This is a genomic window from Mycobacterium sp. NTMscope_MAC_269 (assembly GCF_976985695.1).
In genome coordinates this window covers 1,641,642-1,699,312 of record NZ_OZ335668.1, presented here as the reverse complement: position 1 = coordinate 1,699,312, position 57,671 = coordinate 1,641,642, and the positions used below count along the sequence as shown (strand labels likewise).

General features: G+C 67.3%; 48 protein-coding genes, 2 pseudogenes and 1 riboswitch (1 of these 51 only partly in view). Of the genes and pseudogenes, 21 read left to right on the top strand and 29 right to left on the bottom strand.

The genetic code is table 11. The features are described 5' to 3' along the window. Positions 1-40: 40 nt before the first annotated feature. The 18 genes and pseudogenes from ACZ50Z_RS07920 to ACZ50Z_RS07835 form a co-directional block, all read right to left on the bottom strand. Positions 41-1,300, bottom strand: a complete 1,260-nt coding sequence (locus ACZ50Z_RS07920; protein ID WP_464483047.1) for a PPE family protein — start codon at positions 1,298-1,300, stop codon at positions 41-43. 619 nt (positions 1,301-1,919) lie between these two features. Further along, positions 1,920-2,157: pseudogene (locus ACZ50Z_RS07915) on the bottom strand (type VII secretion protein EsxI). Between the two features lie 225 nt (positions 2,158-2,382). Next, on the bottom strand, positions 2,383-3,552 hold the full coding sequence (locus ACZ50Z_RS07910) for a PPE family protein (protein ID WP_464483046.1): 1,170 nt from the start codon (positions 3,550-3,552) through the stop codon (positions 2,383-2,385). A gap of 14 nt (positions 3,553-3,566) precedes the next feature. Then, a complete protein-coding gene (locus ACZ50Z_RS07905; protein WP_464483045.1) occupies positions 3,567-3,701 on the bottom strand; it encodes a hypothetical protein in 135 nt (44 codons plus the stop codon). A 291-nt stretch (positions 3,702-3,992) separates the two neighbouring features. Beyond that, positions 3,993-4,167, bottom strand: a riboswitch (M-box (ykoK) riboswitch). 146 nt (positions 4,168-4,313) lie between these two features. Continuing rightward, positions 4,314-6,143: a type VII secretion system ESX-5 AAA family ATPase EccA5 gene (gene eccA5 / locus ACZ50Z_RS07900; RefSeq protein ID WP_464483044.1), complete on the bottom strand. Its 1,830-nt coding sequence runs from the start codon at positions 6,141-6,143 to the stop codon at positions 4,314-4,316. After that, positions 6,140-7,339 (bottom strand): type VII secretion protein EccE, encoded by a 1,200-nt coding sequence (eccE, locus tag ACZ50Z_RS07895; RefSeq protein ID WP_464483043.1) that lies wholly within the window; start codon positions 7,337-7,339, stop codon positions 6,140-6,142. The genes eccA5 and eccE overlap by 4 nt, the downstream gene beginning before the upstream one ends. Positions 7,340-7,367: 28 nt before the next feature. Next, the gene (locus tag ACZ50Z_RS07890) at positions 7,368-9,191 is read right to left on the bottom strand and encodes a type VII secretion-associated serine protease mycosin (RefSeq protein ID WP_464483042.1); all 1,824 of its coding nucleotides are present in this window, start codon (positions 9,189-9,191) and stop codon (positions 7,368-7,370) included. Continuing rightward, positions 9,169-10,680: a type VII secretion integral membrane protein EccD gene (gene eccD, locus ACZ50Z_RS07885; RefSeq protein ID WP_464483041.1), complete on the bottom strand. Its 1,512-nt coding sequence runs from the start codon at positions 10,678-10,680 to the stop codon at positions 9,169-9,171. Before eccD ends, ACZ50Z_RS07890 begins: the two co-directional genes overlap by 23 nt. 267 nt (positions 10,681-10,947) lie before the next feature. Continuing rightward, positions 10,948-11,850, bottom strand: coding sequence for an ESX secretion-associated protein EspG (locus tag ACZ50Z_RS07880; protein ID WP_067172095.1), 903 nt, complete (start codon positions 11,848-11,850; stop codon positions 10,948-10,950). Positions 11,851-11,958: 108 nt separating this feature from the next. Further along, positions 11,959-12,243 carry a WXG100 family type VII secretion target gene (locus tag ACZ50Z_RS07875; protein WP_020824001.1) on the bottom strand — a complete coding sequence of 95 codons (285 nt, stop codon included), beginning with the start codon at positions 12,241-12,243 and terminating at the stop codon, positions 11,959-11,961. 51 nt (positions 12,244-12,294) lie between these two features. Then, complete coding sequence (locus tag ACZ50Z_RS07870) at positions 12,295-12,591, bottom strand: WXG100 family type VII secretion target (protein WP_036454244.1); 297 nt, start codon at positions 12,589-12,591, stop codon at positions 12,295-12,297. 318 nt (positions 12,592-12,909) lie between these two features. After that, on the bottom strand, positions 12,910-13,209 hold the full coding sequence (locus tag ACZ50Z_RS07865) for a PE family protein (protein ID WP_067167504.1): 300 nt from the start codon (positions 13,207-13,209) through the stop codon (positions 12,910-12,912). Between the two features lie 347 nt (positions 13,210-13,556). Continuing rightward, positions 13,557-14,732, bottom strand: coding sequence for a PPE family protein (locus ACZ50Z_RS07860; RefSeq protein WP_464483040.1), 1,176 nt, complete (start codon positions 14,730-14,732; stop codon positions 13,557-13,559). Between the two features lie 331 nt (positions 14,733-15,063). Further along, positions 15,064-16,275 carry a PPE family protein gene (locus ACZ50Z_RS07855; protein WP_464483039.1) on the bottom strand — a complete coding sequence of 404 codons (1,212 nt, stop codon included), beginning with the start codon at positions 16,273-16,275 and terminating at the stop codon, positions 15,064-15,066. 517 nt (positions 16,276-16,792) lie between these two features. After that, on the bottom strand, positions 16,793-17,983 hold the full coding sequence (locus tag ACZ50Z_RS07850; protein WP_464483038.1) for a PPE family protein: 1,191 nt from the start codon (positions 17,981-17,983) through the stop codon (positions 16,793-16,795). Between the two features lie 7 nt (positions 17,984-17,990). Beyond that, positions 17,991-18,086 (bottom strand): annotated as a pseudogene (locus ACZ50Z_RS07845) (PE family protein); the annotation flags it as partial. A 107-nt stretch (positions 18,087-18,193) separates the two neighbouring features. After that, entirely contained in the window at positions 18,194-19,408 is a 1,215-nt protein-coding gene (locus ACZ50Z_RS07840) for a PPE family protein (RefSeq protein WP_464483037.1), read from the bottom strand. Between the two features lie 499 nt (positions 19,409-19,907). Further along, positions 19,908-20,102 carry a ferredoxin gene (locus ACZ50Z_RS07835; protein WP_464483036.1) on the bottom strand — a complete coding sequence of 65 codons (195 nt, stop codon included), beginning with the start codon at positions 20,100-20,102 and terminating at the stop codon, positions 19,908-19,910. Positions 20,103-20,359: 257 nt separating this feature from the next. Here ACZ50Z_RS07835 and ACZ50Z_RS07830 point away from each other — a divergent pair, with 257 nt between their 5' ends. Then, entirely contained in the window at positions 20,360-21,523 is a 1,164-nt protein-coding gene (locus ACZ50Z_RS07830; protein ID WP_464483035.1) for a cytochrome P450, read from the top strand. A gap of 54 nt (positions 21,524-21,577) precedes the next feature. Here the strand turns inward: ACZ50Z_RS07830 and eccCa are convergent, their stop codons facing one another. Both eccCa and eccB read right to left on the bottom strand, forming a co-directional pair. Next, positions 21,578-25,741, bottom strand: a complete 4,164-nt coding sequence (eccCa, locus tag ACZ50Z_RS07825) for a type VII secretion protein EccCa (protein ID WP_464483034.1) — start codon at positions 25,739-25,741, stop codon at positions 21,578-21,580. Further along, the gene (eccB, locus tag ACZ50Z_RS07820; protein WP_464483033.1) at positions 25,738-27,255 is read right to left on the bottom strand and encodes a type VII secretion protein EccB; all 1,518 of its coding nucleotides are present in this window, start codon (positions 27,253-27,255) and stop codon (positions 25,738-25,740) included. Before eccB ends, eccCa begins: the two co-directional genes overlap by 4 nt. A gap of 427 nt (positions 27,256-27,682) precedes the next feature. Between eccB and malQ the strand changes: the two genes are divergently transcribed. From malQ to ACZ50Z_RS07800, 4 genes are all read left to right on the top strand, one after another. After that, a complete protein-coding gene (gene malQ / locus ACZ50Z_RS07815; RefSeq protein ID WP_464483032.1) occupies positions 27,683-29,875 on the top strand; it encodes a 4-alpha-glucanotransferase in 2,193 nt (730 codons plus the stop codon). Beyond that, positions 29,872-30,342 carry a nuclear transport factor 2 family protein gene (locus ACZ50Z_RS07810; RefSeq protein ID WP_464483031.1) on the top strand — a complete coding sequence of 157 codons (471 nt, stop codon included), beginning with the start codon at positions 29,872-29,874 and terminating at the stop codon, positions 30,340-30,342. The genes malQ and ACZ50Z_RS07810 overlap by 4 nt, the downstream gene beginning before the upstream one ends. A gap of 267 nt (positions 30,343-30,609) precedes the next feature. Then, positions 30,610-32,382, top strand: coding sequence for a molybdopterin-dependent oxidoreductase (locus tag ACZ50Z_RS07805; RefSeq protein WP_464486133.1), 1,773 nt, complete (start codon positions 30,610-30,612; stop codon positions 32,380-32,382). Between the two features lie 93 nt (positions 32,383-32,475). Continuing rightward, on the top strand, positions 32,476-32,757 hold the full coding sequence (locus ACZ50Z_RS07800; RefSeq protein WP_464483030.1) for a LapA family protein: 282 nt from the start codon (positions 32,476-32,478) through the stop codon (positions 32,755-32,757). A gap of 5 nt (positions 32,758-32,762) precedes the next feature. On the opposite strand, the gene ACZ50Z_RS07795 is transcribed toward ACZ50Z_RS07800, so the two are convergent. Continuing rightward, on the bottom strand, positions 32,763-33,191 hold the full coding sequence (locus ACZ50Z_RS07795; protein WP_464483029.1) for a type II toxin-antitoxin system Rv0910 family toxin: 429 nt from the start codon (positions 33,189-33,191) through the stop codon (positions 32,763-32,765). Between the two features lie 111 nt (positions 33,192-33,302). Further along, complete coding sequence (locus tag ACZ50Z_RS07790; RefSeq protein WP_464483028.1) at positions 33,303-33,860, bottom strand: hypothetical protein; 558 nt, start codon at positions 33,858-33,860, stop codon at positions 33,303-33,305. A 237-nt stretch (positions 33,861-34,097) separates the two neighbouring features. Between ACZ50Z_RS07790 and ACZ50Z_RS07785 the strand changes: the two genes are divergently transcribed. After that, on the top strand, positions 34,098-35,798 hold the full coding sequence (locus ACZ50Z_RS07785) for a DUF4407 domain-containing protein (RefSeq protein WP_464483027.1): 1,701 nt from the start codon (positions 34,098-34,100) through the stop codon (positions 35,796-35,798). A 7-nt stretch (positions 35,799-35,805) separates the two neighbouring features. Here the strand turns inward: ACZ50Z_RS07785 and ACZ50Z_RS07780 are convergent, their stop codons facing one another. Further along, positions 35,806-36,615 (bottom strand): DAPG hydrolase family protein, encoded by an 810-nt coding sequence (locus ACZ50Z_RS07780; RefSeq protein ID WP_464483026.1) that lies wholly within the window; start codon positions 36,613-36,615, stop codon positions 35,806-35,808. Beyond that, positions 36,615-37,964 carry an FAD-binding oxidoreductase gene (locus ACZ50Z_RS07775; protein ID WP_464483025.1) on the bottom strand — a complete coding sequence of 450 codons (1,350 nt, stop codon included), beginning with the start codon at positions 37,962-37,964 and terminating at the stop codon, positions 36,615-36,617. Before ACZ50Z_RS07775 ends, ACZ50Z_RS07780 begins: the two co-directional genes overlap by 1 nt. Positions 37,965-38,044: 80 nt before the next feature. Between ACZ50Z_RS07775 and ACZ50Z_RS07770 the strand changes: the two genes are divergently transcribed. Then, on the top strand, positions 38,045-38,791 hold the full coding sequence (locus ACZ50Z_RS07770) for an IclR family transcriptional regulator (RefSeq protein ID WP_464483024.1): 747 nt from the start codon (positions 38,045-38,047) through the stop codon (positions 38,789-38,791). A gap of 263 nt (positions 38,792-39,054) precedes the next feature. Here ACZ50Z_RS07770 and ACZ50Z_RS07765 read toward each other — a convergent pair whose 3' ends face one another. Together ACZ50Z_RS07765 and ACZ50Z_RS07760 are read right to left on the bottom strand one after the other, a co-directional pair. After that, a complete protein-coding gene (locus tag ACZ50Z_RS07765; protein ID WP_464483023.1) occupies positions 39,055-39,342 on the bottom strand; it encodes an ANTAR domain-containing protein in 288 nt (95 codons plus the stop codon). Between the two features lie 266 nt (positions 39,343-39,608). Then, on the bottom strand, positions 39,609-40,832 hold the full coding sequence (locus tag ACZ50Z_RS07760) for a CaiB/BaiF CoA transferase family protein (RefSeq protein ID WP_464483022.1): 1,224 nt from the start codon (positions 40,830-40,832) through the stop codon (positions 39,609-39,611). Positions 40,833-41,118: 286 nt separating this feature from the next. Between ACZ50Z_RS07760 and ACZ50Z_RS07755 the strand changes: the two genes are divergently transcribed. The 8 genes from ACZ50Z_RS07755 to ACZ50Z_RS07720 are packed head-to-tail and all read left to right on the top strand — an operon-like array spanning position 41,119 to position 49,712. Then, positions 41,119-41,991, top strand: coding sequence for a mycofactocin-coupled SDR family oxidoreductase (locus ACZ50Z_RS07755; RefSeq protein ID WP_464483021.1), 873 nt, complete (start codon positions 41,119-41,121; stop codon positions 41,989-41,991). Next, positions 41,988-42,995, top strand: coding sequence for a thiamine pyrophosphate-dependent dehydrogenase E1 component subunit alpha (locus ACZ50Z_RS07750; RefSeq protein ID WP_464486132.1), 1,008 nt, complete (start codon positions 41,988-41,990; stop codon positions 42,993-42,995). Before ACZ50Z_RS07755 ends, ACZ50Z_RS07750 begins: the two co-directional genes overlap by 4 nt. Positions 42,996-43,000: 5 nt before the next feature. Next, positions 43,001-43,999: an alpha-ketoacid dehydrogenase subunit beta gene (locus ACZ50Z_RS07745; protein WP_464483020.1), complete on the top strand. Its 999-nt coding sequence runs from the start codon at positions 43,001-43,003 to the stop codon at positions 43,997-43,999. After that, positions 43,992-44,228, top strand: coding sequence for a biotin/lipoyl-containing protein (locus tag ACZ50Z_RS07740; RefSeq protein ID WP_464483019.1), 237 nt, complete (start codon positions 43,992-43,994; stop codon positions 44,226-44,228). The genes ACZ50Z_RS07745 and ACZ50Z_RS07740 overlap by 8 nt, the downstream gene beginning before the upstream one ends. An 18-nt stretch (positions 44,229-44,246) precedes the next feature. After that, entirely contained in the window at positions 44,247-45,119 is an 873-nt protein-coding gene (locus ACZ50Z_RS07735; RefSeq protein ID WP_464483018.1) for an enoyl-CoA hydratase-related protein, read from the top strand. Positions 45,120-45,128: 9 nt separating this feature from the next. Then, on the top strand, positions 45,129-46,664 hold the full coding sequence (locus ACZ50Z_RS07730; RefSeq protein WP_464483017.1) for an acyl-CoA synthetase: 1,536 nt from the start codon (positions 45,129-45,131) through the stop codon (positions 46,662-46,664). Positions 46,665-46,680: 16 nt separating this feature from the next. Further along, positions 46,681-48,039: an aromatic ring-hydroxylating oxygenase subunit alpha gene (locus ACZ50Z_RS07725; RefSeq protein WP_464483016.1), complete on the top strand. Its 1,359-nt coding sequence runs from the start codon at positions 46,681-46,683 to the stop codon at positions 48,037-48,039. After that, a complete protein-coding gene (locus tag ACZ50Z_RS07720) occupies positions 48,036-49,712 on the top strand; it encodes an FAD-binding protein (protein WP_464483015.1) in 1,677 nt (558 codons plus the stop codon). Before ACZ50Z_RS07725 ends, ACZ50Z_RS07720 begins: the two co-directional genes overlap by 4 nt. Before the next feature lie 78 nt (positions 49,713-49,790). On the opposite strand, the gene ACZ50Z_RS07715 is transcribed toward ACZ50Z_RS07720, so the two are convergent. Continuing rightward, positions 49,791-50,627: an enoyl-CoA hydratase-related protein gene (locus ACZ50Z_RS07715; protein WP_464483014.1), complete on the bottom strand. Its 837-nt coding sequence runs from the start codon at positions 50,625-50,627 to the stop codon at positions 49,791-49,793. A gap of 112 nt (positions 50,628-50,739) precedes the next feature. Here ACZ50Z_RS07715 and ACZ50Z_RS07710 point away from each other — a divergent pair, with 112 nt between their 5' ends. From ACZ50Z_RS07710 to ACZ50Z_RS07695, 4 genes are all read left to right on the top strand, one after another. Continuing rightward, positions 50,740-51,576 (top strand): SH3-like domain-containing protein, encoded by an 837-nt coding sequence (locus tag ACZ50Z_RS07710; protein ID WP_464483013.1) that lies wholly within the window; start codon positions 50,740-50,742, stop codon positions 51,574-51,576. A 33-nt stretch (positions 51,577-51,609) separates the two neighbouring features. After that, positions 51,610-52,314 carry a thiocyanate hydrolase subunit gamma gene (gene scnC / locus ACZ50Z_RS07705; protein ID WP_464483012.1) on the top strand — a complete coding sequence of 235 codons (705 nt, stop codon included), beginning with the start codon at positions 51,610-51,612 and terminating at the stop codon, positions 52,312-52,314. 7 nt (positions 52,315-52,321) lie between these two features. Then, entirely contained in the window at positions 52,322-52,693 is a 372-nt protein-coding gene (locus ACZ50Z_RS07700; RefSeq protein WP_464483011.1) for a thiocyanate hydrolase, read from the top strand. Between the two features lie 314 nt (positions 52,694-53,007). Then, positions 53,008-54,393, top strand: coding sequence for a DEAD/DEAH box helicase (locus ACZ50Z_RS07695; RefSeq protein WP_464483010.1), 1,386 nt, complete (start codon positions 53,008-53,010; stop codon positions 54,391-54,393). Between the two features lie 12 nt (positions 54,394-54,405). Here the strand turns inward: ACZ50Z_RS07695 and ACZ50Z_RS07690 are convergent, their stop codons facing one another. Further along, positions 54,406-54,951 (bottom strand): class I SAM-dependent methyltransferase, encoded by a 546-nt coding sequence (locus ACZ50Z_RS07690; protein WP_464483009.1) that lies wholly within the window; start codon positions 54,949-54,951, stop codon positions 54,406-54,408. A gap of 121 nt (positions 54,952-55,072) precedes the next feature. On the opposite strand from ACZ50Z_RS07690, the gene ACZ50Z_RS07685 reads away from it, so the two are divergent. Further along, complete coding sequence (locus tag ACZ50Z_RS07685; RefSeq protein WP_464483008.1) at positions 55,073-55,675, top strand: TetR/AcrR family transcriptional regulator; 603 nt, start codon at positions 55,073-55,075, stop codon at positions 55,673-55,675. A gap of 43 nt (positions 55,676-55,718) precedes the next feature. Here ACZ50Z_RS07685 and ACZ50Z_RS07680 read toward each other — a convergent pair whose 3' ends face one another. After that, positions 55,719-57,485: an N-acyl-D-amino-acid deacylase family protein gene (locus ACZ50Z_RS07680; RefSeq protein ID WP_464483007.1), complete on the bottom strand. Its 1,767-nt coding sequence runs from the start codon at positions 57,483-57,485 to the stop codon at positions 55,719-55,721. Positions 57,486-57,653: 168 nt separating this feature from the next. Between ACZ50Z_RS07680 and ACZ50Z_RS07675 the strand changes: the two genes are divergently transcribed. Further along, positions 57,654-57,671, top strand: the 5' end (the start) of a protein-coding gene (locus tag ACZ50Z_RS07675) for a TetR/AcrR family transcriptional regulator (RefSeq protein WP_464483006.1). 654 nt of this gene lie beyond the right edge of the window; the window shows 18 of its 672 coding nt (coding positions 1-18); it begins with the start codon at positions 57,654-57,656; the stop codon falls past the right edge of the window.

Here is a 57,671-nt window from a genome sequence, read left to right as displayed (position 1 = left end):
GGTGGACTGCACGTGGCTGCGCGCGGTGTGGTCATCGCGATCACTCCTCGATGCACGGGATCACGATGATGGTGGCTGCGGCCGGATCGGCCTCTGCGGCAACGCCGCCCACTGCGCCCACTGCCGAGGCGGTGCCGCCAGCCGGACGGGTGGCGGCGGCAGCGACGGCGCGTCCGGCAAGGCTGGACAGGGCCATCTGGCTGAACACGCCCTCCTCGCCGGCCAGCGCAGCCGTTGGCGCCGCCAAGTCGGCCGGCAACGCCTGGGTAAGCGATCGCAGCGCCGGGGCACCTTCGGTCCAGCCCTGCGGCACCGACATACTGCCGACCAGGGCGGCTTTGCCCATCGACCCCGACACCTGGCCGGCTCCGACCGCGGAGCTGAGCATGGGCTTGACGGCATTGGCGCCACTGGTCAGGGGGGCCAACGCGCCCGAGATGGCTTTCGGCCCGGCCAGATAGGCGGCCGCGCCCTGTCCGTTCTGGCCCCAGGCGTACGCCTGGCCGAACGACAGGAAGGGGCCCCCGGGGATGGTGGTCCACGACTGCGGCGAGTACACCCCGGTCACTACCGACCAGAATTCGTTCCAGTTGGTGATGAAGCTCGGCGTCGTCAGCTCGGCCGACGTTGCCCCCGTCGTGCCGACGTTCGTCACGGATTGCGCCGCCGGCTGCAGCGTGGCGCTCAGCTGCGACAGCTGGGTGGCGGTGTTCGAACCGGCCTGTCCGCCGCTCTGTGCGACAGCCGCGGCTTGCGCCGGCGCGCCCGAATCGTTGGTGGTGCGCGGGGGTTCGGCGAACGGGGTCAGCGTCGACGCGCTCGCCGAGGAGGCCGCATAGCCGTACATGGCGGCGGCGTCCTGCGCCCACATCTCCATGTAGTGGGTTTCGGTGGCGGCGATCGCCGGGGTGTTCTGGCCCAGGATGTTGGTGGCGACCAACGTGGCGAGCAGAGCGCGGTTGGCCGCGATCACCGGCGGCGGCACCGTGGCCGCGAACGCCGCCTCATAGGCGCCGGCGGCGAGCTTGGCTTGCGCGCCGGCCTCCTCGGCCTGCGCGCCCGTGGCATGCATCCACGCCACGTACGGGGCCGCCGCGGCCGCCATCGCCAGCGACGAGGGCCCGGTCCAGGGGCCCGTCGCGAGGGCCTCGATAGTCGAGTTGTACGACGCCCCCGTCGTCTGCAATTCCGCGGCCAACTCGTCCCAGGCCGCAGCGGCGGCCAGCAGGGGTCCCGAGCCGGCACCGACATACATCCGCCCTGAGTTGTATTCGGGCGGATACGCACCGAAATCCAGCATTCAGGACCTCCTCGAGTGGCGGCTGTGGTGACCACGGCGTCGCGGGCCACGCCTCGACAAACCCGCAGTACCAAGGGTGTTCGTGAAATTCGCTTTCAAACGGATGTACAGATTCCGTGCGTCGCAGACAGCAAGCGTCCACTCCCCTGCTGCAGATCGGGCGCCATGATTGGCGAACAAATTAATGGTTAGCCTCGTTGCTATTGCACTCACAAGGGTGCACGAAAGTTATTTCAGTCGACGTTCCCGTCGCGTAAACTCAGGTAAAACATCAATGTCGTGGGCCTCCTGCTGCATGTGAGAATGCGTGGTGAATACGGCAGGTTAGTGGCGTGAATCACTCATCCTCCTGGCTTTGGCCAGCCTTCCTTCACGGGTTATCGGATCGATTCATTAATCCGTCTACCTGGCAGGCGATAACCGTCTAGGTGACATTCATCGATGTGCTAATTTCCCCCAAAATTGCACCGAAATGCAGCGTTTAGAAGTCTTCTCTCTCGTTCACGTCTGACAATGGGTGAGCAATATTTTGGGCGTTGAAAAAACCGGTTCAGTGCGACGTCACTGTCACGTATCGCGGGTCTCACTCGTCTGATTCCGCAATTCCCGCGGAATATGACTACCTCAGCTGGAACCCGACGGCGCTGTCGGCGGCGGCCACGTTGCTTTCCGCGGACCGCGGAATCGTCTGTCCATGGCAGTTGGCGACTTTAAGATCACCAGGAGTCGTTCCCAAAGCCGAGTCGCCACGACGTCCACCGCGGCATGCCCTGGTGCTCAGCGTTGAAAAACGCGGCCTGGACACGGATCAGGGCACTATGGGCGTCGACATCGTCGAACTGGCGGTTGATGGTCACACCGGCCTCCTAACGTCTACTCATACGACTAGACGCGTCGAGCCTGCTGTGGCACTGATTAGCGACTGGTAGTTCGCTGTGAATGGGTTTTCTTCACACACAACGACTTTCGATTGTGATATATCCCGATCGACCAAAGATCGGCCCGGAGTAGGCGCCGCCGATTTTTCACTGACGATGAATTGCCCTGGGCGGCAGCGAGTGTCAGGTGGCCCGCGACTTGGGCTAGCCGGCGGCGGGCGGACGTACCACGAAATTCGGCCGGAAACCGTACTGCGGAACGGCGCGTCCGAGTCCCTGGCCGCCCATCCCGCCGAACGGCATCCCGGGCATGCCGGCCGCCATCGCCGGCGGCGGCGCCACCATCGGGGTGCCCCCCAGCGTCGACGCCAACGGACTGGCCACCGGCGCGGGTGGGGCCCAGCTCGGCGGCACCGACAGTGGCCCGACCAGCGACGCCCGGCCGAGCCCCGCCGATACCGATGCGCCCGCATTGCCCACACCCGCCAAGCCCGACAAGCCCTGGGTGCTGGTGCCGATGCCCGTCGCCAGCGGCGCCCCGCTTGCCAGGTCGTTGAGGGCGCCGGCGCTGGCGCCGACCAGCGTCGAACTCGTGACGGTCTGCACGACCTGGGCCGGATCGAGCGCCCCGGTCGACGTGATCGTGTTCCAGAAATTGCTGTTCGGGTCGAGGATCGACGACAGGCCCGACGTCGAGGATGTCGATGACTCCGTCGGTGACGAGAGGGTCTGCAGCGCGTTGGGAACGGCGGTGTTGAGTTGCGACAGCGTCGCCTGCTGGTTTCCCGCCGAGGTGCCGGTCGCCTGGGCCACCGCGGCGGCCTGGCGTGCCTGACCGTCCTGGCTGGTCGTTTGGGTCGGCTCGGTGAACATGGCCAGGCGTGTCGCGGCCGCAGACGAGCCGGCGTAGCCGTACATGGTGGCCGCGTCCTGGGCCCACATTTCCCCGTACTGCGCCTCGGTGACCGCGATGGCAGGAGTGTTCTGACCCAGCACGTTGGTAGCGACCAGCGTCGCCAGTTGCGCACGGTTCGCCGCGATCAGCGGCGGCGGCACCGTGGCCGCGAACGCCGCCTCGTAGGCCGCCGCCGCGGCTTCGGCCTGGGCGGCGGCCTGCTCGGCGTGCGTGGCGGTGGTGCTCATCCAGGCCACGTACGGCGTCGCCGCGGCGGCCATCGCCGCCGATGCGGGCCCGTGCCATTCCTCGCTAGTCAGCGCCGAGAGCACCGACCCGTACGACAGTGCGGCCGAACGCAATTCCGCGGCCAGGCCGTTCCACGCCGACGCGGCGACCAGCATCGGGCCCGAACCCGGTCCGGCATACATACGCGCTGAGTTGATCTCCGGTGCAAGCATTGCGAAGTCCACGAACATTTCCGCCCCCTCCCCTAGTGCGCCGCGCTCGTGACGGTCAGCGCTTGCGTCCAGCGGACGCCGGTCTCGGCGCTGAATTGTGGTGCGGTCATTGTGGATAACTCAGCGGCCGCGGCCACCGCTGGGCGCCGCGTCATCGAAAAGGGCATGGGAGTTCTCCTCGCGGAAGAGAACCGAACTCAGCCGTGGTTCACCCATCGGGAAAATTCCGCGCACACTCGCGCACGCACGCGTAAAGCGTTGGCGTGCGCGAGAATATGTGGAATAAGCCGATTCAGGCTACGAAACGTGGCCGGGGTCGGATCGCAACGAAATGGTCATCGATCTGGGATACGGACTATCTCCGGGACTCATTTCGCTCTCACCTCCTCGCGGCCAGGGCATACGGGGATGCCATACGTCGCACACGGGGATAAGCACCCAACGCGAGAACCGTTGGGCGCGCACCCCTCTCGTCAGAGCTTCGGCACCACACGGCGTATCCGGTCACCAGATCCGGAAGCCACTTGGGCTCAACCCTTAATCCGGGAGGAGCTGTCCTGACCCTGGGCGTCTCTCGACGTTCGAGGTCAGTGGCCTATGTCCGTGCAGACGCCTCGCCTAGCGAGGTGCTTGCACAGGCCATGGTGGCACTCGGGCTTCGTTGAGTCAAATTGACGTACAACACAATCCCAACCGCCCGCGGACGGGGGCGTCACGGCCTATGGTGGCGATCCGCTGCGCGCGGCTGGGATCTTGCTGCCGCGTCGGCGGCAGCGCCGTTAGTCGCTCTTCTCCGCCACCGCCGCGTTGAGGCCCTCCGCGAGATCTTCGCGGGTCAACTCCTTGAACCGCAGCAGCTGGCGCTCGCTGAACTCGGTCACGTCGCTGGCCAGGACCGCGTCGAGGTCCTCGTCGTCCAGACGGAAGCTGCGGTGGTCTCGGGCCTTTTCCACCACGTTGCGTACGAAACCGGCATTGCCGAGAGTATCGATGCCGCGGATGAGATCGCCGTCTTCTGAATACGTTTCGTCGAGGTAGAACTTGGTGTACGACGGCAGCAGGGCCTGCGCGGATTCATCGGTGATGACGTCTTCGTTTTCCTGGCCCATCAACCGGGTCAACGCGACCAGTTCGTCCGGGGTGTAGCTGAAGAACTCGATCACCGTCGAAAAGCGCCGTCGCAGACCCTGATTCACTTCAAGCATCTTGTCCATGGCCTTGGCGTAGCCGGCGCCGAAGACCACCAGCTCGTCGCGATGGTTCTCCATGTACAACAGCAGCGTGTTGATGATCGCGTTGCCATAGGGGTCACCCTGCTGGTAGCCCTTTTCATGCAGAGTATGCATCTCGTCGAAGAACACCGCACCGCCCAGGGCGCCCTCGAGCATCTCCTCGGTGTTCTTCTCCGCGTCGGCCATGTAGCGGCCCAGCAGCTTGGTGCGGCTGGTTTCCACCACCACCGGTTTGCGTAGCACGGTCAACCCGCACAGCTGCTTGCTGAAAGCCCTTGCCACCGAGGTCTTTCCGGTTCCCGGTGGACCGAGCAGCAGGGTGTGGCGCGATGTGACCGGCACGGGCAGGCCCATCTTGGCGCGCGCCAGGTTCACCTTCGTCGTCGATTTGATCAACTTGATCTCGCGCTTGGCCCGCTCCATGCCCAGCATGGCGTTCAGCTCGGCGTCGCCCTCGGCCAGGTATTTGGCCGCCTCCTCGGCGTGGCGGGCGGCCTCCGCCTCCGCGCGGGTGGGCGCGCTGTCGGGGTCCCACGGGTCGGTGCGGGCCTCGATCGTTTCGGGGTCGGTCAGGATCAGGCGATAGTTCGGGTTGTCCAGCGCTTCGCGTGCCGGGGCGAACTTCGGATCCCGCGAATAGACGCGCCGCAGCAGCTCGACGGCCTCGTCCTCGCGCCCCAGATGACGCAGGCACATGCCCTGGGTGTACAGGGCAATGTTGGCTGCACCCGGTACCCGGTCGCCTTCGATGGCTTCCTGGCCGCGGCGCAGGGCCTCCTCGAACACGCCGAGCGAGGCCAGGGCCGTGGTGGCCATCGCCGCCCCTGCGGCCTTCAGCTCGGGTTGGCGCCAGCCTTTGCCTTCGGCGAATTGATTGAGTACGTCCGGCCACCGCCCGGTGCGGAAGTACAGCACGCCGCGCACATAGCTGACCAGCTCCTCCTCGAACGCCTGGCGGGGTTCGACGCCGTCGAGCAGTTTCGAAGCCTCCGCATAGTGTTTGGCTTCGGCGAGCACCGCGGCGTACGCGCACGCCAGCGACTCCACGCTGGTCACCGCGAGCTTCAGGAACAGTCCGTCGGACACCTCCGGGCGGAACTGCAACTCGGTGACCCCGAGGCGACGGGTCTCCCATCCGAACGTCCGGATGGACGACCAGGCGCCGGCGAGCACGTCGAGGCTCTGCTCCCCCGCGAGCATCCGTGCCAGCCAGGCGTCGCACATCGACGGGTCCAGCTTGGTCGCGGTGGTGAACATCTGCGACGCAACCTGCGGGTTGTGGCTGGGTTGCAGCCCATTGACCGAAACACCCGACGCCAGCAGACCCGCGACCATCGCGTTACGGGCGCCTTCGGCGGTTGATTGGGGCCTCGTCATTGCGCTACAGGCACGCCCGCCGGGCTCTCTCGCGGCTGATCGACGGCCAGCGAGAGCTCATCGTCGTCGGCGCGCAACGGACGGCTCGGCACGACCAGCAGTGTGCGGGCTGCGGGGGCGGGCAGGGTGGCCCGCACCGCGGCCAACTGACGACCGGTGAGGCGGTTGAGTCCCGACGAGACGTTTCTGCGCAGCCGCTTCTCGGTGTGATAGCGCACCCACGCCGACACCTGCGGACGCCCGCCGCGCGAGGTGAGCCGGATGGTCAGCACGGTGGCGAAAGTGTCGTCCTCCCAGAGCTCTTCGAGCTTGTCGGTGGTGATGTCCGACGGCGTCAGCCACAAGCTCGTCACGAACCCGTTGAAGTGCTTGAGGCGGCGCCATCCGGGCCGGCTCCAGGTCGGCTCCAGATCGGCGAGCACCGCGCGGTCGACTTCGGCGAGCTCCTCGGCGGTCAACGGCCTTGCCGCACAGGTCAGTCCGTCGAGATCCTGGGCGAGCCGTTCGGTGGCCGCCACCAGGGTCGACGCCAGCGAATCGCGGGCCGCCACCGCGGCGACGTTGCGCTGCGGGTTCATTCGCAGCACCAGCCAGGTCCGGCGCACATACGAGGTGGGCTGATCGTTCGCCACCTCCCATTCCTCGGGGCCCCAGTCGTCGAGCTTGGACAACTCGGCGGCATTACCCCCGCGGCGCACCTTCACCGACACGATGTCGATGTCATCGAGGTGGATGTCGAACTGGCGCAGGCCCGAGGCGACGGCCTGCACCAGCAGGGTGGGGCGCGACGACCGGTGCCGATGCCGCGAGGCCGGGTCGTCCTCGCCGCCGTTGATGGCGATCACCGTGACGAGCCGGCCCTGGTATTCGCGCACCCCGACCGTGTCTCGGCCGAACTTGCGTTGGTGGTCGATGGCCGGGGTGCAGCCGGCGGCCAGCGCGGAGCCCGGATCGGCGGACCAATCCCACAGCCAGGTCGCCAGCCCCGATGTCACCGTCAGGCCGTGGTAGGTGACCAACGACAGCAGCGTGATCAGCACGGCCAGCCCGACGCCCACCCAGAACGCGATGCGGTAGGTGCCCTGCCAGGACTCCGGGCAGTGGCTGGCCACCGCCATGATCACGACGTCGACCAAAAACACCGTGGTCAGCCGCGGCCACGACAACGACAACCCAAACCTGCGTTGCGCCTTCATGAGTGCTGCTCCGCCCCTATTGCTGTTTCTATTGCTGTTTGCGAGATCGCTTCATCAGCATCGCCGTACCGAACACGCCGCCGCCGATGAGCAACGCCACGAACAATCCTCCGGCGGCAACCCACACTGGCACCATATCCCGGTGCGGGGCCGGTTTCGGAACGGTCAGCGGCGCCGACAGCTGCTGCGGCGGCTTCACCGGACCGTCGGGCACATCCCAGGTCAGTGCCGCGACCGGGTCGACGACCCCGTGGCCGACCTGGTTATCCACGCCGCGTGCGGGCGCGCGAGCCGTACGCGTCAGCCGGTTGATGACCTGATAGGCCGACAGCTGCGGGAACTTGGCGCGCACGAGCGCGGCCACCCCCGACACGATCGCCGCCGAAAAGCTGGTGCCGGACGGTACCAGCAGCGTGTTGTCCGGTCCGTCGATCGCGTTGATGAGCCCGTCGTCCCGTGGCGACAGGCCGACGACGTCCGTTCCCGGGGCGGCGATTCCCACCCACGGTCCGGCCACGCTCGTCGACGCCTGGCCCTGATTGCCCTGGCTCAGCGGGCGCCCTTCCTCGTCGACGGCCCCGACGGTCAGCACATAGTCGCTGAACCAGGACGGGGTCACGACGGTGGTGACGGAACTCCAGTTGCGAGGATCGTTGGGCTGCAAGGGATCATGCGGCGGGTTCTGCTTGCAGTCCTTCTTGCTGGTGTCCCCGGCCGCGGCCACGATGACGACGTTCTTGTCGACCGCCGCGTAGCGGACCGCGGCGCCCAGCGAGCGCTGGTCGATGACGTTGCGGGCGCTCATGCACGTCACGTCGGAGATGTTGATGACCGACGCGCCCATATTGGCGGCGTGCACGATCGCGCGCGCCATCGTCTGGACGTTGTCGATCTTCGCCGACGTCTGCGGATCCTCGTCGCCGGTGTAGGCGTCCTTGAGGCCGAAGGCCTGGCTGGTCTGCCGGATCGCGATGATGTCGACGTCCGGTGCGATCCCGCTGAACGCATCCGGCCCACCCTTGGGCGGCGCGGGTGGCGGCGGTGCCGGTGGCGGCGGGTCGAGCGGACGCGGGTTGTCGACGTTGACCACGTGCCCGCCGCCGGTATAGCCGGGGATGGTCACCGTGCCGGTGCCGTGGTTGCCCGCCGGCGCCTGCCCGCCCTGCGGTGGTCCGGGGGGCGGGCCGCCGGGCGCTGGGGCCGCGGGTGGCGGCGGGGGCGCCCCGAAGGGGCCGGGAGGCGGCTGATCCTGGGGCGGAGGGGGAACCATCGTCACGGTTTGGGGCAGCGGTGACAGGGTCACCGTCTGCGGCGGCGGTGCTTTGGGCGGTGGTTCCGTAGTGGGAATCGTGACCGGCTTGCGCGGCGCCGCCGGTGGCACACCCGCGCCGTTGGCCGGTGCCGCACCGATCATCGATGCCACGATGGTGCCGTGCGCGTCGCAGTCGGACAGCCCGTCACCGGACATGATGTAGTCGCCGCCCGGGATCAGATGCGGAAACCGGGGGTGCGGGGTGACGCCGGTGTCGATGACGGCCACCTTCTGACCGGCGCCGCGACCGAACTGCCACGCCTCCTGCAGATTGAGCATGTCCATGTATTTGGGCTGCAGCCGGAAGTCGGTCCCGGGCAGCACGCCCACCTCGGTGCAGTAAGAGTTCTGCTTCATCGGCGCCCCCGGTCCGGGCTGACCGTCCGGAGGCACCGCCGCGGCGTCGATCGTCGGAGGCGAAATCGCATAGGCGGGCGGCAGATTCGCCAACGCGCCCGATGCGAGCAAGATGGCGGCGACGGTCGCGGCGGTTGCGCGGCCACGCCGCACTTTGCGGTCAGCGATAGCGGATTGCTGCATAGACATTCATCAACCACAATGCCAGCGGGAAAATTGGCATCAGGCAGAGGTATTCAATCCATTCCACGAATTTGCGGAATAGCGGGCTGTAGACCGTGTTCGGCACGACGGCCGCGGACGTGAGCCCCGCCACCGGCACCAAAACCAGGATCGCCGCGCAGATCGAGACCGCCAGCGAGGACTGCAGCACGAGCGCGTAGCGCACCACGACGGCGCCGACGATCAGCACCCCGGTGCCGGCCAGGGTGATCGCCTGCCAGCGGTCGACGTACGAGCGGCCGCGCAGCAACAAAAACCCCGCGCTGAAGCCGGCCAGCAGCACCGGCAACCAGCGCTGCCCGGTGTGCGGGTCCGCCAGGGCGGTCAGCGAGACGACCATCAGCACGCCGAGCCCGATCAGCAAACCCGACAGGAAGGAGCGGGCGCGTTCGGCCTGCGTCAGCACGTCGCGGACCGAGGCCGGCCCCTCCAGCACCGGGGGGCCGCCGTCGGAGCGCACCACGGTGGTGGGCAGGTCGGGCCGGGCCTCGAACACCCATCGGCTGGTGGCCGACGGGAAGACGGGCAGGCGGATGCCGGCCAGCCGCCGCGAGATCGCCGGCGCACTTTGGTAGATCAGGACCGACACGAGCACGACGCAGGTCAGCAGGGTCACGGCGCTGGTCATAGCCACCATGCGCGCCAGCGCGGCGACCGCCGTGATCGAGCTGACGGTGACGATCGCGGTGTAGATCGACAGCCGGCGTCCGGTGAAACGCAGCGCGAGGATCGCGGCGATGGTGAGGACGCCGAAGCCGAGCACCGCGTGCGGCGACCCCACGCCACCCGGCGGCGCGGACGCCGCGGCGATCGACAGCGGCGCCAGGCTGCTCAACAGCATGATGTCGCCGACGCGCCGCTCCTGCAGCGTGTTCGCCCGCATCAACAGCAACAGCGAAACGCCCAGCATCAGCACGCCGATCACGCCCGCGTACACCGTCGGCAGCCACGAGTTGTGGTGCCAGCGCCACCAGCCGAGCAGGCCGGTCGCGGCCGTCACCCCGATGGCCACCATCGACGCACCGACCTGCACGGCGATCACCGGGTCGATGGCGGCGAAGCGCTTGCTGAGGTCCGCCGCGACCGCGGTGGAGATGTGCTCGATGACCTGCGAGCGATGCTCGGTGTCGGGGATGAACCGGATCCACAGTCGGTCGCCGTCGTAGACGTCCTGCTCGCTCAGCGATTGGGTGGCCCGCAGCGGCGACCCGTCCACCAGGCACAACGCCCACCGGCCGCGACCGGTGGCTTCCAGCGGAGTCTCGCCGAGCTCGCGGAGCCGGCCGTTGACCACCTTCAGCAACGGGTCGGTCATCACCGAGACGGGGGCGTTCGCGTCGAGCAGGACCCCGATCTGGACACCCGTGCCGGCCATCACGCCGACAACGACCGCCTGGGGCTGTGAGATGCCCTCTACGTCAGGCTGTGGTATTTCAACGACCGCAGTCATCGCCTTGCACTCCCTACCGTGATGAATGTGTGAACCCGTGCCGACGGTCGCGCGCCGGCCGGCGCCGGTGTTCTCGCCGAGGTGCTGCGATCCCCCCCGCAGCGCATTCCGACTAATTGGAATTCCATCTGCCTCGCCTTGCGATTAAGAGTTGTGGTTGACACCGGTTTTGGATTTGCTGATGCCTTGACAGAAGTATGCCGTGTTCGCAGCTCAATCGCATGTTGAGTGCGACGACATAAATGAAATCTGTGTTTCGCGCGTGCGTCACACCCTGCGGTGAGTTTTCCACTCGCCGTAGGGAAGTGTGTCGAGCACGGTTTTGACGCCCACCTGCACCAGTTGCGGGGTCGCCGGGCAGATGGCGAGCCACGCCTCCCCCGAACCCGCCGTCCTGGCTTGCTGGTAGAGCGCGATGCGGCCACCGGAGCCGTCTTTTAACGACAGCACGGACGCGCTGGGGCCCTTGGCGTCATCCTGGTACTGGCGGGCGTACACGGCGACCTCGGCGGCCGGGTCCGACAACGCCTGGCCCAGTGCGGCGACGGTGGCGGCGCTGATGCCCATCCGGCGCAGGTCTCCGCCGGAGAACACGTTGAAACCCGATTCCTGCCACGACTTCGTCGCTTCCAGCATCTCCTCCAGCGGCACGTTGACCGCGTTGATCGCGGCAGGCTCGGCGTGGTGAATGGATTCCAGCGCGTCGATCACCAGCGACGCGATCGAGGCGCTGTCCGCGACGGCGACGTCGTCGACGGTGATCTCGCCGCCGACCCGGACCGCCGACACCCAATGCTGGCCACGACGGGCCAGGACCACCCGAAACTCGTTGTCAGGGATATCGCGCGAGCCCGGGGGCTGGTTCTCGTCATCGAGGACGCCGTAGGCCAGCTTGCCCCGCGACAGCAGGGCGACCACCTCGAGGTCGGGCGCGGCGAGCACTTTCATCCGAGCGGCCACCTGCTCGTTGACCTCGTCGTTCTCGACGATGCCCTGCTCGCGCATCACCGCCATTCCGGGGTGCTCGTTGAGCCAGTCGTTCGAGTCGGTGGAAACGTAGGGCCGGCACCGCAACTCGGGGGCGACGTGCCGAATGTCCAGCAGCGCCTGGAGCATCCAGAAGCCGTCGACGTTGACGGTGATGTCGGTGCGGGTGCTCTGTTGGTCCATCAATTCCTCAGCTGGTCCCTGGATAACTCAAGCGTCACAGTGCTCGGTAACCGCAGGACGCGGCAGCACACCGACGGGTGGTGTGCTGCCGCGCCTGTGGTCGAGGCGTCAGGCCCAGCTGGACCCGACGGCGCTGTCGGTGCTGGCCATGTTGTTGCCCGCGGACTGAACCTTCTGTCCGTGGGAGTTGGCCTGCTCGTAGATCACCTGGAAGTTGCGACCCAACTGGGTGATGAACTCCTGGCACGCGACCGAACCGGCGCCGCCCCAGAAGTCGCCGGCAGCAAGCACATCGCGGACGATGGCCTGGTGCTCGGCCTCCAAGGACGCGGCCTGGGCGCGGATCAGGGCACCGTGGGCGTCTACGTCGCCGAACTGGTAGTTAATGCTCATATCGGTGTTCTCCTAATGTCTCGAAATGGTAGGCAGCGGCGGTTTTCGGCGCTAGCTGCTGAGGATCTGCTGCGAGGCCTGCTCTTGCTGCTCGTAGTTGTTCGCGTCGCGGATCAGCCCGTCGCGCACGCTGTGCAGCATGTTGACGATGTTGCGGAAGGCCTGGTTGACCTGGCCCATGGTGTCATACGACGTCGCCTGCGCCTGGCCGCTCCAGCCCGCGCCGGCGATGTTCATCGACGACGCCCACATCTTGCGGGCCTCGTCCTCGACGGTCTGGGCGTGCACCTCGAAACGGCCCGCCATCGCCCGCATCTCGTGCGGGTCGGTCATAAAACGTGTTGCCATGTCGGCTGTCTCCTTATTACGTGATTAGTGGTGGTGTGGTTTAAGACGGTGGCCGGATCGTTTACGGATTACGCAACCGCCGTGCCGAATAAATAGAAATGACCCCCCCTTCCCGTCAGCCGGCGGCCACCGGGTGTTGTCACGGTGAGACGGACGTCAGACCCGAACCGCGGCGTTTGAGTTGACGGAGTGCCTGTTGCTGTGGGGGACGCTGTGCAGGACCGCCCCTGCGGACCCGCACTCGGCCCCCGGTGGGCGGTTACGTTGGAACCCACGTCGGTGACAATCTGCCCCAAGTCCCCAACCCGCCGATGCGAATCAGCCGGCGGCGGCCGCGTTGGCTGCCTCGGTCGCAGCGTACGAACCGGAGCTGGTGGACAGGGTGTTCACGAACGCCTCGTGGATGGCCGCAGCCTGGGCGCTCACTGCCTGGTACATCTGCGCGTGCGCGGCGAACTGTGCCGCGGTCAAGGCCGACACCTCGTCGGCAGCGGCGGGTACCACCCCCGTCGTTGGGGCTGCAGCGGCTGCGTTCTGGGCGCTCAAGGTCGACCCGATAGCCTGCAGATTCCCGGCCGCCGCGGCCAAAGCCTCCGGCTGTGTGGTCACGAACGACATATTTGTTTCCCTCCTAGTTCATTTCCCCGACTCTGCGAGAGTAGATGACTGCGACCCCCCAGGCCGGGGTGGACGCAGCGTGTTTGCAATTGTTCACGTGGTGGTACGGCAAATTCACTTTCGTTAACGACACAGTAACAGCGTCTGACCTCGATCGCAGCCCTTCGCGCGAGAGTGAGGACCGACTGTATCGGTCCACCGTCGAAGAAGTTTGCTGGTAACGGCCACACCGGGTGCCGCATCGCGTCGGCCGACATGAAAACCTGACGGCCGCTTGACCCGGCGGCTACCGCGTCGGAGAAACCTCCTTTCGCCATTTCAGCTGGTTGTCGCACCGAGACCGCTGCTCAGCCCGCGAAGGGTGGTCGGGCCATGACGGTGGGCCGGAAGCCGTATTTGGGGCCGGCCACGCCGTGGCCGCCGGCACCGGCGCCGGCCAGGGGCATGCCGCCGAGCAGGTTTCCGGGGCCGCCGACGGCCTCGGGAGCTGCGCTGATGGTGCTGACCGGGATCGCATGCCCGAGCGGCGGCGCGGCAACCGGTGCCCCCGACCACGCGACCGGCACCGACAACTTGCCCCCGATCGAGGCCGCACTGCCCAACGCCGCCACCGGATGCGCCGCCGCCGCACCACTACCCAACATCCCGCCCAAACCACCCAACGCGGGCAGGGCCTTCGCCGCCGCCGGGGCCGCACTACCGATCAACCCCAGCGACTTCGAGATCTGCACAAAGTTGTTTCCCATACCGATACTGAAGTACGGCAAACCCTCGGTGCTGTAGAAGATGCTGGCCCACGGGCTGTAGCTGCTGGCAAACGATGACAGAGACGAGGAGGACGAGGACCCCGAGGACCCGGCGGGAGCCGCGGCCGCCTTGAGCGCCGTGCCCGCGCCGGGCTGCGCCATCGATTGCAGCAGCTTGGAGGTATCGGTCGCGGTGGAATTCGTGGCCGCATTGGCAGTCGTCGCTTGTTGGTTGGCCTCCCCCGACGGGTTGGTGATCTCAGGCGCCTTCTGAAACGCCCGGTGCTCAGTCGCCGAGGACGACTGCCCCGCATAGCGATACATCGCGCCCGCATCCTGAGCCCAGTACTCGCCGTACTGCGCCTCCAACTGCGCGATCAACGGCGTGTTCTGCCCCCACACATTGCTCGCCTGCAACTGAGTGACCTGCACGCGATTCGACGCCACCAACGGGGGTGGCACCGACGCCGACAACGCCCCCTCATAAGCCGCCGCCGCCGCCCGCGCCTGGGCCGCGGCCTCCTCAGCCTGCGCGGCCGCCGACGTCATCCACGCGATATAAGGAGCCACCGCCTGAGCCATCGTCGCCGAGGCCGCACCCAACCACTCCTCACTACTGAGCCCAGTCACCACCTTTTCGTAGCTGAGCGCGGCCGAATTCAACTCCGCCGCCAACGCACTCCACGCCGACGCCGCAGCCATCAACGACCCCGACCCCGGGCCCGTATAAATCCGCGCCGAATTGAACTCCGGCGGAAAAGCCCCATAATCCAGCACGAATAGCCCCTTAACCTGTGATGCGCGAATCGGTGCGTCGAGTTGCAAAAGACGTTAATGCGCTGGTGGCCGGCCCTGCCCCGGACGGACGGCGGACGGCGTGGCGGTCTGCCGCTCCGCTGGCCGGCGCCACCAGCCGCTCGCCGCCGGCGGGCCGCGCGGACGCTGGCCCGGATAAGGCTCGGGAGCAGCGGAAACGGCGGGAGCTGAGCGTTCGCCCGCCCACGCCACCCCGGTGCGATGTCGTCAGCGCCGACGGCACGGGAATGCGGGGCGGGGATAAAATCCGGGCGCGGCTAAAGGTGAGGGTGTGCATGCCGAATTCCGCCGCTTATCCGGCCGAGGGTGGGCGTGTCAGCACGCTGTAGCGGAAGCCGTATTTGTTGACATAGCCGGCGCTGGCGCCGCGCCGACCCAGCGCACCGGCAGGCATGCCACGCAACAACCCGTTGGGCGATGCCCCGGTGGTCCCCGTCGCCGCGGCGGCCTGCACGGGGGTGGCCTCCATTTCCGACACCGCCGGGCTGACCGCCGAGGTCAACGTCGCCCAATGCTGGGGCACCGACAATGCCCCGACCCGCGCCGCCTGCCCGGCGCCGGCGGTCACCCCACTGAGATGGCTCAGCCCGCCACCGAGGTTGCCCAAACCCAGGTGTGCGAACTGCGGCGTGGGAAACCACGCACCGCCCGCACCGGCGGTGCTCCCACCGGGGCCGAAGGTCAGCTGCTGGGCGATCGACGATGCAAACTGCCCCATACCGTTGGAGAAATACGCCAAACCGACGGTGTTCTTCATAATCGTGGCGTAGGTGGTCGAGGCCGAAGTGGACGTGGACGTCGAAGTCGAGGTAGTCGCCTGTGCGGCCATGTTCGCCGCCGGCGGCGTCTGTGCGGCCTGAGATGCGCTGAGCGACAACGTTTGTGGCGACGAAAGCTGCGACGTGGTTTGTGCCGTGTTGCCGGCCGGCTCGGCGACGGCCTTGGCCACCGCGGCCGCCTGCTTGCTTGTCGCGTCCGGGTCCGAGGTTTTGGGCGGCGGCGTGAACGGAGCCAACTCCGACGCGGCCAGCGACGAACCCGCGTAGCCGTACATCGCCCCGGCGTCCTGCGCCCACATTTCCATGTACAGGGCCTCGGTGGCCGCGATCGCCGGGGTGTTCTGCCCGAGGAAGTTCGTCGCGATCAGATTCGCCAGCAACACCCGGTTGGCCGCGATCACCGGCGGCGGCACCGTCATCGCAAACGCCGCCTCGAACGCCGCCCCGGCAGCGCGGGCCTGCCCGGCCGTCTCCTCTGCCTGCGCGGCCAGGATGCCCAGCCAGGTCACATACGGCATAACCGCCGACAGCATCGACACGGATGCGGGACCCACCCAGGGAGTGTGCGTGAGTTCCGAGATCACCGACGCGTAACCGCTTGCGGCCGTAGCTAACTCGGCGCCGAGTCCGTCCCACGCCGCGGCCGCGGCCATCATCGGCGCCGAGCCAGGACCCGCGTACATGCGACCGGAATTGATCTCCGGTGGTAATGCCCCGAAGTCCATGGCTATGAAGCGCCCGGCTCGAACGACATGTATCCCCTCGTACGTGGTCGTGAAGGTCGATTGACATTGCGCAGTTGCTTGCCTGGGAAGGCTAAATGCGCGCACCGCGCCGCCGCCGCTTCGTCGTCCGGCAGACGGATGCGGCGGCGACCGCTGCCCGAACGGTGTCGCGACGGGCCCGGCGCCCCGTTGCGCCAAGGCGAGTCCCGCCGCGATGACCGCTTAGCTGCGGGAACACCGCGTCAGCGCGCCACAGGGCGGGCCGTCAACCGACCGGGCGGATCGATTCCGCGTGTCTGCGCGAAGGTCAAAATCCCCGTCGTGGGATAAAAATCCGGTCGCGGTTAAAGCCGGTGCGAGGTTCGCCGCCCCGGCGGTGCCCCACCCGGGCGCGAAAGACCGACAATTCCCTATCGGCGCCGGCACGGTGGCCGCGGAAACGCCGAAACGCGCCCTGCCGCTGGTGCTTTCGGGGCAGGGCGCGTTTCGGATCGCGCGGTGTCGCCGGGCCTGGAGGCTATCCGGCGAAGGGTGGTCGGGCCATGACGGTGGGGCGGAAGCCGTATTTGGGGCCGGCCACGCCGTGGCCGCCGGCACCGGCGCCGGCCAGGGGCATGCCGCCGAGTAGGTTTCCGGGACCGCCGGCGGCCTCGGGGGCCGCGCTGATGGTGCTGACCGGGATCGCATGTCCCAGCGCCGGCGCGGCAGCCGGTGCCCCCGACCACGCGACCGGCACCGACAACTTGCCCCCGATCGAGGCCGCACTGCCCAAGGCGGCCACCGGATGCGCCGCGGCCGCACCGCCACCGAGCATCCCGCCCAAACCGCCAAGAGCGGGCAGGGCCTTGGCCGCCGCCGGAGCAGCGCTGGTGATCAATCCCAGCGACTTGCCGATCTGCACAAAGTTGTTCCCCATACCGATGCTGAAGTACGGCAGACCCTCGGTGTTGTAGAACAGGCTGGAGAACGGGTTGTAGGCGCTGACGAGGTCACTCAGGCTCCCGCTCGTGCTCCCGCCCGAGCTGGGTGCGGTCACCTGCGGGGTCACGGTCGGGGTCGAGTCGGTTCCGCTCGAGCCGGGTGTCGCCATCGTCTGCAAGATTTTTGACGTGTTGGTCGCCGTCGAGTTGCTCGTCGCTTGGGTGACCGCAGTGGTCTGGTTGGCCGTCCCGGAATCGTTGGTGATCTTCGGCGCCTCTTTAAACGGCGTCTGCTTGGTCACGGTCGACGACTGGCCCGCATAGCTGTACATCGCGCCGGCATCCTGGGCCCAAAACTCGCCGTACTGGGCCTCGAGTTGGGCGATCAGCGGGGTGTTCTGCCCCAACACGTTGGTCGCCTGTAACTGCTTGGATTGCATGCGGTTAGACGCCACCAACGGGGGTGGCACCGACGCCGACAACGCGCCCTCATAAGCCGCCGCCGCCGCTCGCGCCTGGGCCGCGGCTTCCTCAGCCTGCGCAGCCGCCGTGGTCATCCACGCGATGTAGGGCTCCACCGCTTGGGCCATCGTCGCCGACGCCGTGCCCAACCACTCCTCACTGCTCAGCGAGGTCACCACCTGCTCATAACTGAGCGCCGCGGCATTCAGCTCCGCCGACAACGCACTCCACGCCGACGCCGCAGCCATCAACGACCCCGACCCCGGGCCCGTATAAATCCGCGCCGAATTGAACTCCGGCGGAAAAGCCCCGTAATCCAACATCATTGACTCCTTAACTAGTCGCGGCCGCGTTGGCCGCCTCAGTTACCGCATACGACCCGGAGCGTGCGCTCAGAGTGTTGACAAACATCTCCTCGATGGCCGCCGCCGACACCTCGGCCTGCGCCGTCGCAAACGACATCTGGATTCCTTCCGTTCCGTCGGACCAGGGGGTCACGCGGGCGTTCCTCCGGGTTATCGAGGCGTCCATGGGAGTCATCCGGCCGATGGGGGGCGTGTTAGAACGCTGTAGCGGAACCCGTATTTGTTGACATAGCCGGCGGCGGCGCCCCGACGACCCAGCGCACCCGCGGGCATACCCCGCAGCAACCCGTTGGCCGGTCCGGTGGTCCCCGTCGCGGCCGCCTGCACCGGGGTGGCGTCGAGCTCCGACACCGTCGCCGGGCTGACCGCCGAGGTCAACGTGGCCCAGTGCTGCGGCACCGACAATGTCCCGATCCGGGCCGCCTGCCCGGCACCCGCGGTCACCGCGCCCACGTGACCCACCCCGCCGCCACCGAGGTTGCCCAGACCCAGGCTCGCGAACTGCGGCGTCGGGTACCACGCACCACCGGCACCCGCCGTGCTACCACCGGGACCAAAGGTCAACTGCTGCGCGATCGACGAACTGAACTGCGCCAGACCATTCGAGAAATAGCCGAGACCCGAGGTCTGTTTGAAAACGATCGTGTTGAAGGTCGGGTCCCCGAAGATGTTCTTGAGCGAGGTCGTGGTCCCGGCAGATGCCGTATTCGTTGCGGTCGTCGGCGCTTGCGTGACCTGAGATGCATTCAGCGACAACGCTTGTGATGAACCGAGCTGCGACGTGTTTTGTGCCGTGTTGCCGGCGGGCTCGGCGACGGCCTTGGCCACCGCGGCGCCCTGCTTGCTTGCCGCGTCCGGCGTCGACGTTTTCGGCGGCGGCGCGAACGGGGGCAATACCGAGGCGGTCGCCGAGGATGCGGCGTAGCCGTACATCGCCCCAGCGTCCTGAGCCCACATTTCCATGTACTGGGCCTCGGTGGCCGCGATCGCCGGGGTGTTCTGCCCGAGGAAGTTCGTCGCGACCAGGTTCGCCAGCAACACCCGGTTGGCCGCGATCACCGGCGGCGGCACCGTCATCGCAAACGCCGCCTCGAACGCCGCCGCGGCGACCCGGCCCTGGCTGGCCGCCTCTTCTGCCAGCGCGGCCACGGCGCTGAGCCAGCTGATGAACGGGGTGATCGCCGAGATCATCGAGATCGATGCCGGCCCCACCCAGGGCCCGCTGATGAGCTCGGTGATAACCGAGTTGTAGCCGGTGGCCGCCACGCCCACCTCCGCCGCGATCTCGTCCCAGGCGGCGGCCGCGGCCATCATCGGCCCCGAGCCCGGACCCGCGTACATGCGACCTGAATTGATTTCGGGCGGTAACGCACCGAACTCAAGCACCTATCCTCCTCAGTTGGCCGAGCCCGCAGGCGATTTCGGCTGTCACATGGGAATCAGTGGTGGCGGTAATCACGGCTCTGTAAACGACCCCACCGGTCGATCGCTGCCTCCACGGGAGTCCGCCGGCGGCCCTTCGGCTCGCGACTCGGCAGGCCGGGCGGGCCGGCGCATGCTGACCAAGGGGCTGCGCCCGGAAAGGTGATATGCCACCACGCTTCTCGGACGTCTGGTCAGGAACGACATGCACCTTCTGCCTCGGCCAATCCCGTTTTCAGCAACCGAGCGACAGCTCCAATGTCTCCGAACTGCCGCCCGGCACTGAGATTAGTTCGTTATGAGGCAAACGCCGACACGCAAAGGCCGCTGTTTATCAATGGCCAACCACTGTTCATTCCCGGTCGGCAGCAGTTCATTTAGGGCAACGGTTTGTTCATTAGCCGTTTGCTTGCCGCCACGCCACGCCCCGGTTTAGCGGCGGCCGGCCAGCGCCGTCGCGCCGTCACTCCTCGTCGAGAATCAGCGCCATCTCGGGGCAGGAAGCGACGCCGTCGCGAGTCACTTGCTCGTCTTCGGGCCGGACGTCGTGCTCCTGAAGGATCGAATAGCCGGACTCGTCGATGGGAAAAAGATCAGGGTCGACGGCGTAACACTGAGCGTGGCCCACGCATTTCGACTGATCCAGACGAACCCTCACGAAGTTCCTCCCTAGGCGGCCCGATACGGCACTTACGGTCCGATACCCAGGTTAGTCGGTCGGTAAAGTATCGAAGATGTTCGCCATCGAGGCCGAGCGCCGGACTACTCCGATGGGCTCGGGTATGCCGATCCGTGTTCCTTTGCCCCCCATGCAATATTGAAGCGCCCCCAAACGTTGGTGTCGGCGGTGATGGAAATGCGCCGACATGGCCTCGGGGTTACCGAGCATCGACAAACAACCGGAGACCGACGCGCATGAGCGACGGCCAATACGGCGCGTTCCATTTACCCCGGCTGGAGTTCGCCAAACTGCCGATGAGCGCCGATCGCGGGCTGGGATGGAAGACACTGCGCGACGCGGGACCGGTGGTGTTCATGAACGGCCACTACTACATCACCCGCCGCGAAGACGTGCTGGCCGCGCTGCGCAACACCAAGGTCTTCTCCTCGACGGTGCTGCAGCCCCCCGGCAACCCGCTGCCGGTGCTGCCGCTGGCCTTTGACCCACCGCAACACACTCGCTACCGCAAAGTCCTCCAGCCGTATTTCAGCCCGCACGCGCTGAACAAGTCCCGTCCCGCTCTGCAGCGCCACGCACGCGAGATGATCGCGGCGCTTGCCGGCCGGGGTGAGTGCGAAGTGATGGCCGATCTCGCGAGCCTGTACCCGTTTCAGGTTTTCCTGGACCTCTACGGTCTGCCCCTCGAGGATCGCGATCGCCTGATCGATTGGAAAGATGCCGTCGTCTCCGACAAGCCTTTTCTCACCCGGGCCGATATGGCGAAGGGCGAGCAGTTGCTGCAATACCTGGTCGACGCCATCGCCCAGCGCCGGCAAAACCCGGGCCCGGACATGTTGTCGCGGGTGATGACCGGCGACGGTGACTTCAGTGACATCGAATTGCTCGGCATGAGTCACCTGCTGATCCTCGCCGGCCTGGATACGGTGACCGCGGCGATCGGTTTTTCGCTCTTCGAATTGGCACGCCGGCCGCAGCTGCGCGCGGAGCTTCGCGACAACCCCAAGCAGATCAGGGTTTTCATCGAAGAGATCGTCCGGCTGGAACCGTCGGCGCCGGTGGCGCCGCGGATCACCACCGAGTTCGTCGAAGTCGGCGGCATGACGTTGCCGCCGGGCACCTCGGTACGGCTCTGCATGGCGGCCATCAACCGTGATGACAGCGACTCGATGTCCACCAACGAGCTCAACATGGACGGAAAGGTGCACCGGCACTGGGGGTTTGGCGGCGGCCCGCACCGCTGCCTGGGCTCGCATCTGGCGCGCATCGAGCTGACGGTGCTCGTCGCGGAGTGGCTCACCCAGATTCCGGATTTCGAGCTGCCCGCAGGCTACTCCCCCGTGATCAACTACCCCTCACACAGTTTCGCGCTCAAGGAGTTGCCGCTGCGCTGGGGCTGAACCCCCCGGGGTGCATCCAGAAAGGCCCGGCGCAGCGACTGTCGCCTCGTCGTTCTACTTGCGTATCTCGGTTGCCGCGACCTGAACGAACACGCCGGTGTCCTCGGCCATCAGCAGGCCACGGCCGCGGGGCAGCGGGCCACCCTTCATCTTGCCGCGGATGAATCCCTCGTCGGGGTCGGCGTCCATCACCAGCAGGGGCGCGTTCGCCTGGGCCAGCGCCCGCAACATCGGGTCGCTGCCCGCCGACGACCAACCACCGAAGGTCCGGGTGACGATCACGTGCAAGCCGACGTCGGCGGCACGGGTCACCCAGGGTGCGGCCTTGTGCAGCGGCGAATCGAAACCTGCCGGCAGCTGCTGGATGTCGTCGACAATCAAGAAGATCTCCGGTCCGCTCCACCAGTTCCGTGACAACAACTCCTCGGCGGACAAACCCGGCGGCGGCTCGCGGCCGGCCAGGACCGCGGCCAGTTCACCCATCATCGCCTGCACGCCGTCGAGGTTGTAGGCGAACTTCTCCACGTAGTCCGAACCCAGCGTGGTCAGCAGCTGACGCCGCGGGTCCACCAGCCAGACCTGCGCCGAGGGCTGCCCCGCCGGCGGCGGCGGAGCGCTGGTCGCTCCCGGCGCGTAGAGGCGCCCGATCTCGGACATGATGGTGGCCAGCGTCGTGGTACGCCCACATTCGCGACGGCCGGTGACCATCAGGTGCGCGTTCTCGGCGAAGTTGAGATAGACCGGCGACAGGTCCAATTCCGAGATGGCCCAAGCGATTCCGCCCGCGCCGACGCCCTGACGGGTGTCTTGGGCGGCAATCTCCCGAAGTTGTTCCACCCCGAACGTCGCGGGCAACCGGCGCACCGGCGGCGCCTGGCCGCTCGCGATCCGGCTGACGGCTTCGACGATGCTGTCGGACTCGAATCGGTTCTCCGGCGTGCTGGCCAGCGCGGGCCGGGCCACCAGCGTGTGCAGACCGGACTGCGGGTCGGCGTCGAGGCGGACGTAGTTGACCGCGACCATGCCGCGCCCCGGCTTGACCGGAACGTCCTTGGCGAACCGGGAACGCACCAGCTTGGCGTCTTCGACGGCGGCCAGCCGCAACTCGACCCGGGAACCGAAGCCGCTGCGCACCGGTGGTCGCAACTCGGATTCGCGATCGGCGGTGACCACCACGTGCACCCCGAACGAGGGGCCCTGGTTGATGATCACGTTCACCTGCTCGATCAGCACCTCGTTCTCTTCGGCCAGCGCCCGGTAGTTGTCCACCACCAGGTAGACGTCGCCAAACCCGTCATTGGGGACCGGGCCGGGCTCGTTGCCGAACTTGCGCCGCCGGAACACCTCCATCGAGGCGATCCCGTACTCGAGGAAGGTGCGCTTGCGCTCCCGCACCAACGCCAGCAACTCGGCCACCGTGCGGCGCACGCCGTACGGGTCGGTCGGACCGGCCACCTCACCGACGTGGGGTAGCCGCGCGACCGTGGTCAGCGCGGTGCTGCTGTAGGCCAAGCAGTAGAACTGGAGCTGCTCGGGCGTGTGGGTCAGCGCCGCCGCGCAGATCAGGGTCTGCAGCGCAGTCGTTTTGCCCGAGCCACCGGCCCCCAGAATCAGGACGTTGGCGCCGGGACCCGACGTGTCGACCGTCCACGGCGGCTGGTCGTGCTTGAACGGGCGGTCGATGATCCCGATCGGGAAGACCAGGTCCCGCGCCGTGCCGTAATCCTGTTGCCACGGGCGACCGAGGAACCGGTTCACCAACTCGTCGATGGCGACCGGCTGGTTCAGCGGCGGCTGCCACAGCCGGTACGGCTGGAAGTCGATCTTGCGCAGCTGGTCGATGATGACCGTACCGACCTTGGGCGTCCTGATCCCTTCGGCATCGTCGTCCGCGCCCTCGACCTCGAGCGGCAACCCGTCGCCGGGAATGGCCGGGGCGGTCACTTCGGGCCCCCCGACGCTGACCTCCAGCGGGGTGAACGAGTTGGTGAACAGTTGCGGGCGGACGTAGTCGATGCTGTGCACCAACGCCGGCGCCTCGTCCCCGTCATCGTTGAGGCCACGCGGAAAGTAGTCCCGCCACAGGAATTCGGCCTGGAACCGGACGATGTCCTCCAGGCTGCGGCGGAAGTACCCCAGGCCCGCCTGGGCGGGCAGGTTGACCGCGTTCGGCACGCCGGCCGCCTGCGCGGCGCCGGCGGTACGCGCCTTGAGCACCAACCGGTAACCCATGTTCTCCATGAGCTTTTCGGCGCGGCTTTCGATGGTCTGCGACGCCATCATCAGGTGGATCCAGTAGGCGCGGCCCTGACGGCCGATCGAGTCGAGCACGTCGACCGCCGTGGGCATGATGCGGAACCATTCGTAGAACTCGTCGATGACGACCACGAGCATCGGCAACGGCGCCATGTCCTGGCCACGCGCCCGCATCCGGCCGCGCACGGAGTTGTATTCCTTGGCGTCGTCGACACCGGCGCTGTCGCAGATCGCCTTACGGCGTGCGATCTCGCCCCACAGCGCGTCGAGGAAGCGCTCCATCAACGCCTGGTCCTCTTCCAGGTCGGTGATGATCCGGGACACGTGCGGCACCCCGGCGAACGGCTTGACCGCCGACCCACCCTTGAGGTCGGCCAGCACGAACTGCAGCTCCTCCGGCGGGTGGCTGAGCATCAGCGATTCGATCACGGTCCGCACCAGGGTCGATTTCCCCGAACCCGTCGTTCCCGACATGACCCCGTGGGGGCCGTCGCCGCCTTCGTCCAGCGACTTCATGTCCAAGAACAGCAGCTCACCGTTGTCGGAACGCACACCGAACGGGGCCCGCAACCGTGACCTGCCCATCGAGTCATTGCGGCTGTCCCACAGCGCCTTGAAGTCGATGCGTCCAGGATCGTCAATTCCGTAGTAGGCCATGATGTCTCGGGCGCCGATGTGCGCCACCCGCTGGCCGATCTCTTCGTACGCCTCGGCGAGCCGCCAGCGCGCCAACTTCTGTGAGAACTCCTCGGCCTCGGCGATGCTGATGTGGTCGGTCAGCGCGAAGAACCAGGGCTTCTCGTCAATCACCATCCAGGTGTCGCGGTCGCGGGGCAGCGCTTCGATCACACCCATCTTGTCGAACCGCAGGGTCCGCTCCGGGACCGCGCTCCACATCGCCGAGCCGCTGAGATCGAAGAAGGTCACCCCATCGACACCTTCGCCGCTGATCACGTACTCCCATTGCGGGTCAACGACATCGGCGATGATCACGGTGTGCGGTGTCGGCGTCTGGGCGGACGAACTGGCGTGCCTGGGCGTGAAAGACCCACGGCCGGCGAACAATTCGGCCTGTTCGGCGGCAAATTCACGCACCGAGCTGTACACCATCCGCGCGTTGCCCGCGGCGTCCTGGCGGCGCGGATCACCGAAGTGGGGCAGCCATTTCACCCAGTCCCATTCGTCCAAATCCGAACTGACCACGATCATCCGCACATGGTCGGGTCCGTGGGAGAACGCCAGCTGGCAGATGATCGCCCGCATCAATCCCAGGGCCTGCTCACGATCGCCGGCCAGCGAGTACCACGGCTCGACCATCACCGAGATCATCTTGGGCAGGTTGTACACGACGCTTTGATAGCGCCCGAATTCCTGAAGCGCCTTACCGGTCACGGGCTCGAGCTCGATGTCCGTCGGCATGTTCTGGGGCTCACCCCAGGTCACCTCGGGGCGTGTCATCCCGACGCCGACGCGGACGACGCCGAAGTTGAGGTCCTTGCCGTCCGGTTTGCGTTCCCACATACGCGGGGAACCGACCGCGGCGGCCAGCGTGGTGGGCGCGGGGTGGAACCACCGGTAGTTGGCGTCCATGCTGTCGGCCGACTCGTGGGCGGTCTCGCGCAGCATGTCGAGCATCAGCATGAACTGGGCCCGCATCGAGTCCAGCTTGGGCCGGCTCATCTGCTGCTGGCCGCCGAATCGGCCGCCGAACATCATCATCGCGACGCCGCCGATCATGAAGATCGGGAAGATGGCGCCGGCGCCGCCGAAAACGTGCGAGCCGCTGGCGAAGGTCATGCCGACCATCCCGATCAGCAGGCCGACGACCAGCACACCGACCACGACCAGCCACCAGGGCTTACCCTCCGGCGGCGGAATGCTCAGCGGGGTCGGAAGGACGATGTTTTCCGGCTTGATGACCGGGGGCTTCTCCGGTGTGGGCCGGGCAAATCCACGTTTCACTTGGGTACCGTCAACTCTCCTGGAGACATATCCATCGGCAGCGTGTCGTGCTGCACCAGCGCATCCGCGCGCGACAACGTCGGTCCCTGCGGCAGCAGCCGCAGCGCCACCCACGGCGCCAGGGCCGGTTTTGTCTTCAGCCCCAACGCTTCCCGGACCTCACGGGTGTCGTCGACCCCGAACCGGGCGCCGGCATCCGTGAGCCACCACAGCGATTCGGTCGTCTTGGCGCCGGGGTCGTTTCCGGTGACGGCGACGAAGTTCGCATATTCGGGCCCGAAGAACACCTGGTCGGCTTCGCGGCCGCTGGTGTCGGCCTTGACCAGCGACACCACCCGGTTGGCGTCCTTCGTCTCGACCGGAATGGTCGCGCCCGAGATGACCTGCACACGGGCCCGGTTTTCACCGGAGGTCTTCTGCCACCACCAGCAGGTCGCCGGGTTCTCGCGGATATCCATCACATTCAGTGGCGCATCCGGGTAGGACGACAGGTCCAGCTTGTTGACCACCGGCATCTTCGCCAACGCGGACGGTTCCACGGTCACCGGTTTGGTGTTGCCCGGCCCGGCGTTCTGCAGGATCTGGGCCACCAACGGCGGCAGCGTCTGCACGCCGTCGGCCAAAACCAGCGAATACTGTTGCGGCCCACTGATTTGCGGGGTGACGATCACCGTGCCGATCGGTCCGGGCGCGCCCGGGAACGACGCGCCGGTACCCGCGTTCTGAATCTGGGGCACCGTCAGTTCCGGACCCACCGGTAACGCGTCGTACAAGGCGCGGCTCATCGGCTTGGCCATGCTGACCTGCTCGGGGGTCAGGCCCAGCGGCAGGAGCACCGACCGGTTCGCCGCGTCGATGCGCGAGCGGCGCCCGTCGCGGATCACCCAGGCGTCGCCGCCGTAGTTCAGCACCACCGCGTCCGTCCCGGTCAGCACCCGTCGGTGGTGACTCAGGTCGGGATTGCCGTCGATGACGGTCACCGTCACGCCGGACGGCGCCCCGGCACCGGTCGAGTTCGCGACGGTGTCGCAGACCAGCCACGACGACGCGCCCGGGCTGGTGGGGTGGAAACTCGACGGCGCACCCGGGATGCCCACCATCGGGCCGCGCGGCAGGCTGGCGATCTGGCTCGAACGAACCAGGTGCGGGTTGTCCGGCCGACCGGTGATCAGCCGCGCCGACGCCAGGTTCAGCGCGGGATACAACCGGTCCCCCACGCGGACATAGAGGGCGCCGGAGTCGCGGTCGGCGATGATCGGCGATTCGTTGATCTGGCCGGCCGGGCTGATGAAGGAGTAGAGCAGCGCGCCCAGGCAGATCACCAGCGCGGCCGAAATCGACGCCACCACGGCAAGGTTCTGGCGCCGACCGGGCTCGACCTCCATGCGCACGCGCCACCGGGTCAGCGCTATCGCGGTCCGGCGGGCAAGGAACTGATAGCCGGTGACCTGGGTCCGCGTCGACAGCCCGAGGCCGTACCCCGACCCGCGCTGCCCGCGACTCTCTTCCGCCACTAATTCACCATCCGGGTTGCTCGAACGCCTGGATTTGGTCCCTGCGAACCGATCCAGCGCGAATTACATGACAACGGTAAGGCACCTGCACGGACCTCGCCATGCGGCGCCGAAGCGCATTCATTTCCATATCTTTTCGGGCACCCGGATCCGGCCCAATTCACCGCGCCGGAACCCGCCCCGCGGACGGCGGCGGCTGGCACCACTGAGCTGGCAGTTTCTGTTCCCCCACGGATCAGTTCACCGGATTCCTGTCGGTCCCCTCAGGGCATCGTAGTGGCCCGTCGCGCCGGCGTCCTGTTGAGCGCGCGAGCGGGTTACCGACGGGCGAGTCAGATGAACGGCAGGAGGCCATCCAGCAAATAAAGCGCCAACGTGCCTCGGGTCCGGGTCGCCGGTCCACGAATCCTGGCAGCAAGATGGCCCTATGACCGAACTCGCGCCGTCGCTGATCGAACTCGCCCGGAGGTACGGCATCGCGACGGACTACGAGGACTGGAGCGGCAGCCGGGTGCGGGTTTCCGAGGCGACGCTGAAGGCCGTGCTGGCCTCACTCGGTGTCGCGGCCGACAACGAACAGGAACGCAACGTCGCGCTGAGCGCCAAGCTGCGGTCGCACTGGGCACGACGGCTGCCCGCAACCATCGTTGGACGCACCGGCGAGCAGATCCGGTTTTGGGCCCACGTCACCCACGGCGATCCCGCCGAGGTGTGGTTGTCGCTCGAGGACGGCACGGTGCGCGGCGGCGTCGCGCAGGTCGACAACTTCACCCCGCCCTTCGACCTCGACGGACGCTGGATCGGTGAGGCCAGCTTCGTGCTGCCGGCGGACCTGCCGCTGGGGTATCACCGGGTGCACCTGCGTTCCGGGGAGTCCGAGACCAGCACCGCGCTGATCGTGACGCCGGATTGGCTCGGGCTGCCGGAGCAGCTGGGCAACCGCCGCGCCTGGGGCTTGGCCACGCAGCTCTACAGCGTGCGGTCCCGGCAGTCCTGGGGCGTCGGGGATCTCACCGATCTGACCGACCTCGCGGTGTGGTCGGCGTCGCGCCACGGCGCCGATTACGTGTTGGTCAATCCGCTGCATGCGGCGGCGCCGCCCGGTCCGAAGAGCCGGATGGAGCCGTCGCCGTACCTGCCGACGTCGCGGCGCTTCGTCAACCCGATTTATCTTCGCGTCGAGGCGATCCCCGAATTCGCCGACCTGAGCAAGCGCAGCCGGGTCCGCCGGCTGCGCGCGGAGGTCCAGCAGCGCGCCGCCGACCTCGACGCCATCGACCGCGACAGCTCGTGGGCGGCCAAACGGGTGGCCCTCAAGCTGCTGCACGATCAGCCGCGATCGGCGGGCCGGGAGCTGTCCTACGCGGCGTTTCGCGGCCGGGAGGGTCGCGCGCTCGACGACTTCGCGACCTGGTGCGCGCTGGCCGAAAAGTACGGCGACGACTGGCATTCCTGGCCCGAAACGCTGCAGCATCCCGACGCGTCCGGGGTCGCGGACTTCGTCGAAAAACATTCCGACACAGTCGATTTCCACCGCTGGTTGCAGTGGCAACTCGACGAGCAGCTGGCCGCTGCGCAGTCGCAGGCGCTGCGGGCCGGAATGTCGTTGGGCATCATGGGAGACCTGGCCGTCGGCGTGCACCCCAACGGCGCCGATACCTGGGCGCTGCAGGATGTGATGGCGCTGGGCGTGACGGCCGGAGCGCCACCGGATGAGTTCAACCAGCTCGGCCAGGACTGGTCGCAGCCGCCGTGGCGCCCGGACCGGTTGGACGAGCACGAGTACCGGCCGTTTCGGGCATTGATCCGCGCGGTGCTGCGACATGCCGGCGGGGTGCGCATCGACCACATCATCGGGTTGTTCCGGCTCTGGTGGATCCCGCGGGGCGCATCACCCACCGAGGGCACCTACGTGCGCTACGACCACGAAGCCATGATCGGCATCGTCGCCCTGGAAGCACATCGGGCCGGCGCGGTGGTGGTGGGCGAGGATCTCGGCACGGTCGAGCCGTGGGTGCGGGACTACCTCCTGTTGCGCGGCCTGCTGGGCACCTCGATCCTCTGGTTCGAGTTGGATCGCGAAGGAAACGGCGGCCCACTGCCGGCCGAGCGCTGGCGGGAATACTGCCTGTCCTCGGTCACCACCCACGACCTGCCGCCGACCGCCGGCTACCTGGCGGGCGACCACGTGCGGCTGCGCGATGCGCTGGGATTGCTGACCCGGCCCGCCGCCGAGGAGCTCGAGTCCGACCGTGCCGACTTGGCGGCGTGGCTGGGCGAGTTGCGCCGGGTGGGGCTGCTCGAGGACGGCGACGACGACCCGGAGCAAATTGTTTTGGCGCTGTACCGGTATCTGGGCAGGACGCCGTCGCGGCTGCTGGGGGTGGCGCTGACTGATGCCGTCGGTGACCGCCGCACCCAGAACCAACCCGGCACCACCGACGAATACCCCAACTGGCGGGTCCCGCTGACCGGCCCGGACGGGCGCGACGTGATGCTCGAGGACGTATTCATCGATCCTCGGGCGGCCGCGCTGGCCGAGGCCGTGCGCGCCGCCATCGCCCCCGCCGACCAAGAGAGCCCGCAAGGCGCGGCAAGCCCAGAAAGCGTGAGGCGATGACGCTGTCCGCCGACGAGCGAATCGCGCTCAGTGATCTGGTTCACCGCTACGCCGCCCACGTCGACGACCGTGAATTCGGCGCCGTCGCGGAGCTTTTCACCGCCGAGGCCGAGTTGGTCGTGCCCGCGCCACCGGCCGATCTGTTGCCAACACATGCGCATCGCGGCCGGGACGCCATCGCCTCGGCCGTCGCGGCCGTCGCCGCCGTCGAGCGCACCGAGCACGCGATCGTCGGTGAGGTGTATGAGACCGACGGACGGCCGGGCGCCGCGCGAGGACGCGTCGCGTGCGTCGCCCACCACTGGAACCACCGCGGCGACGAGCTGGTGGATGTGGTGTGGCACCTGCGCTACGACGACGTATACGAGATGACGGCCGCCGGCTGGCGGATCGGCCGGCGGGCGCTGACGCTCATCGCCATCGAGGCACGCCCGGTGCGCCGGCTGTTACCGCACGACACCGCCTAGCCCGCGACTGCTAGTGGGTTGTGAGCAAACTCACAGCAATCGCCAAGGAACCGAGTTTGCGGAGAGAATCGAGCTGTCCGTAGGCAATTGCGGCAATCGCCTCCTGCCACCGGGCGGATTCTGCCCCCCGGCAACTATTGCCGACGACCACACGGCCCGACACGCGGCGCCACAACGGCTTTTTTTCCAATCAAACTTGGATTTATCCAGGGGTTTTCGTGTATTTTCAACCCCGTGACGCATGCCGAAAGCAAACGTGTTGACCCGGTGGGGAACGGCTCAGTCTCGACGTTGGCGGCAGGCACGCCGCTGACATCCGATCCGGATTTCCGGAGCGAGATCCATACCGCCCACGACACCATCGATGTCGAGGAATACGGCGGCGGCTTCGATCTCACCAGGCGGGCGACCGCGCCGAGCCTGCGGATCGGCCGCGACCGGTGGTTCAACCTTCTATGGCTGATACCGATCGGCTTCGCGGTGTTGATCGCGTCGGTGGCGATCGGCAAGGGTCTGCACAACGTGCCGGCAGTGCAGTCGTTCATCCAGCGCTACCCCGGCACCGACAGCACCGGGGTCCCCGCGGGCCTGCCCGCCTGGATCGGCTGGACGCACTTTTTCAACCTCTTCATGATGATGTTCATCATCAGGACGGGCATCCAGATTCTCTGCGACCATCCCCGGCTCTACTTCAGCCGCAACGCGACCCCCGGCAAGGACGAGTGGCTGCGGGTCGGACCGCCGGTTCCGGACGACGAACTGTGGACCGCCAACGCCGACACCGTCGCCCTGCCGCCGCAACTCGGCCTGCCCGGATTCCGGCACTCCATCGGGCTGGCCCGGTGGTGGCATCTGGGCATCGACGTGTTGTGGCTGCTCAACGGCGCGGTCTTCTACGTGCTGTTGTTCGCCACCGGACAGTGGCGCCACATCGTGCCGACCAGCTGGGACGTCTTCCCCAACGCCGCGTCGGTCGCGATTCAGTACATGTCGCTTGACTGGCCGATCGATAACGGCTGGGTCGCCTACAACGGCCTGCAGCTGCTGGCGTACTTCACCACCGTCTTCATCGCCGCCCCGGCCGCGCTGATCACCGGCCTGGGGATGTCGCCGGCGCTGTCGCAGCGCGTGCACTGGCTGAGCAAGCGCCTGAGCATTCAGCACGCACGCTCGTTGCACTTCGTGGTGCTGGTGTACTTCCTGTTCTTCATCCTGGTGCACGTGACGATGGTGTTGACCACCGAGGCGCTGCGGAACCTCAACCACATGTTCGCCTCGCGCGACGACAACAGCTGGATCGGTTTCGGGATCTTCGCCGTGGCCATGCTGGTGACGGCTGTCGCGTGGGTGTGGGCCACCCCGTTCACCATCAAGCACCCCCGGGTCGTTCAGCGGGTCGGCTACGCGCTGGTCGGTCCCTTCCAGCGGATGCTCGAGCAGCTGGACCCCAAGCCCGGCGCCTTCACCGAGAAGGACATCTCACCGCACCACTGGCGCAACGGCCGGCTGCCGGAGACCGTCGAGTACAAAGAGCTCGAACGCGACGACTTCAAGAACTGGCGGCTGAAGGTCTACGGCCTGGTCGAGCACCCGATGGAGTTCTCGCTCGAGGACTTGATGGCACTGCCCTACCACGAGCAGATCAGCCAGCACTTCTGCATCCAGGCGTGGTCAGGCGTCGCCAAATGGGGTGGCGTGCAAATGAAAACGATCATGGACATCGTCAAGCCGCTGCCGGAGGCGAAATGGGCGGTGTTTTATTCGATGGGTCTGGGCGCCACCGGGGGCATCTACTACAACGCCCACCACATCGGTCAGATGGACCACCACATGACGATGCTGGCCTACAACATGAACGACCAGCAGCTGCCGTACATGCACGGTAGGCCGCTGCGGCTGCGTAACGAGCTGCAACACGGCTTCAAATTGGTGAAGTGGATCAAGGGAATCGAGTTCGTCGCCGACTACCACGACATCGGAAGCGGTTACGGCGGCTACAGCGAAGACCACAAATACTTCGGGCGCCACCAAACTCTGTAGGGCCCGTCAACTCCTCCAATTCGTTTGTCCAGCCGGTGTTTTGGGTAACTCCACAGCATCGGCCACACGGAAGCGACAGCAGAGGAGACGCCCATGAGGCACAGCCCTGTCGACCATGATCGGACCGCTGCCCCCTATCGCGACGAGTCGGTGCGTGACGTGGGGCAGACGCCCGGGCTGGTCGCGGTGTGCGCGGCCGCGCTGGCGTTCTTGGTGTGCGTGGCGAATTTCGCTTTGGGACAGGCGCGCGCAGGCGTCACCGCGGCGATCGTCGCAATGCTTGCGTTCGGGGCCGGCCTGGCGTGGCTTGCGATGGACCGCAGGCGGATTCGCCAAGCGCAGCGCGAATGGGTGATCGGCCACCCAGGCCGGTAGACGCCCTAGCGCAACGCCGCGAGGTTATCCACGGACTTCTGCACGTCCGAACGCAGCACCCTGGCGACCAGTCCCCCGATCGGCCCGCTGAGCAAGCCGCCTTTGAGATCGGCGGAGAGGTGAAAGGTCGATCCCGGGTTGTCCGCGGAGACGCTCATCTCCACGTTGAGCCGGATGCCGCCCCGGCCGCGGCCTTGCAGCTCAATCGATTTCGGCTCGTCGTACCGGGTGACGGTCCAATGGATGACGTTGCGGAAACCCTTGACTTTCACGCACGACGAAACGCAGGTGCCCTTCTCGATCGTGGCGGGAACGGGACTGCGCCATCCGGCGAAAATCGTCATCCATTCGTCGAATCGGTCCAGGTCCGACGCCAACTTCCAGGCCGCCTCCGGCTCGACCTTCGACGACACCGAAACATCTACCCGAGCCAAGGCATTCCTCCGCTCCTCCGCCAGATCACACGCGTCGACACCCCAGCGGGTGGCAAACGCACAACCGTGGCTGAGTACCCCAACACCGCCGGGCCTATTCGTCGGCCAGGCTCAGGGCCACGCCTGTTCGAGCTGCGCAGCGACATCGATGATCTGCGCGGCCTGTGACGCCGGCGCGTCGATCTCGGTCGCGACATACTGCGCGATGAAACGCCGGATCTCGCCGTCGACCCCCGCCAGGATCCGCAGCACCTCACCGCGGATCGAATTCGACGAGACGTTGACGGTGATGTCGGAAGGCCGTGGCTTGGCGACGTCGACGATCAGCAGCAGCGGTTCGGCCGCTCGTGCCGTCGCACGCAGGGCAATATCACCCGAGACCACAAAGCGTTGCTTGTCGACCCACAGGTCCACCAACAGGTCGATCGACAACGGAATGTGGATGACGAAGGTGATGCTGTCGCCCAGCCGGCGGGTGACGCGGGGCTCTTGGATAGATACATTCGCACTGACCTTGGCGATCTTGCCCGGTCCCTGCGCGATCGGCTCCATGGCGAATTCGCTGCCGGCGATGTCGGCGAATGCCGCGGCGACACGCTCGGGGGTGACGGCGACCTCGAAGAACCGGCGACCGAATTCCTCGTAGGTGACAAAATCGTGATTCGACATAGGCTTATACCGTCTCACGTCACCTGACCGAACGGCCGCTGATCCGCTCGCGTCGCAGGAAATACGCGTCAGTTGCGGTTCCGTCGGACGGGCCCCGCTCGGCCCATGCCCGGCTGGTGCCCCGCTGGTGATCGGCGCCGATCCCACCGGATTGTGAAGCCCGCCACACGCGGCGGCTTCGATTCGATGCGCCAGGCCTCGGCCTGGGACGCTTATCGCGGAGGTGTTTTCAGTCTCATGCCCCAGGAAGCAACCGTTCAGCGCCCTGACCTGGCCAGCGCCGCGGCGCTCGTCTGGCTCGGTGGTGGACACGGCCGCGAGCTCGGCGAACACCACGAGCGATCCGCCCACGCCGTCGCCGGCGCGGTGGTCGCGCTGGGAGCCGTGCTGGCCTGGTTGGCCGCGACCCTGGCGGTGATCGGATCCGCGCACTGGCCACTCCTCGCCGTCGTGCCGCTCACCCTGGTCTTCGGCCTGCTGGTCGGTGTGATGATCCGCGGCACCGTGCCGGGGCCCAACCGGAGCCGGCGCGGAATCGTGGGACGCGCCGCGGTGGCGGCGGCGGTGGGCGTCATCGTCGGCGAACTCGCCGCACTGGTCATCCTCTCCACCTCGATCGAGCAGCGCCTCGACGAACGCGCCTCGCGCAGCGCGGAATCGGCGCCTCCGGTCGCGCAGGCATCGGCATCGCTGCAGCGGACCAGGGAGGCACGCGCCGCGCTCGAGGGTGCCGTCGCGCAGGCCCGCGACCGCCAGGACAAGGCCCTGGTCGTCGCGCGCTGCGAATATCACCCGACGCCCGGCTGCCCGCAGACCCGGATCACTGGCGTTTTCGGCCCCGGACCCGAAACACGCACGGCCAACGAGCTTCTCGGCGATGCCCAGCGTGAACTGGACGCCGCGCTGGCTGCCCGGGACAACCACGCGCCCGCGTTGGACGCCACGATCTCGGCCCAGGAGCAAGCCCTGCAGGATGCGCGGCGCGGCGTCATGGCAGACGCCGGCCGGGGCCTGGGCGCGCGCTGGGTCGCCCTGAACGACCTCGCCTCCGAGGACGCGGGCGCCCAGGCCCTGCGGCTGCTGACGATCGCGGCGTGCGTGCTGCTGTACCTGGCGCCGCTGATCCTGGGGTTGTGGCGCGGGCAGACAACCCACGATCGCCACGCCGTCGCGCGCGCGGAGCGTGATCGCGCCGAACTCGACGCCGACACCGCCATCGCGATCAAGCGGGCCGAGGTTCGCCGCGAGGCCGAGATCATGTGGGCCGAGCACCAACTGACGCAGGCGCGGCTCGCCATCGAGGCGCAGATCGAGATCGACCGCGAGCACCAGCGTCGCCGGGTTGTGCAGGCCTTCGAGAGTCCGGTGCACGCACCGTCACAGCGGACCTTCGAGGCGGCCGACTTCGACTCCGCCGAGGAAGACGTGTATCTGCCGATCGCCGCCGAAGCGGAGGCGGCCAGCCGGGCGATCACCCGGCTGCCCGTGCCCGAGCCCGGTGGCGAGGTCGAGCCGCACCACGAGCGAAGCGCGCCGTTGATCCCGTCGATTCCGGACGCGACCAAGGCCGCCGCCCGCTGGATCCGGCCGCTGGTACCGCCGTTCGTGGCGCGGGTGATCGACACCACCACCCAGCCACTGCGCACCGCGCGCCACGTGTTCGACGGGGTTCTCGAAGAGACCGAGGAGATCACGTTCGCGCTCAGACGCACCCGCAAGGTGACGGTCACTTCCGAGGCCTCGAGCGCCGAGCTGTCCCAAACCGCCGAGGGCACCGAGACCCCCTCTGCCCACGCGGAATTCGTCACCTCATCGCGGCGCCAAAAGGGTACGGCTCGCCTGCCCGCGGGTGAGCACCAACCGGAGTTGACGAAACGGGACGCATCGCAGCAGGTGGGTCCGCGCGAAGGCCCGCGTCAACTGCCGCCGGCGAATTAGCCTGGCGCTATTCGGAACCGAAGGCTTCGTAGAGCTCCGGCAAGAAGCCGGCCAAATGATTCATCTCCTGGGCGCAGTGCACCATCAGGTTGCGGGCGTTGGCTTCCGGGTTGCCCAGGACTCGCGACGCGATCGGGCGCACCGCCCGTGACGCGACGCCCGGGACGTTGCGCAGCGCGATGTATGGTCCGCCCATCCAGAACCGCGACCGCATCTCGGCCCCGTCCGGGGTCGACCGGACGTGGTGGATGAACCATCCGACGTCGACGGGGGCTTCGCTGGAGCCCAGCCGGGCACAGATCGCCACCGCGTCGTCGCTGTCGGGAGGGCAGCCCATTTTCGCCGGATCGACGAATTGTATTGCGCCATTGAGCATTGCCGAGCCGATGTACTCGCTGATCAACGACCAGCGGCCGATGTAGCGCTGGGCGCCCCGACGGTCGGCGTCATCACCGTCTTTCCAGGCGGCAGACAGATGCGCCCGCGGATGCCACAGCTTGTAGCGGCGTGTGTCGCAGCCGTGCCAGCCGAACCACCACGTCCACATCGCCGGAGTGACGCCCGGCATGTCGGTGCGTACCGACACGTGGTAGCCGCCGTCGTCGAGGACCCCGTAACCGTTCTCGGTCCGTTGGTACCCGTCGTCGGCGACGCGTGCGGATTCGTCGAACGCCAGCAGGGCCATGCCACCCTGCGGCCCGTGCTGCAGCGCCTCGACGACATGCCTTGGCAGCGAGGCCATTTCGGGCGTGAAGAACTTGCCGAACGGCGTCTTCGCGTCGTCGTCGCGGTAGCCCAGATAAAGGTCGGCGGCCATCAGAGTCGCCCCATCCAGCTGTTGAACAGGCCGTCGGGGTCGTATTCGGCGCGCACGCGGTCGAGCTTGGCCATGGCGGCGTCGCTGGCGAACCGTGCGGGGCGCCGCCCGAGGTTTTCGTCGGCGAGCTGAATCCCGATGGCGAATTCGGACATCGCGGCCATGTTCGTCCGCGCCCAGTCGGAGTAGCGCTCGCTGTCGGCAGGGTCCGTCGCGTCATTCCAGGAGCCGTAGAGCGCCAGGTAGATGTCGCCCTCGATGCTGTACGCCATGTCTTGGCGTACAGGACACGGGCCCCAGTTCAGCCAGAGGAAGTGCGCCGGGTGCGGGGGCATCGTGTCCAGGATCGTCCGGATGCCCGGCAGCAGCTTTTCGGCCGACGCCGACGTCCACATGTTGTCCACCGCGTAGTGATGGTCGGACAGGTAGTGGCTCATCGCGGCGTCATACCAAGTAGGCAGATCTGTTGGCATGTAGGGGATTTTCACGAGCGCCCGGTCAGCGACGGGACACGTGCCGAACAAGGCGAGGGCCTGTTCCGCCTCGGCATCGGAGTCCGCGAACGCGGGCGACGCGAGCGAGATGACCGGGACGTCGACGCCGAGGTTGGGTTCGCCGCGTGAGGCGACGGCCTGCAACTCAACCCGCGGGTCGACGTCGGCGCTGACTGCGCGGGCCCACGTGAAGACCTCGTCGGCCAGGTCGAACGGATAGACGTAGACGCTGGTGCCGCAGGCGGCCGGCCGCGGGTAGAGCTTCAGGTAGAACGACGTCACGACGCCGAAGAAGCCCGGGCCGGCCCCGCGGGCGGCCCAGTACAGGTCGGCGTGATGATCCTCGTCGCAGTGGATCTGCTCGCCGTCGGCGGTGATGACGTCGAGGCCGACGACGCTCTCGCAGGCTGGGCCGTAAATCCGGCTGTTCCAGCCGTACCCGCCCTGCAGCAGGTAACCGCCGAGGCACACTCCCTTGCAATGGCCGCCGGGGAAGAACAGGTTCTGCGCCTCCAGGTCCGCCATGAGCATGCTGCCGCCCTTGCCCGGGCCCGCGACGGCGAGGCCCTTCTCGGCGTCGATGTCGACGTGATCGAGGCGGCTGAGGTCGAGCAGCACGGAGCCATCGCGCAGGTGGCTGGCGGCGAAACTGTGTCCTCCCGAGACGATGCTGACCCGCAGCCCGTTCGCCTTGGCATAGCGGATGCCGGCGACGATGTCGTCGGCGCCGGCGGCCTGCACGATCACGTCGGGGTAGCGGTCCGGCACCCGCCGGTGCCACACGGTGCCTCGCCGCGCTTCCTCATAACCTTCGTCGCCACGAAAACAATGCCGCCCGGCAGGTAAAGCGCTCATCCGGAGCTCCTTCCGTCCACACCGTGTGATCCGTATTGTGGATCTGGTCGATCCGTGATGCGGATCACTATAGTTGCACTGTGGCGCCAACGGGAGAAAATTTGCCAGCTAATCGCGACGAGGGCATCCAGGTCTTACGCCGCGCCGCGGCCGCGCTGGACGAGATCGCCGCAGAGCCGGGACGCCTGCGCCTCGTCGACCTCGGCGAACGGCTCGGGCTGGCCAAATCGACGGCGCGCCGGTTGCTGGTGGGCCTGGTCGAGGTCGGACTGGCCAGCGTCGACCCGCAGGGGCGCTTTTTTCTGGGCGAGCGCCTCCTGGGTTTCGGCAAAGCCGACGGGGCGCAGGTCGCGGCGATGTTCCGCCCCACGATCGAGCGAGTGGCGCGGGCGACCGACGGCGAGACGGTCGACTTGTCCATCCTGCGCGGGCAGCGGATGTGGTTCGTCGACCAGATCGAGTCGTCGCATCGGCTCCGGGCCGTCTCGGCGATCGGCGTGCGCTTCCCCCTGGAGTCGACCGCGAACGGAAAGGCGGCCCTGGCCGCGCTCGACGATCCCGAGGCCGAGGCCGTGCTGGCCCGGCTCGGTCCCGATGCTGCCGATCGGCTGCGGGCCGAGATCGCCGAGATCCGGTGCACCGGCGTCGCTTTCGACCGCGACGAACACACCCCTGGCATCTCCGCCGCGGCCGTCGCGCGCCGAACGGTCGGCGACATCGTGGTCGCGATCTCGGTCCCTGCCCCCACCGAGCGCTTCGCCGAAAAGGAGCGGCGGATCGTCGACGCCTTGCGGGTCGCCGCCGACTCGCCGGCCTGGACACGCTAGTCGTGTCGATTCGCGGGAGCGCTCAGCGGAATAGACTGATGCCGTAGTCGATTTCGTACATCGGTCGATCGGCCGCGCGGATCTTCCGCCAGCGCTTGCTTGGCCGCCCGCGTGCAGGCCAATAGAGCTCGACTCCAAAGGCGCGGCCGGCGCAGCGTTCCTGCGCTTCGTCCAAGGAGCTGTCGAAAGAGTTGGAGACGGCCGGGTTACCCCTCGAAAGCTCGGCCGTCCCAACGTCTTGGTGCCCGTTCAACAGCACCCGCTCAACAGGACACGGCGGCGGACTCGAACAGCGGACCCCATTCGTGCCGAGCCGCGGATTGCGCATCGACGAAGCTGGGAGTCTGTTGGCCATCGCCGGCCAGGTGCACCAGCGCCCACGCCATCGCGAATACCGGAACCTTGTGCCGCAATGCCGCGCTGTGCAATTCGTCCAAGGCGGCGTCCGACGGGCATCGGCGCAGACCGATGAGAATGCCCCGCGCGGTGTCCAGGATGCGGCCGGAATGCGGGCCGCACGAAGTCTGGGCGGGAACCCAGTTCGATGTCATGCTGTGGATACCTCCTGCGGCGCCGTTAATGAATCCGCCACTCACGTACCGGACGAGGAATTCGTGTGTGCTACGCATCGTCGCGGCCGCATACCTCAAAAGCGCCCTGTGCCATGATTTGTCGAACGCGCGCGTTCTGCCAGACCACCGCCGACATTGATATGCGCCCGTGACCGTTTCGGAATCGGCTGCTAACCACGGAATCCGCGACTCATGGTATCGAAACTGGTTGCGAATTACCGCGATTAGGTTGCTGTCGCGGTGTCCTAAAGAATCGCCCCGAGGTCCTTGGCCTTGGCGATGTCGTCCCAATCGATGTCGAGCTCCAGCAGGATCTCCTCGGTGTGCTGGCCGTGTTCGGGTGCGCGCGCCGGCGCCGGCGGAGTTTCGTCGAATTGCACAGGCGCGGCGACGATCCGGTACTTCTCGCCGTGGTCGTCGACGTTGGTCACCACGTACCCGTTGGGCTCGACCTGCGGGTCGTTCAGCGTCTCTCGCGGCGTCGCCAGGGCGCCCCACACGCCGGGTTCGTCCGCGAGCACGGTTTGCCAGTGCGCGAGGTCGTGGCGGGCGAACGCGTCCACGAAAAGTGCGGTCGCCGCGGCCGCATTGGCGATCAGGTTGCTCGACGGGACGAACCGCTCGTCGTCGGCCAGCTCGGCCAGGCCCATGCGTCGGCAGAAACCCGCCCAGAATTTGTCCGGTTGCAAGAACACCAGCTGGATCCACCTGCCGTCCTTGGTCTGGTACCGGTTGACGAGGGGGTTGATGGCCAGCCCCGGCGGGGCTCCCGGGATCCCGTCGATGTCGAAGAAGTCGGCCGCCGAAATGGACGGCGCTATCGACCACATCGCCTGGGCCAGCAGCGAGGAGTCGACGATCGTCGGTTCGCCGGTGCGTTCGCGATGAAACAGGGCGGCGCAGACGCCGCCGGCTAGTGTCGCCCCACCCTGCAGGTCACCGAAGCCAGGCCCCTGGACGGCCGGAGTCTCGGTGCCGAACGGGGTGAGCGTGTAGGCGACCCCGCCCCGCGCGAGGTACGTCGCGGCGTCGAACCCTCCTCTGTCGCGGTCCGGTCCGCGCACTCCCAGTCCGGTGCCGCGCGCGATGATGATCTTCGGGTTGAACGACCGGATGTCGTCGACGGTCAGGCGCGCCCGCTCGAGGGCGCCCGGTAGCCAATTGGTCAAGAAGACGTCCGCGCTGGCCAGCAGCCGGCCGAACAGGTCGCGGCCGGCCGCCGATTTGATGTCGATCGCGATGCTGCGCTTCCCGCGGTTGCCCGACTCGAGGATGAAGTCGGCATCGGGGCGGGCGGCTTGCCGGGTGAAGCCGCCGACGACGAGGGCGCGGCCGGGGTCACCCGAGGTGACGCCCTCCACCTTGATCACGTCGGCGCCCCAGTCCGACAGGGCGGCACCGGCCGACGGCACGTAGGTCCACGACGCCAATTCGACCACCCGCACGCCCCGTAGAACACCGTCGGACATCGCCAACCCCCTCGCTCACCGGCCATTCCTTGCTATTTTAGATATTCTAGCTAGTCTTGGGCATAGTGATAGCCCATCCGCAGGTCAGCGCAGTTTTTTCGGGGAAGAGATGCGATGGAGCCGGCCGAAGGTCTCATTTCGCCGTCCGCCGCGGTGATCGCGTGTCGCATCCCGGCACCGGCGGGTGCCCACCTCGTTTATTCCCGCCGCAACGACGGCCATCAGACCGAAATCCGTTGGACCCCTATGTGAATCGCGACGCAGCCGCACGAACGAAGGACGAGGGATGAGCAGAGTAGCGGGCAAGGTGGCCGTCATCAGCGGCGCCGCGCGCGGTCAGGGCCGTTCGCACGCGCGGTTGTTGGCCGCCGAAGGTGCCGACATCATCGGCGTGGACCTGTGCGCGGACATCGAAACCAACGAGTACCCGCTGGCGCGTCCGGAGGACCTCGACGAGACGGCGCGGTTGGTCGAAAAGGAAGGGCAACGCGCGTACACCGCGGTCGCGGACGTGCGCGACCGCGTGGCCTTGTCCGCGGCCATCGATGCCGGCGTCGCCGAGTTCGGGCGCCTGGACATCGTGGTCGCCAACGCGGGCATCTGCCCGTTGACCGCGGGTCTGCCGCCGCAGGCCTTCGCCGACGCCGTGGACGTGGATCTCATCGGTGTGCTGAACCTGGTGCACGCGAGCCTCAAACATCTGCACGCTGGTGCGTCGATCATCGTCATCGGCTCCAACGCGGCCTTCATGTCATCCCTGAGCACCTCCGGCGCTGAGAGTGGGGTCGGTGGCCCCGGCGGGGCCGGGTACGCCTTCGCGAAACTGGCTGCCGCACACTACGTCAACGACTTCGCGTTGGCGCTCGCCCGGTTTTCCATCCGGATGAACGCGGTGCATCCGACGAATGTCAACACCGACATGCTGCACAGTCCGCCGATGTACCGCGCGTTCCGGCCCGATCTGAAGGAGCCGGCCCGCGAGGACGCCGAGCCGGTGTTTCCACTCGTGCAGGCGATGCCGGTCCCCTACGTCGAACCCGAAGACATCAGCGAGGCGGTGCTGTTCCTCGCTTCGGATGCGGCGCGCTACATCACCGGCCAGCAGCTGCGCGTCGACGCCGGAGGCTTCCTCAAGGTCAAACCGTGGTCGGGAGCATGATGACCACCAAAGACGATGCACCGCAATCGGGCTCGGAGGGAGTCGAGCGTCGGCTCTACGAACTGATGGTCTTGATGAAGGCGGCCGACGATCGACTGTCCAAGGGCATCGGCACCGGCGAGTTCATGTGCGTGTACTGGCCCTCGCGGGGCCAGGAGGCGATCGCAGCCGCGATGGGGGTGGCGCTGCGGCCCGACGACCAGCTGGTGACGACCTATCGCGGCCTGCACGACCTGATCGGCAAGGGCGTCCCGCTCGAGGAGATCTACGGCGAGATGATGGGCCGCACGGTCGGCGCAGGCCGGGGCAAAGGCGGCGCCATGCATATCGCCAATCCCGCCAGGGGCGTGATGCTTTCGACGGGCATCGTCGGGGCCGGGCCGCCCGTGGCCGTCGGGCTGGCGATGGCGGCCCAACGCAAGGGCATCGACCGCGTCACCGTGGTCAGTTTCGGCGACGGCGCCACGAACACCGGCTCGTTTCACGAGGCGGCCAATATGGCCGCGCTGTGGGACCTTCCGATCGTGTTCGTCTGCCAGAACAACCTCTACGCCGAGATGACACCGACGGCCGACACCATGAAGCTCGAGCACGTCGCCGACCGGGCCGCCGGCTATGGCATGCCGGGCGTTCGCGTCGACGGCAACGACCCGCTCGCGGTGAAAGCGGCGCTCGACGACGCGCTGCGGCGAGCGCGCGAACAAGGCGGCCCGACGCTCATCGAATGCGTCACGTTCCGCTTTCGCGGCCACTACTTCGGCGACCGGGCACCCTACATCTCCACCGAACAACTCGAGGCGGCGATAGCGGCCGACCCGGTGCCTCGCTTCCGCAGCCACCTGGCCGCGACCGGGGTCTGCGATCAAGACGAACTCGACCGCATCGACAGCGACGCGGCGGCCGCGGTGGAGGCTGCCCTGCACACGGTGCTGGAAGCCGACCCACCGTCGCTCGACGAACTCGACCGCGACGTGTACGCCACTGCGATCAAGTTCCCGGCGTAACGCCCGTGGAAGACAAAGAGATGACGATGCGCGAGGCGCTCAACCTCGCGCTGGACCAGGCGCTCGCGGCCGACGACCGCGTGTTTCTGCTCGGTGAGGACATCGCCGATCCCGGCGCCTCCGGGCCGACGGCGGGCCTGTCGACGAAGTACGGCCACGACCGCGTCCTCGATACGCCGATCTCGGAGGCCGCGATCGTCGGCGCGGCCATCGGCGCGGCGATCGACGGGCTGCTGCCCGTTGCCGAGATCATGATCATGGATTTCATCGGGATCGCCGCCGACCAGCTGATCAACAACGCCGCCAAGCTCAGGTTCATGACGGCCGGGCGCACGTCGGCGCCCATCACCATTCGCACCCAGGTGTACGCCGGATTATCCACGGGTGCAACGCATTCGCAGAGCCTGGAGGCGTGGTTCATGCACATCCCGGGGATGAAGGTGATCGTGCCCTCCACCCCGCGGGACGGCAAGGGGCTGCTGACCGCGGCGATCTTCGACCCCGATCCGTGCCTGTTCATCGAAACGATTCGGCTGCAAAGCAAGAAGGGCCCCGTCCCCACCGAACCCGGGTTCTCCATCCCGCTCGGCCAGGCCGACATCAAGCGCCCGGGCACCGACGTCAGCCTGATCGCCTACGGCCGCTGCGTGCACGATGCGCTGAGCGCCGCCGCGATGCTCAGCGAGCAGGGCATCAGCGCCGAGGTGATCGACCTGCGCACCCTCGTACCACTCGACGTCGACACCATCGCGGGGTCCGTGCGCCGCACGCGACGCGCCGTGATCGTCCACGACGCCGTGCAATTCGGCGGTCCCGGTGCGGAGATTGCCGCGATCCTGCACGCGGAGCTCTTCGGGGAGCTCGCCGGGCCCGTCGAGCGGGTCGCCGCACGATTCGTCCCCAACCCGGCCGCGCCGGCGCTCGAGGCCCAGATGTATCCGTCGCCGCAGCGGATCGTCGAAGCGGCCCGGCGCACCTGCGAGAAGGCGAAAGTGAATGGCTGACTTCATCATTCGCATCCCCCGGGTCTCGGTGGCGGTCTCGGAGGCCGAACTGACCGGGCTGCTCGTCGGCGCCGGCGAGCACGTCGAGGCGGGCACGCCGATCTACGTCATCACCACCGAGAAGGTCGAGCAGGAGATCGAAGCCGGGGCGACGGGCACCGTGCGGTGGACGGGCCAGGTCGGGACCACCTATGACATCGGCGCCGAAATCGGCGTCATCTCGTCCTAACGAAGAAAGGTAAGCCCTATGGATCTCAACGAGACCCGCGAGAGAATCATCTATGAAAAGGACGGCCCCATCGCCCGCGTCACCCTGAACTGGCCGGAGAAGGCCAACGCCCAGGACCAGAAGCTGGCCGAGGAAGTCGATGCCGCGCTGGCCGACGCCGACCGCGACTACGACATCAAGGTGCTCGTCCTCAAGGCCAACGGCAAGGGCTTTTGCTCGGGGCACGCCATCGGCAACAACGCCGTCGATTACCCGTCGTTCGTCGAGAACGCCATGGTCACCGGCCACCCCTGGAAAGCGCAGAGCGACTTGTTCGTCAAACCGACACTGAACCTGTGGGAATTCTCCAAACCCACCATCGCGCAGGTGCACGGCTACTGCGTCGGCGGCGGCACGCATATGGGCCTGACCACCGACATCGTCATCGCCTCCGAGGACGCCTACTTCTCCTACCCACCCCTGCAGGGGTTCGGCATGCCCTCGGGCGAATGTTCCATCGAGCCTTGGGTGTTCATGAACTGGCGGCGCGCCGCCTACTATCTGTTCACCGCCGAGGTGATCGATGCCAAGAGGGCGCTGGAAGTCGGCCTCGTCAACGAGGTGGTCAAGCGCGAGGACCTGGACGACAGGGTGGAGGCGATCGCCCGCCACATCGCCCAGGCGCCGTTGACGACGCTGATGCTCACCAAGGCCAACCTCAAACGGGCCTGGGAGCTGATGGGCATGCGAGTGCATTGGCAGAGCTCCAACGACCTGGTCGCGCTCGCCTCGATCAGCAAGGACGTGCAGCAGCTGATTCAGACCGTCTTCAAGGACAAGGTGTTGCCTTCCGAACATGCCCGCCGCCAGGCCGCCGCGGCCGCCCAGACCGACGGCGCCGCAACCACATAGGGCTCACCGGTGAACATCGCCGACCACGCCATCAGTGCCCCGCAGTCGCCGGCACTGATCGTTGCGGACGGCGATGTGATCCCCTTCGGCACGTTGCACGCCCGCAGCCGGCGGGTCGCCGCGCTGCTGCACGACGCCGGGCTGCGCCCCGGCGACGGTGTGGCGCTGGTCCTGCCGAACCGGCGAGAGTTCTTCGAAATCACCTGGGGCTGCCAGCTTTCCGGCCTGTACTACACAGCGGTCAACACCCACTTCACACCCGACGAGGTGGCCTACGTCATCGACGATTCCGACGCCAAGGCGGTCTTCGTCGACGCCGCGATGCCCGAACTGGCCGCGCACCTTCGTGCCGTCAATGCCGCGCTGGTCGCCCACCTCGCCGTGGGGGGCCCGGTGGCCGGGTGGCGGTCTTATGAGGGCGCGGTGGCCGCTGCTGGCGACGCGCCGCCGGTGACGGACGGATCGGAAATGCTGTATTCGTCGGGCACCACGGGACGACCCAAGGCGGTGCGACGACCACTTCCCTCCGACGGCAACGGGTCCTGGGCCCAGGCGGTGCTCGAGAAAGCACTGATCCACAAATACGGGATGAGCCCCTCGAGCGTGTACCTGTCCCCCGCGCCGCTGTATCACGCGGCCGGGGTGAACTACGCCATGGCGGCCAACCGCGTCGGCGCCGCGTCGATCCTGGTGAAGGGGTTCGACGCCGAGACGGTGCTGCGACTGATCGAGACGAACCGGGTGACGCACGCCCAGTTCGTGCCGACGATGTTCGTGCGCATGCTCAAGTTGCCCGCGAACGTTCGAAACACGTATGACGTGTCGAGCCTGCGCTGCGTCATCCACGCGGCCGCGCCGTGCCCCGTCGACGTCAAGCACCAAATGATGGAGTGGTTCGGGCCGATCATCCACGAATACTATGGCGGCACCGAAGGATTCGCGGGCACCACGATCGGACCACAGGAATGGCTCGCCCATCCCGGGTCGGTGGGGATCCCGATGGCCCCGGTGCATGTGCTCGACGAAGACGGGCGGGAACTCCCCGTCGGCGAATCGGGCGAGCTCTATTTCGAGGGCGGACCCGACTTCGAGTACTTCAAGGACCCGGCCAAGACCGCGTCGGTGTACAACGATCGCGGCTGGCGCTCGCTCGGCGACATGGGATACGTCGACGGGGACGGCTACCTGTACCTCACCGACCGGTCGACGTTCATGATCGTCTCCGGCGGGGTCAACATCTACCCGCAAGAGGCGGAGAACCTGCTCGTCATGCATCCGAAATTGGTCGATGCCGCCGTATTCGGGGTCCCCAACGAAGAATTCGGCGAAGAGGTCAAGGCCGTCGTGCAGCCGGCGTGTGGCGTCATGCCCGGGCCGGACCTCGAAGCCGAACTCATCGACTACTGCCGGGCCCACCTGGCCGGCTACAAATGCCCGCGCACCGTGGAATTCGCCCGGGAACTGCCGCGGGACCCGAACGGAAAGCTCTACAAGAGGCGCATCCGCGAACGGTACTGGCAGGGCCGGGTATCGCGAATTGTATGAACGAGGATGGCTGAGGATGTCAAAGAACACGAGGAACGTGCCGTGGGCGGTTCGGACCGCCGACCGGATCCCCAAGCAGCGCTACTACGACCCCGAGTTCTACGCGCTGGAAGCCGACATGTTGTGGCCCCGCGTGTGGCAGATGGCGTGCCGGCTCGAGGAGATCCCCAAGCCCGGCGATTTCGTCGAATACGAAATCCTCGACCAGTCCGTCATCGTGGTGCGGGTCGACGGGCAGACGGTGCGCGCCTACCACAACGCCTGCCGTCATCGCGGCGTGAAACTGGTGGAGGGCAACGGAAATCGGCGCACCTTCGTGTGCCCGTTCCACGGCTGGTGCTGGGGCCTCGACGGGCACAACACCTTCGTGCTGCGGCCCGAGGCGTTCGCCGAAGGCAACCTGGCCGCCGACGACCTTCGGCTCGTGCCGGTCCGATGCGAGCTCTGGGGCGGTTGCGCGTGGATCAACCTCGACGACGACGCGCGTGCGCTGCGCGACTGGATGGAGCCCTTCGCGTCCGTCTACGACGCCTGGCGGGTCGACGCGCTGCGCGTCGAGTGGTGGCAATCGTGCCGGCTGCCGGTGAATTGGAAGGTGGCCTCGGCGGCGTTCATGGAGGGCTATCACGTCCCGCAGACCCATCCTCAGTTGCTGCCGACCGCGCAGCCCGCCGATACCGGCGCGCCGGTACACCCGGTGGTCGCGAGCAGCCTGTATTTCATGCGCACCCTCGGTAACGGCATGGGCGGCATGACGCACGAGAACGACATCCGCATCGCCGAGGGCCTGCAGACCATCGAGCTGCCGTCGGACCCGGCGGAGGCGATGGCCGCGTGGCGCAGCGCCCTCAACGACGCCGTCGTCAACTGGCATCGCGCCCGAGGCAGCACCATGCCCGATCTCAACGAGCTGGTCCGCCGGGGGATCACCGACGCGATCGGGTTCGCCTTCCCGCACTACTTCATCCTGCCGACGTACAGCAGCGCGTCGTCGTACCGCATCCGGCCGCTGGGGCCCGAGGACACGTTGTTCGAGATCTGGTCTTTGACCCGGTTTCCCGACGACGCCTCGGCCGGCAAACCGACACCACCGGAGCCGATGGCACCCGACGACCCGCGCTGGCCACCAATTCCCGCCCAGGACTTCTCCAACTTGCCCAGGCAACAAAAGGGACTGCATTCCAAGGGCTTTGACTTCATGCGCTTGTCCAACCAGATCGAAGGATTGATCTCCAACTTCGAGCGTGTCATCGACGGCTTCCTGGCCGGCCTGCCGTACGACGCGCTGGTGCCCGCGATCCAGAAGACCAACACCACCATCGACGTGCCGATCGCCGATCTCGGCTTCACGACAAGCTCGGTGCAGGCGCGATGAGCCCCCGCTGGGACCACTCCGTGGACCTGCTCATCGCGGGCAGTGGCGGGGGCGGCATGGTCGCGGGGCTGGCCGCCCTGGACTGCGGGCTCGAGCCCCTCATCATCGAAAAGCAGTCATTGGTCGGCGGTTCGACGGGGTTGTCCGGTGGCATCGTCTGGCTGCCGAACAACCCGTTGATGCGCAGGGACGGCATCGCCGACTCGCACGAGGACGGTTTGGCCTACCTGGCCGACGTGGTCGGCGACATCGGTGCGCCGTCCTCGCCGGAGCGGCGCGACGTGTTCCTGCGGGCCGGGTACGAGATGATCAATTTCCTCACCCGCAAGGGTGTGGAACTGATCCGGTGTGCGGGCTGGAGCGACTACTACCCGAACCACAAGGGCGGCAACGCGTCCGGCCGCGCGGTCGAGGGCGTGCCGTTCGACGCCGCGCGGTTGGGCGATTGGCGCGACAAGGTGCAGCCGCCGTTGGCCAAAAACTACGGATACGTGGTGCTGACCAACGAGTTGCGTTCGGTTCAATACTTCAACCGCTCGCCGCGCGCGTTCGCCGTGGCGGCCCGGGTGTTCCTGCGCACCGCGGCGGCGCGGGCGCGGCGGCGCCAGATCCTCACCAACGGCGCCTCGTTGATCGCCCAGCTGCTCAAGGCGCTGATGGAGCTCAGCGACGGGCCTCCCCCATTGTGGACCGACGCCGCAATGGCGGACCTCGTCGTCGAGGACGGCCGCGTGGTCGGCGCGCGCATCGTGCGCGACGGCACACCGTGCACCGTCGAGGCCCGCAAAGGAGTCCTGCTGGCCGCCGGCGGATTCGGCCACAACAAGGAGATGCGCCGCCGCTACAGCGGCGATCAGCCCAACGACGGGCGGTGGTCGATCGCCAACGCCGGCGACACCGGCGAGGCGTTGGAGGCAGCGATGCGACTGGGCGCCAAGACCGATCTGCTGGACGAAGCGTGGTGGCTGCCTTCGGTTTTCATCGCCAACGGCGGGGCAGTCGCCGCCTCCCTGGGGTCGGGCCGCCAGCGGCCCGGCGCCATCTACGTCGACCCGAGCGGCCGGCGGTTCTGCAACGAGTCGAACTCCTACGTCGAGGTCGGCAAAGCGATGTACGCCAACAAGGCCGTGCCCTGCTGGATGATCTTCGACGAGGGATACGTCCGCCGATACGTCACCAGCGCCAACCCGCTCAAGCGAAACCAGCCGCTGCCACCGGCGCTGATCGAGTCCGGCGCCGTCAAGCGGGCCGCGACCATTGCCGAGCTGGCCGGCGAGATCGACCTTCCCGCCGACGAATTGGCCCGCACGATCCAGCGGTTCAACCGGTACGCCGCCAGGGGGCTGGATCCGGACTTCGGCCGCGGTCAGTCGGCCTACAACGACTGCCTCGGCGATCCGGGGTATCGGCCCAACGCCGCCATCGGGCCGCTCGACACCGCGCCCTACTACGCGACCCGGGTGCTCCCGGCCGACGTCGGGACGTGCGGCGGTGTGATCACCAACGAGCACGCCCAGGTCCTCGACGAACAGGATCGGGTGATCGAAGGGTTGTACGCCACCGGCAACACCACGGCGACGGTGATGGGCCGGACGTATCCGGGCGCCGGGGCGAGCATCGCCAGCTCGATGGTGTTCGGTTACGTCGCCGCGCGCCACGCGGCCGGCAAGTAACGGCGAGCAGACGCAGAATCGCACGATTTCGTTCCGAAATATGCGATTCTGCGTCTGCTCGCGCTAGGGGGTCTCGCGCTAGGAACTTTCGTCGCGGTCGACGAAGTCGCGCGGCTTCAGACCCGACTGCATGAGCTCGGCCCGGCGCGCCTGCACATCGGACGCGGCGCCGACCATGTTCGTCAGGATGTGACTGACCTGCAGGTGCACCCGCATGCCCATCAACTCCCACGCGCGCTTCACGTTGTTCTTGACGGCCATCAGTGTCGTCAACGGGATTTGGGCGATCCTGCGCGCCATGTCCTCGACGGTGTCCTCGAGCTGATCGCGCGGCACCACGCGGTTGAGCAGACCCCAGTCCAGGGCCTGCTGGGCGGACAGGGTCGGCGCCAGCAACAGCCAGTCCATGGTGCGGTGCCAGTTCATCAGCAGCCAAGGCTCGATCATGGTGTGCCCGCCGGGCTCGCCGAGGCTTTGGGCTAGGGGCATCTGGAAATACGCGTCCTCGGAGGCCACGCAGAAGTCGGTCAGCAAGCCCAGATAGATTCCGCCGCCCATGCAATAGCCGTGGATTTGCGAGATGGTGGGCTTGGGAAATTCCCACAGGTACAACGTCGGCCACAGGAACAGGTCGGCGGTGCCCTTGTAAAGGTCCTCGAACGTCTCGCCGAAATCCGGATAGGGGTTTTCGTCCGGGCCCCAGCGGGCCACGTGCCCACCGCAGAATCCCTTGCCGTTGGCTTTGAGGATGACGACCTTGATGTCCTTGTCGCGGTCGGCCTCGTGCAGGCAATTGTCGACCTCGGAGACCAGGATCGCGTCTTTGGTGTTGGCCCTGTCCACCCGGTTCAGGATGATCCGCGCAATCGGCGGTTCGCGTTCGTAGATGACCGCTTCGAGCTCGCGCCGCTCCATGGTCGGACCATACCCTTCCGCACGCTACGCACCGCTGATTTGACGGTTGCGCGATCGCGGAGCGAGGAGTGAGCTGTAGTAGCGGTGCGCAGTGACGACGGATGGGGCTGAGATGGCGACTCCTATCGACCGGGTGCAGCAGCTGGACCTCGTGGCGCGGCTCAAATCCTCCTATCCCGAGCTTCCGGAGGCTCCCACACCGGATCTCATCGACCACAAGCGATTCGCCGCCTACGTCAAGACTCCGCACGACGTCGGCGGCGAGCCGGACGCCCCGATCGAGTTCGAGAACAAGCAGTACGAAATCTGGGAGCACAACACCTATGTCCTGTGCGAGGTGCTCGGCTGGCGCGGGATCTGGTTGTCCGAGGAACGGCGCCGGATGGGCAACGTCGACCTCGGCCGCGCCATTTATCTCGGCTTGCCCTATTACGGACGGTGGCTGCTGGCGGTGGCACGTGTGCTCGCCGAAAAGCACCACATCGGCTTGAGCGAATTGGCCGAACGGATGGCCGAAGTCAAGGCACGCTACGCGGACGGCGTCAACGGAAAGTCCTTGGCGGCCACGCCGAAATTCGAAGGTGATCCCGACGCCGTCACCCGCAACCGGCACCACACCCATGCCGTGGGCAAGGGCGATCCGCAGGTCTACGGCGGGCAGGCCGGCGCACCGAAGTTCGCCGTGGGTGACAAAGTCGTGGTGCGGGATCTCCCGGTGTTGCTCTACACCCGCACCCAGGAGTACGTGCGCGGCGCGACGGGCGAGATCGCGGTCGTGTCCTACGAAAGCCCCGCCGCCGAGGACGAGGCGTGGGACGGCCCGGACCAACGGCCGGAGTGGTTCTACATCGTCCGGTTCAACCTCTCGGAGTTATGGCACGGCTACACCGGGCCCGGCAACGACACCCTGCAGACCGAGATCCCGGAACGGTGGCTCGAATCGGCCTAGTCACGGGCCCTGGTTCTCCGAAAGGACGACGGCATGAGCGCTGACGAACACGATCACGAACGCACCGCTGCGCCCATGGTCGACGAGATCACCGACTTCGAGGTCCTCGAGATCGCGCTTCGCGAATTGTGCATCGAGAAGGGTCTTTTCACCGCGGAGGAGCATCGCCGCTTCACCGAGTTCGCCGAGCAGATCGGCCCCACACCCGCGGCGCACCTGGTGGCGCGGGCCTGGCTCGATCCCGACTACAAGCAACTCGTCGGCTCGGATCCGCTGGCCGCCAGCAGGGAGGTGGGGGTCGACTGGCTGGAACCGACCGGCTTCGGAACGCCGAGCGACTTCACGGCCCTGCACGTGCTCGAAGACACCCCGACGCTGCATCATGTGATCGTCTGCACGCTGTGTTCGTGCTATCCGCGACCGATACTGGGCAACTCTCCCGAGTGGTATCGGACTCCGAACTACCGCCGCCGCATCGTCCGCTGGCCCCGCCAGGTGCTCGCGGAGTTCGGCCTGATCCTCCCGGAGGACGTCGAGATCCGGGTGGAGGATTCCAACCAGAAGCACCGGTTCATGGTGATGCCCGTCCGTCCTGACGGAACGCAGGGGTGGACCGAAGACCAACTCGCCGAGATCATCACGCGCGACTGCCTGATCGGTGTCGCGCTGCCCAAGCCGGGGGTGACCACCAATGCCGTCACCCAGACCCGCTCCGCCGTCCATCCCGTACAGCCCTGAGGCACCGATGAGCACCGCGCACACCCCACGTCCGATCGCGGATTCCACAGTCGCGGCGCTGACGAAAATCGTTGAACGCAACCAGGTCTGGAGCCGCATGGCGGCGAAGTACGGGGTCGGTAACCCGGTACCGCCCTGGCAGACGAGTCTCGACGGCATTTGCGATGCAATCGACCAAAGCCCCTGCGGCGCACAGGTCCTCGGATTTGCCGAGCGGCGTGACGACGAGGACGCGCTGTCGGCGACCGTCTACGCCGGACTGCCCTACCCGGAGAACCGGCTCGTCGCCTTGGCCCACTCCCTCGTCGCGCGCGGCGTCATCGACGAATCCGAACTCGAGGCAAGGCTGACCGCCGTGCGGACCAGGCTGGAAACCTGAGCCACGCCGGCGCGCCACGACGGGCCCAGCCCCTGGTTACCGTGGCCGATTATAGGTTTCCTGCGACGATGCGCTAGGCTGGCGACAACGTTGGCTGAATCGCATTACCTGCCAACACCGTCGTGGAACGCTTCCTCATCCCACTGGTGCCAGTCCGAAGATCGCGCTGGGCACCTCGATGACCGTGCATCCGCACTAGCTTGTCTCGCGGCGATCGATTTTGCCATCCGGCAATCTCGCCACCTTCGTGCCGTCGCCCGCGGGACCACCTCGTCCCCGACGCGGCACCACCGATGCCTGAAAGGCACCGAAAAGTGACTACCGACAAGACTTTCGCCGATCTCGGCGTGGGCACACACCTCGTCAGCGCGCTCGCGGCGCGCGGCCTCACCCATCCCTTCCCGATTCAGGTGGTGACCCTGCCCGACACCTTGGCTGGCCGCGATGTCCTCGGCCGCGGGAAGACCGGCAGCGGAAAGACTCTCGCATTCTCGATCCCCTTGATCAGCCGCCTCCCGCGCGGAAACCGGCGCCCCGCACGCCCGTCGGGACTGGTGCTCGCCCCGACCCGCGAGCTGGCGACGCAGATCACCGCCACGCTCGAACCGTTGGCGGCGGCGTGCGATCTGAGGGTCACCACCATCTTCGGCGGCGTCTCGCAGACCCGTCAGGAGGCCGCATTGAAATCCGGCGTCGACGTCGTGGTGGCCTGCCCCGGCCGGCTCGAGGATCTGATGAAGCAGCGCTTGATCAGCCTCGACGCGGTCGAGATCACCGTGATCGACGAGGCGGATCACATGGCCGATCTCGGTTTCCTGCCCGGCGTTACCAGGATCCTGGCCGCGACGCCGAATGACGGTCAGCGCCTGTTGTTTTCGGCGACCCTGGACAATGGCGTCGACAAGCTCGTCACGCGGTTCCTCCGCGACGCGGTGCTGCACTCCGTCGACGAGGCCAACTCCCCGGTATCCGAGATGACCCATCACGTGTTCCACGTCGACAGCACGCAGACCAAGAAGGAGCTGGTGCACCGGCTCGCCTCCGGCACCGGGCGCCGGATCCTGTTCATGCGCACCAAGCACCAAGCGCGAAAGCTCGCCAAGCAACTCACCGAATCGGGCATTCCCTCAGTCGACTTGCACGGCAACCTGTCTCAGCCGGCGCGCGAACGCAACCTGGCGAGGTTCGCCGCGGGCAGCGCCCGGGTGCTGGTGGCGACCGATATCGCCGCGCGTGGTGTGCACGTCGACGAGGTCGAGCTTGTCGTGCACATCGACCCTCCCAGTGAGCACAAGTCCTACCTGCATCGGTCCGGGCGGACCGCGCGGGCCGGGAGCGCCGGCGACGTCGTCACAGTGGTGCTGCCCGAGCAACGCCACGACACCCGCGCGCTCCTGCGCAAGGCCGGCATCCAGGTCGCTCCCCAGCAGGTGACCGCGACCTCGGATGCGGTGCGGGCGCTCGTGGGCGAGGTCGCGCCCTACCAGGCCCCGGCCCCGTCGAGTCCCCCTGCGCAACATCGGTCCAATCCCGGCGGGCAGCGGCGCCGCCGCAACAGCAAGCCGCCGAGGAAGAACCCGGCCCGCGCCGAAACCGCGACACCGCAGCGCGGCGCCACCGCGACAACGCACCGCGGCACCACCGCGACGCGGCGGGTGGATCGGCGCCGCGCGAGCCGCGCGCAAGGAAGCGCCGGATAAGACCGCAACGGGTCAGCCGCGCGCCAGCAGCCAGGCCTGGCCCTCCCCCTCGCCGGCGGCGACGGGGTCCAGTTCGGCGAATGCGGCGGCCAACTCGCCGCGCACCGCGCGAAACGGACCCGGCGACGCCCCCACCTCGCTGAGCACGGCGATCGCCAGCAGCCCGCCGGGCGCCAGGCGCTCGATGATCGCACGGTCGAGGCGACGGTCACGGAACCTGCAGCACAGGATGACATCGGCGGGTGCCCCCGCCGGCAGACCGCCGTCGAGATCGACGACGTCGAAGCGACAGCGGTCGGCCACCGCGGCACGCCGGGCCAAATCGCGCGCGTGGGCGACCGCCACCGGGGAGATGTCCAGCCCCAGCACGTGCAGGCCCCGCGACGCCAACCAGACCGAGCCGGTTCCCTGCCCGCAGGCCAGGTCGAGCGCCGTGCCGGCGGTGGGAAACTCCTGCGCGTGGCGCGCGAAAATACCCGGTGGCGCAACCGAATCCAGCGCCGGCGGTGCCTGCGCCGCGTACCGCTCGTCCCATCGGCGCCGGTCCGAATCACCCATACGCGACACTCTAGGACCCGGGTTTCTTCTGGACAGCTGTCTGTTATTGGCATCGCACAGGCAATTCGACCGCGGTGAACGGTAGTTGTTTGGGGGCGAGCCCCCTTCCTACACTGGACGGGTGTCCAAAGAGACGCCGTTCCCGGCCGTTTCCGCCCGCGCCGCCGCGGGTGCGGCCCGCAGGTCGGATCGCCGCCCGGGCCAGACGATTCGCAAAGTTCTCGATGCCGGGTTGGAGGAATTGCGCGAATCGTCGTACGCGAACCTGACGATGCGGGCCGTGGCGACTCGCGCCGGGGTGTCCCCGGCCAGCGCCTACACCTACTTCCCGTCGAAAAGCGCGCTGGTCGCGGCGGTGTACCTGCGCTTCCTGCGCGACCTGCCGCTGCACACGGACGTCAACGAGACGACCAAGACCCGCGTCAGCGCCACGCTGCGCGCCATGGCGGTGGTCGTCGCCGATGAGCCGGAGTTGACCGCCGCCTGCGGCGCGGCCTTGATGGCCGACGACCCGGCGGTCACGCCACTGCGGGAACAGATCGGCGAGGAGGTGTCCAGGCGGATCGGTGCCGCGTTGGGCCCGGGTTGGCCGCGCGCGGTCAAGTCCACGCTGCAGATGACCTTCTCCGGCGCGCTGATGACGGCCCGATTCATCAGCTTCGCCGAGATCGCCGGACAGCTCGACGAGGCGGTCAACCTCATCCTGGGCGCCTCGGTGGCGTGAAAACGGCGGCGGCCCACGCTCATTGGTTCGCTGTGCCGCGTAACTAGCCGGTAGCGGCGAGCTTTCGGGATGGGCGCCCCGCCCGCAGGAACTGACCGAATCGTTCCTTGCCCAGCGCCGGCGCCGCCTTGCCCGCGCCGAACGCGAGTTTCCCGGAAACGAGCACGGCCGTGACCGTTTCGTCATTGCGGTTGACCATGCGCGACAACCCGCCGTAGGCCTCGACCGGATGTTCGGCGTAGCGGTCCAGCGACTCGTCGAGCTTGTCGGGATCGATGACGACGATGTCGGCGCGGTCACCCTCGCGCAGCGTGCCGGCGTCGATGCCGTACCAGTCGCCGAGCTCACCGGTCAGCCGGTGCACGGCGTGCTCCATCGAGATGAACGGCCTGCCGGACTTCTCGGCATCGCGCGCGTGCCGCAGCAGGCGCAGCCCGGAGTTGTAGAACGCCATGTTGCGCAGATGCGCGCCCGCATCGGAGAACCCCATCTGAACGGTCGGGCTCTGGGCCATCTTTTGGAGCACCTCGGGGCGGTGGTTGGAGATCGTGGTGCGCCAGCGCAGCTTTTCGCCGTGTTCGACCACCAAGTCGAGGAAGGCATCGACCGGGTGCAGCCCGCCGCGTTCCACGCCGACCTGCCCGAACGACTTGCCGACGACGGAGTCATCGGGGCAGGCCACGATTTCGGCATCGAAGAAGTCGCGGTGCCAGACCCGCGGCCCGAATTTGCTGTCGTAGTCCTTGCGGAACGTGCGCCGGTACTGCTCATCACGCATGAGCGCATTGCGCTCGATCTCGGTCTGCAGGTGCAGCGCCGCGGCACCGGAGCCGAACTCCTCGAACACCACCAACGAGATCCCGTCGGCGTAGACCTCGAACGGTACCGGCAGATGCTGCCAGCGGAAGTTGCCGCCGAGGGCGTTGACGACGCGGGCGAGCCGGTCCATGACGTGAATGACGAACGGGATGGCCTTGATGTCGGCCGCCGACAACAGGCTGGTCTTCAGCCGCGGCCGGCGGAACCCGAGCGACGTCAGCAGCTGGGAGACCACCGACAGCGGGTTCTTGATGTCCGGGCCGGACTGCAAAATTTTGTCGCGCCTCCGCAGGATCGCGTTCAGGCGGCGCAGCTCGCGCGACGACGCGTACGTCGACGGCAGCGTGCGCGATCTGCACACCTCGCCGTCGAGCTTGTCGAACAGCAGCTGCTGCGACGACATCCCGACGAACCCTTCGTCGAGCGCGTCGTTGAGCATCGATTCCATGCGGGCGAGTTCCGCTGCGGACGGCCGGACGTCCTTGCGCGTCGCCCGGTCCAGGCCCATCGTCGCGGCGCGCAAATCGGAGTGGCCGATGAACGCCGCAAAGTTCGGGCCCAGATTGCGGCGTTCGAGTTCGGTCACATATTCCGCCGGGCTGGTCCACGACCGCGCCGCGTCGAGGTGCTCGATGACGTAGCGCCGCGGAATCGCTTCGACCCGGCCGAAGATGTCACCGGCATCGACGCTGTCCAGGTAAACGGTGGACAGCGAACACGATCCCAGCATCACGGTCGTCACACCGTGCCGTAGCGATTCGGAAAGTTCGGGCGCGCAAAGTATTTCGACGTCATAGTGCGTGTGGATGTCGATGATGCCGGGGATCACCCATTGGCCCGTCGCGTCGATGACGTCGGCGCCGGTCGTGTCGAGCGGCCCCTCGGCGATGGTGACGACGCGCCCGTCGCGCACCCCGATGTCCCGCAGGGCCGAAGGTCCTCCAGTCCCGTCGAACCAGCGCCCGTTCGTGATCACGGTGTCGTACTGCATCGGTCGGCCTCCCACGGTCTGGATCCGCAGTGATCATACATACTGGACATAGTGTCTGGCCACGTTATCGCCCCGCGACGCGAGGGTTAGCCAGCAACGCCGGCGTCGCGGCGGACGCTATGATCCAGCTGTGGGGATCACCGCCTACCGGTTTGCCGTTGGCTGATCATGCGCAGTCACGGTTGG

Excerpts from the sequence above, each read along its gene's own strand:
- ACZ50Z_RS07890 (WP_464483042.1), bottom strand. The coding sequence starts at position 9,191 with ATGCAGCAATCCGCTATCGCTGACCGCAAAGTGCGGCGTGGCCGCGCA.
- ACZ50Z_RS07690 (WP_464483009.1), bottom strand. The coding sequence starts at position 54,951 with ATGGGTGATTCGGACCGGCGCCGATGGGACGAGCGGTACGCGGCGCAG.
- ACZ50Z_RS07740 (WP_464483019.1), top strand. The coding sequence starts at position 43,992 with ATGGCTGACTTCATCATTCGCATCCCCCGGGTCTCGGTGGCGGTCTCG.
- ACZ50Z_RS07750 (WP_464486132.1), top strand. The coding sequence starts at position 41,988 with ATGATGACCACCAAAGACGATGCACCGCAATCGGGCTCGGAGGGAGTC.
- eccE (WP_464483043.1), bottom strand. The coding sequence starts at position 7,339 with ATGAAGGCGCAACGCAGGTTTGGGTTGTCGTTGTCGTGGCCGCGGCTG.
- eccA5 (WP_464483044.1), bottom strand. The coding sequence starts at position 6,143 with ATGACGAGGCCCCAATCAACCGCCGAAGGCGCCCGTAACGCGATGGTC.
- ACZ50Z_RS07870 (WP_036454244.1), bottom strand. The coding sequence starts at position 12,591 with ATGGCAACACGTTTTATGACCGACCCGCACGAGATGCGGGCGATGGCG.
- ACZ50Z_RS07765 (WP_464483023.1), bottom strand. The coding sequence starts at position 39,342 with ATGACATCGAACTGGGTTCCCGCCCAGACTTCGTGCGGCCCGCATTCC.
- ACZ50Z_RS07725 (WP_464483016.1), top strand. The coding sequence starts at position 46,681 with ATGTCAAAGAACACGAGGAACGTGCCGTGGGCGGTTCGGACCGCCGAC.
- ACZ50Z_RS07875 (WP_020824001.1), bottom strand. The coding sequence starts at position 12,243 with ATGAGCATTAACTACCAGTTCGGCGACGTAGACGCCCACGGTGCCCTG.
- ACZ50Z_RS07920 (WP_464483047.1), bottom strand. The coding sequence starts at position 1,300 with ATGCTGGATTTCGGTGCGTATCCGCCCGAATACAACTCAGGGCGGATG.
- ACZ50Z_RS07855 (WP_464483039.1), bottom strand. The coding sequence starts at position 16,275 with ATGGACTTCGGGGCATTACCACCGGAGATCAATTCCGGTCGCATGTAC.
- malQ (WP_464483032.1), top strand. The coding sequence starts at position 27,683 with ATGACCGAACTCGCGCCGTCGCTGATCGAACTCGCCCGGAGGTACGGC.
- ACZ50Z_RS07810 (WP_464483031.1), top strand. The coding sequence starts at position 29,872 with ATGACGCTGTCCGCCGACGAGCGAATCGCGCTCAGTGATCTGGTTCAC.
- ACZ50Z_RS07880 (WP_067172095.1), bottom strand. The coding sequence starts at position 11,850 with ATGGACCAACAGAGCACCCGCACCGACATCACCGTCAACGTCGACGGC.
- scnC (WP_464483012.1), top strand. The coding sequence starts at position 51,610 with ATGAGCGCTGACGAACACGATCACGAACGCACCGCTGCGCCCATGGTC.
- ACZ50Z_RS07780 (WP_464483026.1), bottom strand. The coding sequence starts at position 36,615 with ATGGCCGCCGACCTTTATCTGGGCTACCGCGACGACGACGCGAAGACG.
- ACZ50Z_RS07680 (WP_464483007.1), bottom strand. The coding sequence starts at position 57,485 with ATGCAGTACGACACCGTGATCACGAACGGGCGCTGGTTCGACGGGACT.
- ACZ50Z_RS07865 (WP_067167504.1), bottom strand. The coding sequence starts at position 13,209 with ATGTCGTTCGTGACCACACAGCCGGAGGCTTTGGCCGCGGCGGCCGGG.
- ACZ50Z_RS07830 (WP_464483035.1), top strand. The coding sequence starts at position 20,360 with ATGAGCGACGGCCAATACGGCGCGTTCCATTTACCCCGGCTGGAGTTC.
- ACZ50Z_RS07790 (WP_464483028.1), bottom strand. The coding sequence starts at position 33,860 with ATGTCGAATCACGATTTTGTCACCTACGAGGAATTCGGTCGCCGGTTC.
- ACZ50Z_RS07800 (WP_464483030.1), top strand. The coding sequence starts at position 32,476 with ATGAGGCACAGCCCTGTCGACCATGATCGGACCGCTGCCCCCTATCGC.
- ACZ50Z_RS07850 (WP_464483038.1), bottom strand. The coding sequence starts at position 17,983 with ATGATGTTGGATTACGGGGCTTTTCCGCCGGAGTTCAATTCGGCGCGG.
- ACZ50Z_RS07910 (WP_464483046.1), bottom strand. The coding sequence starts at position 3,552 with ATGTTCGTGGACTTCGCAATGCTTGCACCGGAGATCAACTCAGCGCGT.
- ACZ50Z_RS07905 (WP_464483045.1), bottom strand. The coding sequence starts at position 3,701 with ATGCCCTTTTCGATGACGCGGCGCCCAGCGGTGGCCGCGGCCGCTGAG.
- ACZ50Z_RS07755 (WP_464483021.1), top strand. The coding sequence starts at position 41,119 with ATGAGCAGAGTAGCGGGCAAGGTGGCCGTCATCAGCGGCGCCGCGCGC.
- ACZ50Z_RS07775 (WP_464483025.1), bottom strand. The coding sequence starts at position 37,964 with ATGAGCGCTTTACCTGCCGGGCGGCATTGTTTTCGTGGCGACGAAGGT.
- ACZ50Z_RS07735 (WP_464483018.1), top strand. The coding sequence starts at position 44,247 with ATGGATCTCAACGAGACCCGCGAGAGAATCATCTATGAAAAGGACGGC.
- ACZ50Z_RS07785 (WP_464483027.1), top strand. The coding sequence starts at position 34,098 with ATGCCCCAGGAAGCAACCGTTCAGCGCCCTGACCTGGCCAGCGCCGCG.
- eccD (WP_464483041.1), bottom strand. The coding sequence starts at position 10,680 with ATGACTGCGGTCGTTGAAATACCACAGCCTGACGTAGAGGGCATCTCA.
- ACZ50Z_RS07700 (WP_464483011.1), top strand. The coding sequence starts at position 52,322 with ATGAGCACCGCGCACACCCCACGTCCGATCGCGGATTCCACAGTCGCG.
- ACZ50Z_RS07720 (WP_464483015.1), top strand. The coding sequence starts at position 48,036 with ATGAGCCCCCGCTGGGACCACTCCGTGGACCTGCTCATCGCGGGCAGT.
- ACZ50Z_RS07760 (WP_464483022.1), bottom strand. The coding sequence starts at position 40,832 with ATGTCCGACGGTGTTCTACGGGGCGTGCGGGTGGTCGAATTGGCGTCG.
- ACZ50Z_RS07715 (WP_464483014.1), bottom strand. The coding sequence starts at position 50,627 with ATGGAGCGGCGCGAGCTCGAAGCGGTCATCTACGAACGCGAACCGCCG.
- ACZ50Z_RS07710 (WP_464483013.1), top strand. The coding sequence starts at position 50,740 with ATGGCGACTCCTATCGACCGGGTGCAGCAGCTGGACCTCGTGGCGCGG.